Raw genomic sequence first — 49145 nt, forward strand, 5'->3', positions numbered from 1 at the left:
GGGGGATTCGTTTGTCCGTCGCTCGTCTCAGACGTGCTGTCGCCGAGAGCGTCGTGGCGACCCGCGCCCGGCGCCCCCCCCCCGGCGGGAAGTCAGGCGAGATGTACGGGCGGGGTGTACCGGCGGGAGGTCAGGCGGCGTCCTCGTGACCCGTGGCCGCGGACTTCTCGCGCCACGGGGCGACGTCGTCCCGCACCTGCTGGTACTTGACGTCCAGCCGGTCCAGGGTGTCCTGCCCGAGGTAGAGGTGGGTCGGCAGCTTCTCCGTGGAGGCGACCTCCACGATCAGGGCGGCGCCCTTGACGGGGTCGCCGAGCTGGGCGTGGTTGGCCCGGCCGATCCAGTCCAGTGTCACGTGCGCGGGGGTGCCGTCGTAGTCGGCGATACGGGTCGCGGCCACCGACAGCGAGCTGGAGTCGAGGAAGTCGGTGCGGAAGACGCCCGGTTCGACCACCATCGACTGGATCCCGAACGGGGCCATCTCGACGGACAGCGCCTCGCTGATCCCGGCGACGGCGAACTTCGACGCGCAGTACAGGCTGACGCCGGGCTCACCCTCGAAGCCGGAGCGCGAACCGATGTGCACCAGCCGGCCCGAGCCCTGCTCGCGCATGACCGGCAGTACGGCACGCGTGACATTGATCAGGCCGAAGACATTGAGGTCGAACAGCGACCGGGCCTCCGCGTCGGTGATCTCCTCCAGCGCGCCGAGCAGACCGCGGCCGGCGTTGTTCACCAGGACGTCGATCCCACCGAACCGCTCCACGGCGGCCTCGACCGCCCGCGGGATGCTGTCGTTGTCGGTGACGTCCAGGGCGACCGCGAAGACCTGGTCGGAATTCTTCAGATCGTCCGGGACCCGCTCCGGGTTCCGGACGGCGACCACGACCTCGTTTCCGCCCGCCAGAGCGGCTCGGGCGATCTCCGCCCCGATTCCACGGGAAGCGCCGGTGACAAACCATGTGGCCATGGGAAAACCTCTTTCGCCATTTCCCTTTTCGGGATTTCCTGTTGACGAATTCGAGTCTGCCCGCATGCTTTGTCGCTTTGAAGGCCGTGCTTTTCCTGGGAGTCGCACACCCAGGCAAGGGGAGTCGCGCGACCAGAGCCCTCTACGCGCCGCGCCGGGGCCGCTGGTGCGGGACCTCGGGCGCGCCGAGGGAGCCCAGCAGGGCCAGTCCGTCGGCGGAGGCGGAGCCCGGCTCCGCCTGGAGGATGACGAGCTGCTGTCCCGGCGCGCTGCGGATGACGAGAGCCTCGTGCCGCAGCTCCAGCGCCCCTACCACGGAGTGGCGCACCTGCTGGACGTCGTACGACGGGACCCGGGCGTACGAGCGGGCCCACAGGGTACGGAACGCCTCGCTGCGCACCGCCAGCTCACCGACCAGCTCCAGGACCCGGGGATCGGCGGGTGCGCTCGCCGCGGTCCGCCACAGGTCGGCGACCGCCCGGCTCCGGGCCCGCTCCGGGTGCCGGTGGAAGGCCGTCGCCGCCGGGTCCAGGAAGAGCATGCGCAGTACGTTGTCCCGCTCCGCGAAGTCCCGGTACAGGGCGTCGGCCAGGGCGTTGGCGGCCAGCAGATCCTGGGCGTGCCCGAGGATGAGGGCCGGTGTCGCGGTCCAGCTCTCGATCATCCGCCGCAGGTGTGGCCGTACCCGCTCGACGCGGGCGGGCGCCTTCGTACGGCGGGCTGCCGGCCGGGCCAGCCGCAGCAACTCCGCCCGGTCCTCGTCGCCGAGGCGCAGCGCGCGGGCCAGGGACTCCGCGACGGGGCGCGAGGGGCTGACATCCCGGCCCTGCTCCAGCCGGCTGTAGTAGCTCAGACTGATCCCCGCGCGGGCGGCGACCTCGTCCCGGCGCAGGCCGGGCACCCGGCGTGGGCCGGCACCGGGCACTCCGGCCGCACCGGGCAATCCAGCCGTCTCGGGCAGCCCGGCCGCCTCGGGGGTGAGGCGCTCCCTGCGGGAGCGAAGGAACCCACCCAGCCCGCCCACCGGGCCGGGGCGCGCGTCGTCGTCCATATGGTCAAGGCTAGGCGGAACACACCCTGGGACGCTTCGCCGAAAGTGGGTGTATCGCACCCAGGAACACCGGTGGTACGCAGGAAAACACGACGTCCGGACAGGGTTCACCCCGCGTGACGAAAGGCCGACCCGGCGTCGATTTTCGGTGACCGGCACTCCCTCTCCGTGAAATGCCCTCTAGTCTTGCCGGATGAGCAATGCGACGCCTTTGGGTGACTTCCTCCGAGCCCGTCGAGAAGCCCTGAAGCCCCACGACGTCGGCCTGCCGGAGCATGGCCGACGCCGGGTACCGGGGCTGCGCAGGGAGGAAGTCGCCCTGCTCGCCGGAGTCAGCTCGGACTACTACATCCGCCTGGAACAGGGGCGTGAGAACAGCCCCTCCGCGCAGGTCCTCGACGCTGTCGCGCAGGCGCTCCAGCTGGGCCCGGAGGCCACCGACCACCTCAACCGCCTCTGCCTCACCCCGACCCAGCGCCCGCGCGACCGGGGCGAGACGACGGTCAGCCGGCAGTTGCTGCAACTGATGGACGGCTGGGCGCACACGCCTGCGTTCGTCCTCGGCCCGGCCCTCGACATCATGGCGGGCAACTCCCTCGCCACCGCCCTGCACAGCGGGTTCGACGGGTTCGACAACCTGGCCCGCATGGTGTTCGTCGACCCGGCCGGGCGCGAGTTCTACCAGGAATGGGAGCGCGCCGCGCACTCCTGTGTCGCAGAACTCCGCGCCGCCTACGGCCACGATCCCGGCTCGGCCCGGATCGCCGAGGTCGTCGCCGAACTGTCCGCCGGGAGCGAGGAGTTCGCCGGGATCTGGGAGATGCACGAGGTCAAGAGCAAGTCCCAGGAGGGCAAGCACCTCAGGCACCCCCAGGTCGGGGACCTGCACATCGCGTTCGCCGCCTTCACCGTCAACGGCGCCCCGCATCAGCAACTGGTGGTCTACCAGGCCGAACCGGCCAGCCCGACGCAGGCCGCCTTCGAGCGGCTCCGGGCGATGGCGTCACCGCCGAAGCAGGCCCCGGCCGCCGCTGCCGACGTCACCGTCAAGGACTAGGACTAGGACCAGGGGCCGCCCGGCCGGACCCCGCAACAGGGACCAGGCCCCGGGAAGGGCCCCAGGGGCAGCGTGCCGCCACGGGTGCACGCCCCCCCCGTGACAGGGCCGCACCGGGTTTCCGTACGGCCCCGTCGCAGGAGTACGAACGTCAGCGGTCGTTCTGCTCGGCCTGGAGCTGCCGGGCGTCCGCGGCGATCAGCTTCGCGGCGTCCGCCGGGAGGCTGCCGTGCCGCCCGGCGAGGTCCGCCGTCTTGGCCAGCAGGCTGTACTTGCCCTGGGCCAGCTGGGACAGCAGGACGGAGACGGTGCTCTGCTTGCCCTTCGAGGTCAGGATCAGCTGGCCGAGACCGGCCTGGTCCGCCTTGACGGTGAAGGTGCTGGTGGCCGTCGCGGTGCCGGAGGCGCCGGTCGCCTTGACGGTGACGGTGTGCTTGCCGGCCGTCAGCTTCGTCAGGTCCAGCGCGTCACCCGCCTTGCGGGCCACACCGTCGACGGTGATCTCCGTCTTTTGGGCGTCCGCGTTGTCGGCGTCCACGGCGAGGACCGGACGCTGGGCGCGGTTCAGGACGGCACCGTCGGCCGGGGAGGTGACGGCGACGGCGGTGGCCGGGGTGACCTGCTGCGCCTTGGCCTGGTTCCAGCCGGTCAGTTCGGTCGGCCGGTTGGTGATGATGGCGTCGACGCCCCACGCGTCGTACTGCTGCCACTTCGCGGCGGAGTCGATCGTCCAGATCATGGTGGCCACACCGGCCTGGTGCAGCAGTCCGACGACCTCGGGACGGGCCTCCAGGGCGCCGCCGCTCGGGTTGTAGGACGTCAGGCCCAGGTCCTTGGCGACGGCGACCGGGTCGGCGTCCAGGGTGCCCACGAGCAGGCCCAGGGGCAGCTCCGGCGCCAGTTCACGCACCCAGCGCAGATGGTCCTTGCTGAAGCTCTGGACGAAGACCCGGCCCGTCATCTTCTCCGCGCGGACCACGTCGAGCATCTTGGCGACCTGCTCCTTGGTGTCCGCCCGCTTCACCTCCAGCAGCAGACTGCCGCCGCGGGTGCGCAGATCGGCGAGTTGCTCGGCGAGGGTGGGCACCTGCGCCCCGGCGAAGGTCGGTGCGAACCAGGAACCGGCGTCCAGCGCTTCGAGCTGCGCCGCGGTCAGGGTGGTGATGTCGCCGGTGCCGTCGGTGGTGCGGTCGACGGTGTAGTCGTGCATCAGGTACGGCACGCCGTCCTTGCTGAGCTGCACGTCGTTCTCGATGAAGTCGGCGCCGCCGCGCCGGGCGACCTCCTGGGCCTGGAGGGTGTTCTCCGGGGCGGCCGAGGACGCGCCGCGATGCGCGATGACGGTCATCGGGGCGCCCTCGGGACGCAGATAGCCGTTGGGGCCGAGCGCGGTGACCTTGACGTCGTCGAAGGAGACCTTGGCACCGTTGACGACGAAGGCGAGACCGCCGTCGGCGGAACGCTGGAGCTGGTTCGTGCGCATCAGCTGCTTGCCGTCGAGGAACCAGGTCGCCTGGTGACCGTGCACCTCGATACGGACCTTGACGTCCCGTCCGGTCGCGGCGGCCTGCGGGGCGGCGGCGGTGTTGGTGACGTTCCACGCGCCGGCCGGGTTCAGCTGGGCGAACTCCACACCGTTGGACGCGGTGCTGCCGCTGCGCAGGGTGGCGATCCACCAGGGGGTGGCGCCGGACGCGGGCACGTCCAGGCCCAGCGCGAACCAGCGGGTGGCCTCGTTGACGGACTCGAAGCGCGCGGTCGTCTCGAAGCGGTAGTTCTCCAGGTGCGCGCCGAAGGTCAGCTTCTTGGTGCCGGAGGCGGCGGTGCCGACCAGCCGGCCGTTCTGCACCTGCCACTCCCCGTCGACGGCCCGCCAGCCGGCCGGTATCGACCCGGAGCCGAAGTCCTCGGAGACGACCACATCGCCCGGCTCGACGGTGGAGTCGGCGCTCGCGGACGAGGCGAGGGGCAGCAGCAGAAGAGAGCCGACGACGGCCAGGGCGGTGGTGACTCTGGCCGGTCTGGGCCTGTATCGGAGGTTCCGGGAAATTTGGAGGATTTGGAAGATCATGACGGTGAAGCTAGAAGCCCTTTCCGTCCTGTGGGCATCCTGTGCGTGGCCGGTTGGGGAACGGCGGTCGGTGGAGTGAGACTTCACTCGCCGGGCCCCGGCCCCCATCATCCGGCCAAGGTGCTAGAAATCGGTCATGCAATCGGTCATGGAATCAGCCTCAGCCCGACCCGCCCCCCACACCCCCGCGGCCGGTGCCCGATGACCGCCGGCGCCGACACCCCCGACCGCCGCGGCCGTACCGGACTGCACCGCACCGGCCTCGGCCTCACCGGCAACCCGCGCGTCAGGGTGCGGGACGTGGAACTGCTGTCCAGCCACTGGTACGTGGAGCGGGCCACCACCTTCGACCTCCAGCACGCCGACGGCACCTGGCACACCCAGCAGCGCGAGACCCACGACCGGGGCAACGGGGCGACGATGCTCCTGTACTGCACCGAGCGGCGGACCGTACTGCTCACCCGGCAGTTCCGCTTCCCGGTGTATGTCAACGGACACCCCGACGGCATGCTGATCGAGACCCCCGGCGGACTGCTCGACGACGAGGACGAGCACCCGGAACTGGCCGTGCGCCGCGAGGTGGTGGAGGAGACCGGGCACACCATCGGCGCCGTCCGTCATGTCTTCGACGTCTATATGAGCCCGGGATCGGTCACCGAGCGGGTCAGCTTCTACGCCGCCGAGTACGCCGCCTCGACCCGTACCCACGAGGGCGGCGGGCTGGACGAGGAGGGCGAGGACATCGAGATCCTCGAACTGCCCTTCCGGCAGGCCCTGGAGATGATCCGGGACGGCCGGATCGCCGACGCCAAGACCATCATGCTGCTCCAGTGGGCGGCACTGGAGGGCCCTTTCGCGGACGCCGGATGACCTGCCTCGACTTTCGGATGACCTGCCTTGACTTGAAGAGCGCTCCAAGCGGCAGACTCCCTCTCAGGCCCGGACAACCGGGACCAACAGGGAAGGAACGCCATGAAATACCGTATGATCGGCGCGGACCCGGCCCACCGCCGTGAGGTGAGCGTGCTCGCGCTGGGAGCCATGCTCTTCGGGTCCCGCACCGACGAGCAGACCTCCTTCGCCATCCTCGACCGCTATGCCGAGGCCGGCGGCACCTTCATCGACACCTCCGACAACTACGCCTTCTGGGCGGACGGCGGACAGGGCGGCCAGAGCGAGGAACTCCTCGGACGCTGGCGGCGCAGCCGGGGCATCGGCGACGAGATCGTCATCGCCACCAAGCTGGGCGCCCGCCCGCTCGCCCCCGGCACCTCGTTCACCGACAACCCCGAGGGCCTGTCCGCCAGGGTGATCCGCGAGTCCGCCGAGCGCAGCCGGGAACGGCTCGGCGTCGAGAAGCTCGATCTGCTCTACGCCCACATCGAGGACCGGACCGTCCCGCTGGCCGAGACCGTCGAGGGGTTCGCCGCGCTGGTCGCCGAGGGCACGGTCGGGCTGCTCGGCGTCAGCAATCACGCCATCTGGCGGGTGGAGCGCGCCCGCGCCCTCGCGGCGGCGGCCGGACTGCCCGGCTACGAGGTGCTCCAGTACCAGCACAGCCTGCTGCGCCCGCGCAATGACGTCCCCACCGACATGTTCCCCGACGGCAGCCTGGGCCACGCGGGCGCGGAACTGACCACCTATCTCCGGGAGGAGCCGGGACTGACCCTAGTCGCCTACTCACCGCTGCTGGCCGGCGCCTACACCCGCGACGACAAGCCGCTGCGCCCGGAGTTCGACCACCCGGGCAACCCGGTCCGCCTCGCCGCCCTCAGGGACGTGGCCCGCGAGACCGGCGCCACCCCCAACCAGGTCGTCCTCGCCTGGCAGCTCACCTCCGACCTCCCCATCATCCCCCTCGCCGGCGCCTCCTCGGTGTCCCAGCTGAACGAGAACCTCGCGGCCGTGGACCTGGAACTGACGTCGGATCAGCGCGCCCGGCTGGACGGGGCACCCGTGCCGGTCCGGGGGCGGTGATGGTCCTGGCTGCCCAGGACTCCGGTCCCCGGCGGCGGACTGACCGGGCGGCGGGCGTTCAGCCGCGTACCAGGAGTTGGAAGTCGAAGGCGTATCTCGACGCGCGGTAGATGTGGGTGCCGTACTCGACGGGGCGGCCGGTGACGTCGTACGCCGTGCGGCGCATGGTCAGGAGGGCGGCGCCCGGGGGTTCGTCGAGGAGGGTGGCCTCCTCGGGGGTGGCGGAGCGGGCGCCGACCGTCTGGTGGGCGCTGTGCAGGGTGATGCCGGCGGAGCGCAGGGCGCGGTAGAGGCCGGTGGTCTCCAGGCGGGGGGTGTCGGGGGTGAGGGCGTCCACGGGGAGGTAGTTGGTGAGGAAGGCGACCGGGAGGTCATGGGTGAGGCGGAGGCGTTCGAGGAGGGTGACCTCGGTGTGCTCGGGGACGCCGAGGGCGGTGGCGACCTCGGCGGGGGCCGGGACCGGCTCGTTGCGCAGGACGCGGGTGGCGGGCTGCTGGCCGGCCGACTCCAGGTCGTCGTAGAGGCTGCTCAGTTCGAGGGGGCGTCTGACCTGGCGGTGCAGGACCTGGGTGCCGACCCCTCTGCGGCGGACCAGCAGGCCCTTGTCGACCAGGGACTGGATGGCCTGGCGGACCGTGGGGCGGGACAGACCGAGGCGGTGGGAGAGGTCCACCTCGTTGCCCAGCAGGTTGCCCGGGGGCAGTGCCCCGCGTTCGATGGCGGCCTCCAGTTGCTGGGCGAGCTGGTGGTACAGGGGTACGGGGCTCGCGCGGTCCAGCGTGAAGTCCAGGGAAGCGAGGGCGGAGACGGGCGGGGCTCCGGTCGTCGCCACGGGGGCGCCTCCTCATCCTCGGCGGGGCACTCGGCGTTCTGATCAGGTCTACGGGCCGGTCCGATCAGGTCTACGGGTCGGTCCGATCAGAGATACGGACTGGTCCGATCAGAGATACGGGTCGGTTCGATCAGGGATACGGGCCGGTCGCCGCTGCTGTCAAGGCTTTGTACTTACATTCTGACAGTGTTCTGCACTGATGTCTTAACAAAGTATTGACAGTCGGCTCGGGAGGGGATTTGATCCCGGGCACTGGGTTCTCCCGTTCGCCGGAACCCTCGCCCTTTTCCCGGTCGCACAGTGAGGTGCAGGAAAGATGGATCGTTCCGCTCGTTCCCGCAGCATCACCCCCGCCCTGGCCGTCGCCGCTGCTGCGGCCCTGGCCCTCGCGGGCTGCTCCAGCAGCTCCGGCGGCAAGAAGGCCGAGGAGTCGGCGGCGGAGGGCGCCGCCGCGGGCAAGGCCACCACCCCCCGGATGACCGTCGCCCTGGTGACCCACCAGGCGCCCGGCGACACCTTCTGGGACATCGTCCGCAAGGGCGCCCAGGCCGCCGCCGACAAGGACAACGTCGAACTGGTCTACTCCGCCGACCCCAATGCCGGAAACCAGGCCAACCTGGTGCAGAACGCCATCGACCAGAAGGTCGACGGGATCGCCGTCACCCTCGCCAAACCGGACGCCCTCAAGGGCGTGCTCGCCAAGGCGAAGGAGGCGGGCATACCCGTCGTCGGCCTCAACTCCGGCCTCAGCGACTGGAAGCGGCTCGGCCTGCTGGAGTTCTTCGGGCAGGACGAGACCGTCGCGGGCGAGGCGCTCGGCAAGCGGCTGAACGAGGACGGCGCCGAGCGGGTCGTCTGTGTCATCCAGGAACAGGGCAACATCGGCCTCACCCAGCGCTGCGACGGAGTGAAGACGGCGTTCTCCGGCACCACCGAGATCCTCAACGTCAACGGCACCGACATGCCGTCCGTGATGTCCACCATCACCGCCAAGCTCCAGGAGGACTCCGCGATCGACCACGTCGTCACGCTCGGCGCGCCCTTCGCGCTGACCGCCGTACAGGCCGTCGACGAGTCCGGCAGCGCGGCCAAGATCGCCACCTTCGACCTCAACAAACAGCTCACCGGGTCCATCGAGCAGGGCGACATCGAGTTCGCCGTCGACCAGCAGCCCTACCTCCAGGGCTATCTCTCGGTCGACGGGCTGTGGCTCTACGAGAACAACGGCAACTACAGCGGCGGCGGCGAGCAGCCGGTGCTCACCGGACCCGCCTTCGTGGACCGGACCAACGTCGAGAGCGTCGCCGCGTTCGCCGAGAAGGGCACCCGGTGATGAGCGCCTCCCCGCAGGCCGCGCCGGCGCTGAGCACACCACCGCTCCCCGGCCCCCGGCCGGGCGACGGACGCACCCGGCGGCGCCCGCTCGCGCTGCGGCTGCTCGCCCGGCCCGAGATCGGGGTGTTCCTCGGGGCCGCCGCCGTGCTCGTCTTCTTCCTGATCGCCGCGCCCGCCGTCCGCCAGGGCGCCTCGATGGCCACCGTCCTCTACCAGGCGTCCACCATCGGCATCATGGCGCTGCCCGTCGCGCTGCTGATGATCGGCGGCGAGTTCGATCTGTCGGCCGGTGTCGCCGTGGTCACCTCCGCGCTGACCGCGAGCATGCTCAGCTATCAGCTGACCCTCAATGTCTGGACGGGCGTGATCGTCGCGCTCGTGGTGTCGCTCGCCGTCGGCGCGTTCAACGGCTGGATGCTGGTGAGAACCGGACTGCCCAGCTTCCTGATCACCCTCGGCACCTTCCTGATCCTGCAAGGTGTCAATCTCGCCGTGACCAAACTGGTCACCGGCAATGTCGCCACCGACGACATCAGCACCATGGACGGCTTCGACCAGGCCAGGGCCCTGTTCGCCTCCTCCTTCGACATCGGGGGCGTCGAGGTGAAGATCACCGTGGTGTGGTGGCTGGCCTTCGCGGCGCTGGCGACCTGGGTGCTGCTGCGCACCAAGTACGGCAACTGGATCTTCGCCGTCGGCGGGAACAAGGAATCGGCGCGGGCCGTCGGCGTCCCCGTCACCTTCACCAAGATCACCCTGTTCATGCTGGTCGGCTTCGGCGCCTGGTTCATCGGCATGCACAATCTGTTCTCCTTCAACACCGTCCAGTCCGGCGAGGGCGTCGGCCAGGAGCTGATCTACATCGCCGCGGCCGTCATCGGCGGCTGCCTGCTGACCGGCGGCCACGGCTCCGCCATCGGCCCGGTCTTCGGCGCCTTCATGTTCGGCATGGTGAACCAGGGCATCGTGTATGCCGGGTGGAACCCCGATTGGTTCAAGGCGTTCCTCGGTGTGATGCTGCTCGGGGCCGTGCTCATCAATCTGTGGGTCAGCCGTACGGCGACCCGGAGGTGAGGCGTGAGATGCGGCGCGAGGTGACGCCCGGGGTGCCGGGTGAGCTGCCGCCCGGGGTGGCGAGTGAGCTGCCGCCCGGGGTGACAGGTGAGACGCCACCCGGGGTGACGCCCGAGAGGCCGCAGGAGTCGATGCGAGAGACGACGGAAGAGGTGACGGAAGACATGACCGGCGACACCACCGGCACCCACGGGGCCGTCCTCCCCGACCCCCCGACCGCCCAGGACCGCCCGATCGTGGAACTGCGCGGGGCCGGCAAGTCCTACGGCAACATCCGCGCCCTGCACGGCGTCGATCTCGCCGTCCACCCCGGCCGGGTGACCTGCGTCCTCGGCGACAACGGGGCCGGCAAGTCCACCCTGATCAAAATCGTCTCCGGGCTGCACCAGCACACCGAGGGCGAGTTCCTGGTGGACGGTGAGCCCGTCCGCTTCGCCAGCCCCCGCGAGGCCCTGGACCGTGGCATCGCCACCGTCTACCAGGACCTGGCGACCGTGCCGCTGATGCCGGTGTGGCGCAACTTCTTCCTCGGCTCCGAGCTGACCCGGGGCCCCTGGCCGGTCCGCCGCCTCGACATCGCCCGGATGAAGCGGACCGCCGACGACGAACTGCGCAACATGGGCATCGTCCTCGACGATCTGGAACAGCCGATCGGCACCCTCTCCGGCGGCCAGCGCCAGTGCGTCGCCATCGCCCGCGCGGTCCACTTCGGCGCCCGCGTCCTCATCCTCGACGAGCCGACCGCCGCGCTCGGCGTCAAGCAGTCCGGCGTGGTCCTCAAGTACATCGCCGCGGCCCGCGACCGGGGCCTCGGCGTCATCTTCATCACCCACAATCCCCACCACGCCTATCTGGTCGGCGACCACTTCAGCGTGCTGCGCCTGGGCACCCTGGAACTCTCCGCCGACCGCAGCGAGGTCACTCTGGAAGAGCTGACCAACCACATGGCGGGCGGCGCCGAACTCGCCGCGCTCAAGCATGAGTTGTCGCAGGTCAGGGGGGTCGATGTGGCGGAGCTGCCAGATGCCCCCGACAGACCGGACGAACACAGCTGACCCTCCTGCGACCCTCGCCCCCTCTACCGCACCCGACGCCCCTGCGGCCCCTGACCCTTCTACAGCACCCGCCCCTCCCTGCGGCCCCTGACCCTTCTACCGCACCCGACCCCACCGTGACCCCCGCCCCCTCTACAACCTCCGAACCACCCCCACCACCCGCACCACCTGCACCCCCCGCACCACCTGCACCCCCCGCACCACCTGCACCCCCCCGCACCACCCGAAAGGAAGTCCTGACCATGCCCGCTGCCCTCGACCGGATCCGGGTCGGCTCGGCCCCCGACTCCTGGGGCGTCTGGTTCCCCGACGACCCGCGACAGGTCCCCTGGCGGCGTTTCCTGGACGAGGTCGCCGCGTCCGGCTACGAGTGGATCGAGCTGGGCCCCTACGGCTATCTGCCGACCGACCCGGCCGAACTCACCGAGGAAACGGTTCAGCGGAATCTGAAGGTCTCCGCCGGTACGGTCTTCACCGGCCTGCACCGCGGCCCCGCCGTCTGGGAGTCCACCTGGGAGCATGTCGGCCAGGTCGCCGAACTCACCCGGGCCATGGGCGCCCGGCACCTCGTGGTCATCCCGTCCTTCTGGCGCGACGACAAGACCGCCGAGATCCTGGAGCCGCCGGAGCTGACGGCCGAGCAGTGGGGCCACCTCACCCTGGGCATGGAACGGCTCGGACGCCAGGTGAAGGAGACGTACGGCCTGGACATCGTCGTCCACCCGCACGCCGACACGCATATCGACACCGAGGCCCATGTCGAGCGCTTCCTGGACTCCACCGACTCCGACCTGGTCAACCTGTGCCTGGACACCGGGCACTACGCCTACTGCGGCGGCGACAGCGTCAAGCTGATCGAGACGTACGGCGAGCGGATCGGCTACCTCCATCTCAAGCAGGTGGACCCGGCGATCCTCGCGGACGTCGTGGCCCACGAGGTCCCGTTCGGGCCGGCCGTCGCCCGTGGCGTGATGTGCGAACCGCCGTCCGGGGTGCCGGAACTGGAGCCGGTGCTGGCCGCCGCCCAGCGGCTCGGCGTCGACCTGTTCGCGATCGTGGAGCAGGACATGTACCCCTGCGAGCCGGACACCCCGATGCCGATCGCGGTCCGGACCAGGAAGTTCCTGCGGTCCTGCGGGGCGTGAGCGGAGTCGGCGCCGGATCGGCATGACGCCGGCGTCGGATCATCACGACGCCGGCCGGGGCCCGGACCGGGCGGCACCCTCACGGACGGCCCGCCGTGACCTCCCCCTCGGTCACCGGCCGTACCTCGTCGGTGTCGTCGTCGCGCCCCCGCCACCGTCCTCGTACCAGCCGGAAGACCCCCGCGGCGGTCAGCAGCAGGCCCGCCGACGCGGCGGCGACCGGGGCCGTGAGCCCCACCGCCCGCAGCTGGCCGCTGTCCGCCTCGGCGCGGTCCACCGCGAACTGCTGGGTGGCGGCCGTGAAGGCGAGCTTCTTCACATGGAGCAGGGTCACCGCGTCCGCCTCGGAACCCGGCGCGCGCAGGGTGCGCCGGGGGCCGAGCTGGGCGTAGAGGGTACGGCCCGTGGCCTGGTCGACGATCAGCTTGATCCCCTCATTGGAGTACCACTCCTCGGCCATGACCTGCGGTGTGTCCGGGAGCCCCACCAGCGCGCCCGGGACCTGGCGGGTGCCGACCTTCATCGGCGCGACCTCGCCGGTGAACACATACCCCTCGTAGCCGCGCACCTTCTGGGTGTCCTGGTAGGAGAGCATCACCGTGGTGTCACCGGTGCTGTCCCACCAGCGGTAGGCGCGCTTCTCCACGTCGAACGGGAACTTCAGATACGCCTCGCCCTCGTGGTACGGCTGCTCCTCGCAGCAGTGCACGGGCTCGTTGGTGCGCCGGTCGGTGACCCAGCGGGCGGTGGAGAAGTCCAGCGCGTCGTGCGGGTCGGCCGCCGGGAGCGACTTCTCGGTGTCGACGGTGGTCACCACGTCCCACACGGCGTTCCCGCTGCGCTCGCTGTCGGCCACGTCACCGCGCACCCGCTGGGTGACCGTGATCGGCTGGTCCTCCAGCGTCTCCGTCTCCGCGATGTCGAAGTAGCTGCCGGTGCCCTCGTAGACGGCGGTCACATCGATGTCGATGGGATTCACCGCCGCGCGTGGCTTCACGTACCACACCAGCATCGGCGCCAGGACGAGCAGGAACACACCGATGCCCAGCAGGACCAGGGAGAGGGGTGAGGCACTCCGGCGCATCCGGTACTCCCGTTTCGATACTCGACGACTCGTTCTACTGCCTACTGCCTACTGCCTACGGCTCTGCGACCTGCGGCCTAAGACCTGCGGCCTAAGACCTGCGGCCTAAGACCTGCGGCCTACGGCCTACGGCTCTGCTGCTTTTCGTGCGATCGCGCCATCGCTCGACTCCGCCCGCAGACCGTAGGAGCAGTCAGGGGGGCGCGTCTACGCACGTGGGTGACAAAACGGCGCCGAACGAGGCCGGCGGACACCCCCACCGGCCCGCAGCCACCGGGAGACCGTCCGACCCTCGTCCGGGTGCGTCCCACGGGCGTCCCGTGGCGGCCTGTGCCAGATTGCGTCGGGGGGAGGACGCGGAGGAAACCATGGCCCTGCACCAGACGAACCGCGACGACGAGGTGCCCTTCGACGACGTCTACTCGCTGCCCATCAGCGGGCGCGAGCTGCCGAAGTACCAGGTGCCCCGAGGGGTGTCCGAAGCCCGCGCGGTCAAGGCGCTGATCCACGACGAGCTGACCCTGGACGGCAACGCCTCGCAGAACCTGGCCACGTTCTGCACCACCTGGGCCGAGGCCGAGGTGCACGCCCTGATGGACGAGTGCCTCGACAAGAACATGATCGACAAGGACGAGTACCCGCAGACCGCCGAGATCGAGAACCGCTGCGTCCATATGCTCGCCGACCTGTGGAACTCACCCGAGGGCGCGCACACCCTCGGCTGCTCCACCACCGGCTCCAGCGAGGCGTGCATGCTCGGCGGCCTGGCCCTGAAATGGCGCTGGCGCGAGCGGCGCCGCGCGGCCGGGAAGCCCACCGACCGGCCCAATATCGTCACCGGCCCGGTGCAGGTCTGCTGGGAGAAGTTCGCCCGCTACTTCGACGTCGAACTGCGCCAGGTCCCCCTGGAACCGGACGCCCTGGGCCTGCGCGCGCACCAGCTCCGCGACCACGTCGACGAGAACACCATCGGCGTCGTCGCCATCCTCGGCGTCACCTACACCTGCGTCTACGAGCCGGTCGCCGAGATGGCCGCCGAGCTCGACCGTATCCAGGAGGAGACCGGCCTGGACATCCCCATCCATGTCGACGGGGCCAGCGGCGCCTTCGTCGCCCCCTTCCTCCAGCCCGACCTGGTGTGGGACTTCCGGCTGCCCCGCGTCGCCTCGATCAACGCGTCCGGCCACAAGTACGGCATGGCCCCGCTCGGCGTCGGCTGGATCGTCTGGCGCGAGGCCGATCTGCTCCCCGACGACCTGGTGTTCCGCGTCGACTACCTCGGCGGCGACCTGCCCACCTTCGCCCTGAACTTCTCCCGCCCCGGCGGCGAGGTAGTCGCCCAGTACTACAACCTGCTGCGGCTAGGTCACGAGGGCTACGCCCAGGTCCACGGCTCCTGCGCCACCACCGCCCAGATGCTGGCCGGCAAACTGCGCGACATGGGCCCCTTCACCGTGCTGCACGACGGACAGGAGGCGCTCCCGGCCGTCTCCTGGACCCTCACCGACCCCGCCTCGACCGCCTTCACCCTGTACGACCTCACCGACCAGCTGCGCCGCCGAGGCTGGCAGGTCCCGGCGTACCCGCTGCCCGCCAGCCGCGAGGACACGGTGATCGCCCGGGTCCTGGTACGGCACGGCATCGGCTACGACAAGGTGGTGCTGCTGGCCGAGGACATCCGCAAGGCGGTCGAACTGCTGTCGGCGGGCCGGGCGGCGCATGTGGCCGAGCAGCCGGGGTTCCACCACTGAAACAGCCCGGGTTCCACCACCGACGCGTCAGCTCATCCGCACCTCGTCGATCCGCACCGGCCGCCGCTCGTGCAGCGACAGCGTGCACGCCTCCGCGATCCAGCCCGCCTCCAGCGCGTCCGCGACCGTGCACGGGGAGGGCCGGGTGCCCGCCACCACCTCGGTGAACGCGGTCAGCTCGGCCCGGTAGGCGGCGGTGAACCGGTCCATGAAGAAGTCGTAGGGCACCCCCGCCGGGAAGGTCACCCCGGGCTCCACCGAGCGCAGCGGCAGCCGGTCCTCCCAGCCGACGGCGATCGAGTCGGTGAAGCCGTGCAGCTCCATCCGTACGTCGTACCCCCGCCCGTTGTGCCGGCTGTTGGACACCACCGCGAGGGTGCCGTCGTCCAGGGTGAGGACCGCGCCCGTGGTGTCGGCGTCGCCCGCCGCCCTGATGTAGTCGGCACCCCGGTTGCCGCCGGCCGCGTACACCTCGGTCACCTCACGGCCGGTCACCCAGCGGATGATGTCGAAGTCGTGCACCGAACAGTCCCGGAAGATCCCGCCCGACGCGGCCACATACGCGGCCGGCGGCGGCGCCGGGTCCAGCGTCGTCGACCGTACGGTGTGCAGGGCGCCCAGCGTGCCCCCGCGCACGGCCTCCCGCGCGGCGATGAACCCGGCGTCGAAGCGCCGGTTGTACCCGATCTGCACCGGCACGTCCGTGCCCGCGACGTCCTTGAGGACGCCGACCCCCTCGGCCATCGTGCGGGCGACCGGCTTCTCGCAGAACACCGGTACCCCCGCGTGCACCGCCGAGCGGATCAGACCGGGGTGGGCGTCGGTCGCGGCGGCGATCACCACACCGTCCACGCCCGCCGCGAGCACGGCCTCGGGCGAGTCCGCGACCTCGGCCCCGAACCGCTCGGCGGCGGCCTTGGCCGCGTCCGCGAACGGGTCGGCGACGACGAGCGACGTGACCGCGTCCAGTCCTGACAGGGTCTCGGCGTGAAAGGCGCCGATACGGCCGAGGCCGAGGATTCCGATACGCATACGGGGTGCAGCTCCTTGTGGGTGAGGGTCGTACGGTTTCGTTCAGGTTCGTTCAGTTCGTTTGGACGCTCAGTCCAGGCCACCCAGGACGTTCTGGTCCCAGTCGATCACCGACCCGGTCACCACGCCCGACCGGTCGGACAGCAGCAGGACCACGAAGTCGGCGATCTCGTCCGGGTGCCCCAGCCTGCCCAGGGGGAGCCGTTCGGCGGCCCGCTCGCGCCAGTCGTCGCCCGCGCCGTGGAAGGCGCGCTGGGTGGCGTCCTCGCCCTCCGTCGCGGTCCAGCCGATGTTCAGCCCGTTGATCCGGACCCGGTCCCAGCGGTGGGCGTGGGCGGCGTTGCGGGTGAGGCCGATCAGCCCGGCCTTGGCGGCGACATAGGGGGCCAGGAACGGCTGGCCGCCGTGCGCCGAGGACGTGATGATGTTGACGATCGTGCCGGGCGCCCCGCGCGCCACCATGTCCGCCACCGCCGCCTGCATGGTGAAGAACGGCGCCTTCAGATTGATCGCGACATGCGCGTCGAACAGCTCCGGCGTGGTGTCCAGGAGCGTGCCGCGCGAGGTCAGCCCCGCAGAGTTGACCAGGCAGTCGATCCGGCCGTACGCGGCGACCACCCGTGCCACCGACCCCTTGGCCTGCTCGGCGTCGGCCAGGTCGGCCCGTACGAACAGAGCCTCACCGCCCGCCGCCGTCAGCTCGGCCACCAGAGCCTCACCCGCCTCCGGCCGCCGTCCGGACACGCCGACGACCGCGCCCTCCCGGACGGCGGCCCGCGCGATGGCGGCCCCCACGCCCTGAGTACCGCCACCCACCAGGACGACCTTGTCGTCGAGAAGTCCCATGGTCCGCACCTTTCCTCTCGGCCTTCCTCTTCCCGCTCAGCTCGTACGGCGTTCGGCCGCCGCCCGCAGCGCGTCCCGCAGCGACCGCGGCGGCCACTGTTCGGCGAGGGCCCGCCGCACCAGATCCGCCTGCGCGGGCGGGGCGAGACCGTCGACCGGCTCGTCCCTGTCGAGGCTGGTGGGGAAGGGGTAGCCCTCGGCGCTCGCGGCGATCACGTTCGCCAGCCGCCGTTCGTCCATGCCGTCGGCGCGCCGCTGGAGCAGCACCGGATACACGGCGTTGACCACCGCCTCCCGGTCCACCGTCTCCATCGCCCGCCCGAACGCCGACGAGATCTGGAGCAGATTGGCCATCCGGCGCACCTCCCGCGAGCGATTGGCGCCCGCCGCGTGGAACAGCGCCGGATTGAAGAACACCGCGTCACCCTTGGCGAGCGGAATCTGTACGTGGCGCTCCTCGAAGTACGCCCGGAACTCCGGCCGCCGCCAGGCCAGATACCCGGGCTCGTACGTCTGCGAGTACGGCAGATACATGGTCGGACCCGTCTCCACCGGCATGTCGCCGTGCGCGACCGCGCCCTGGAGGGTGAGCGCGGGGGAGAGGCGGTGGACGTGCGCCGGGTAGCGGGCGGCCTGCGCGTCGGACAGGAAGCCCAGGTGGTAGTCCCGGTGCACGCTCTGCGCGGCGCCGCCGGGATTGACCACGTTCACCTGCGAGGTGACCTGGTAGCCGGGGCCGAGCCAGGCGTCCGACACCAGCGCGAGGACCTCGTTGGCGTAGTAGTCGGTGAACGCCTCGGGGTCGCGCAGGGCCGTCTTCTCCAGCGCGTTCCACACCCGGTCGTTGTCGCCGGGCCGGGCGAAGTGGTCCCCGGCGCCGCCGCCCGAGGCACGCTGCCCGGCGATCAGGGCCGTGAACACCGCCGAGAGCCGGTCCAGCACCGCCGCGTCGGCGAACGCCCCGCGGAACACCACGACGCCGGGGCCGTCGGTGAGGGCCCGGACCAGCTCGGCCTGGAGCGCGCGGCGATCGGCGGGCAGCCGCTCACCGTCGTACACCGGGACGTTCCGCTCCACGGACCGGGCGTGCGGGTGGGCGGCGGCGTCCGTGGTGCGCTCGACCAGGGCGCGGAAAGCGTCGAGGGCGCAGTCCCGGTCGGAGAACCAGGTACCGGAGGTGGTCGGGGACATCGCCGTCCTTTCCATGAGGGGGGGCGCCTTTTCCATGACAGGGGCCACGCGGCCCTGTCATTGTTGTCAGCACAAACCCCTCGAACAACCAGCAGGAAGCCATCAAAAACCCCTCAAGGAGTCGGCGTATGGGCCACCCCTTCCCGATCCGGGAGATCGCACGTCAGGCCGGGCTGAGCGAGGCCACCGTGGACCGGGTCCTCAACGGCCGCGGCGGGGTCCGGGAGAGCACCGCGCACGAGGTGCGGCGGGCCATCGCCGACCTCGACCGGCAGCGCACCCAGGTCCGCCTCGTCGGCCGCACCTTCATGGTCGACATCGTGATGCAGGCCCCCGAACGGTTCAGCACCGCCGTACGCGCCGCCCTGGAGGCCGAACTGCCCGCGCTGCACCCGGCGGTGCTGCGCTCCCGCTTCCACTTCCGCGAGACCGGCCCGGTCCAGGAACTGGTGCGCACCCTGGACCGGATCGCCCGGCGCGGCTCGCAGGGCGTGATCCTCAAGGCGCCCGACGTCCCCGAGGTCACCGAGGCGGTCGGACGGCTCACCGCGGCCGGCGTCCCGGTCGTCACGCTGGTCACCGACCTGCCCGCGAGCACCCGCCTCGGCTATGTCGGCATCGACGACCGCGCGGCCGGGGCGACCGCCGCGTACCTGATGGGCCAGTGGCTGGGCGACCGCCCCGGCAACATCCTCACCAGCCTCAGCAGCGGTTTCTTCCGCAACGAGGAGGAGCGCGAGATGGGCTTCCGCGCCGCCGTGCGGGCCCGGCACCCCGAGCGGATCCTGGTCGAGATCACCGAGGGCCAGGGCCTGGACGCCACCCAGTACGAGCTCGTACACGCCGCCCTGGAGCGGGATCCGGACATCCGGGCCGTCTACTCCATCGGCGGCGGCAACATCGCCACCCTGCGCGCCTTCGCCGACCTCGGCCGCGACTGCGCGGTGTTCATCGCCCACGACCTCGACCACGACAACACCCGCCTGCTGCGCGAGCACCGGCTGTCCGCCGTCCTCCACCACGATCTCCGTACCGACCTGCGCGAGGCGTGCCACCAGGTGATGCGGGCCCATGGCGCGCTGCCGCCCGCGGGCCCCACCCTGCCGTCCGCGATCCAGATCGTGACGCCCTTCAACATGCCGCCGGCCGCCCCTACGCCTCCAGGACGTCAGCCGCCCCCACTTCTGGCACCTCCGGCACGCTGACCCACACCCCGCGCCGCGCCGACCGCTCCATCGTGTCCAGGAGGACCGCACCGCGTACGGCGTCCTGGAGCGTGGCCCCGTACGGGGTGTCCTCGGCGATCGAGCGCAGGAACCGGTACGCCTCGATCACCTTGAGGTCGTCGTAGCCCATGGCGTTGCCCGCGCCCGGCTGGAACGCGCCGAACTCGCCCGCGCCCGGACCCACGTACACCGTGCTGACCGGCTGGTCCTGATAGGCGGCGCCCCGGCTCACGCCCAGCTCGTTCATCCGGCGGAAGTCCCAGAAGACCGCGCCCTTCGTGCCGTGCACCTCGAAGCCGTAGTTGTTCTGCTCGCCGACCGAGACCCGGCACGCCTCCAGCACGCCCCGCGCCCCGGAGGCGAAGCGCAGCAGACAGCTCACGTAGTCGTCGTTCTCGACCGGGCCCATGGCGCCGCCCGCCGCCCGGGAGTGGCCCGCCGTGGCCCCGGCCGGACGCGCCCGCTCGGGCACGAAGACGGCCGTGTCGGCGGTGAGGGCGGTGATCTCGCCGAGCAGGAACCGGGCCAGGTCGACGCCGTGCGAGGCCAGATCGCCGAGCACCCCGCTGCCGCCGCGCGCCCGCTGGTAGCGCCAGGTCAGGGCGGAGTCCGGATGCGCCGCGTAGTCGCTGAACAGGCGGACGCGAACATGGGTGACCGTGCCGATCCCGCCGGAGGCGATCAGCTCACGGGCCGCCTCCACGGCGGGCGCGTTGCGGTAGTTGAAGCCCACCGTGCCCTGCACCCCGGCCTTGGCCACCGCGTCGGCGACCGCCCGCGCGTCCTCGGCGTTCAGCCCGACCGGCTTCTCGATCCACAGGTGCTTGCCCGCCTCGGCCATCGCGACGCCGATCTCCCTATGCAGGAAGTTCGGCGCGGTGACGCTGACCGCCCGTACCCGTGGATCGGCCGCCACCTCCCGCCAGTCCCGGGCCGTCCCGGTGAACCCGAACTGCCGCGCCGCCTCCTCGGCCCGCCCCGGCACCTCCTCCGCGACCAGCACCAGCTCCGGCCGCAGCGCCAGCTGCGGGAAGTGGTGCCGGACCCGGGCGTACGCCTGGGTGTGCACCCGGCCCATCCAGCCGAAACCGACGACGGCGACACCGCACGCTTCCACCATCATGGCCACCTCTCTTGGACCGGTCCAGAAACTCGCCGGCCCCGATCAGCACCATCCTGGCCGGAACCGCACCGGCCACGATCAACACTATCCAGGCCGGAACCGCACCGGCCACGATCAGCATCATCCGGGCCGGTGTCAACCCTCCCCGAGTATCGCCTCAGCCCTCGACCGGGCTCCTCGCCGGCCTTCGCTTCGGCCCTTTGACAACCCGTGTGCCGCATGGAACGGTCCATCCATGCCTCGACCGCCGACCATCCGCGATGTCGCCTCGCACGCCGGAGTCTCCAAGTCGCTGGTCTCGCTGGTGCTGCGCGGCTCCGACCAGGTGAGCCCCGAACGCCGGGACGCCGTGCTGCGGGCCGTACGCGAACTGGGCTACCGGCCGAACGCCGCCGCCCGCAGCCTCAGCGAACGCCGTACCCGCACCATCGGCGTGCTCCTGAACGACCTGCGCAACCCATGGTTCGTGGAACTGCTCGATGGCCTGAACTCCCTCCTGGACGCGGCGGGCCTGCACATGCTGCTCGCCGACGCCCGCCTCGGCCGCCGCGCCGGGCACGACCTCACCGGCCCGTTCCTCGACCTCGGCGTCGACGGCCTGGTCGTGGTCGGCACCCTGCCCGACCCGGCCGCCCTCGACCCGGTGGCCGGCCGGCTCCCGCTGGTCGTCGCGGGCGCCCGCGAACCGGTCCCGGACGGGGTGGACCTGGTCGCCGGTGACGACGAGACGGGCATCCGGCTGATCACCGAGCATCTGATCGGCCTCGGCCACCGGCGCATCGCGCATCTCGCCGGGTACGGGGCGGTCGGCGCCCTGCGGCTGCGCGGCTTCGAGGCGACGATGCGGGCCCACGGACTGGCCGGGGGAGTGCTGGTCGAGCCCTGCGACCTCACGGAGGAGGGCGGTCACCGGGCGGCCGTCCGGCTGCTGGCCCGCCCCGACCGCCCCGACCGCCCCACGGCGATCCTCGCCGCCAACGACATCGCGGCCGTCGGCGCGCTCTCGGCGGCCCGGGACCTGGGGCTCGACGTGCCGGGGCAGGTGTCGGTGGCGGGCTACGACAACACCAGCATCGCCAAGCTGCGGCACGTATGGCTGACGACGGTCGACAACGCGGGCCACGAGATGGGCCGCCGGGCGGCCCGCTGCCTGCTCGACCGGCTGGAGACACCGACGCCCGGGGCCACGGGCCGGCTGCACCTGACGGCGCCGCGCCTGGAGATACGCGGTACGACCGCCGGGCCGGGGACCGACCGCCAGGGGCGGTGAGGGCCGCCCCTGGCGCTCAGGGCCTGACGGTCAGGAGGCAGCGACCGGAAACGAACAATCGGAGACTGATCGAACGATCAGAGATTGATCGAGTACACCTTCCGCAAGGTCTCGTGCACGGTCCACGTCGTCCGGTCGCCCGCGCGCAGTACCGCCAGGTCGCCGGGGCCGACCGTCAGCGTCGGCCCGTCCTCGAAGTCGATCGTGGCCGACCCGCTGAGCACGACGAAGAGTTCGTCCGCCTCGGTGTCGGTGACCACCCCGGGGGTGATCTGCCAGATGCCGCGGAGCTGTCGGCCGTCCTGCGACTCCCAGACGACCTTGCCGGTCACCTCGGGGGTACCGGAGACGATCTGGCCGGGGTCGAGCGGCTCGGGTTCGAGAACGGCGTCGGGGACGTGCACGGCGAAGCTGTGGTTCATAGGGCGACCCTAGTCAGCGGCGCGCGGCGGCGACCTGGACACACTGTCCGCGATCGACCCCCGCCGCCGGACACTCCGTCACCCGGCCGGCGGACTGATCACCTGATCACTCCACGACCCTCCGACCCTCTGACTGCTTGATCACTCGGTCATGTTGATCACTCGGTCAGGCCATGCCACCGATCTCACTGCGTCCGCATCCGCCGGGCGCCCCCCGACTTCGGCCCCCGCCCCCGCAGCAACTCGAAGCACGTACCGATCACCAGCGACTGCACCAGCGCGGCCACGGCGATCCCCGCGCCGTACACCGCCGTCGGCAGCTCCGTCTCGGTCGCGGCCAGCGGCATCACACCCAGCAGCGAGGTCGGGGCGGTGAGGAAGACGGGCCAGACGCCGATGAACCCCGGGTCGTCGCTCAGCAGGACGACCCCCGCCGTCACGGCGACCGACGCGCCGACGGCGCTCAGGTACACCGCCGAGGCGGGATTGGCGACGGCGAAGCGGAACAGCGTACGACGGTCCATCAGGACTCCCCGGGTGCGTGGCACGGCGTGGTCAGGTCTCCATCGTCCGCCCGGGGCGTGGGCCGGGTCGTGAGTAGCCGTACTCAGATCGTTTCTGTTCGTTCGCGCCCGCGCGGCACGGCCAGGCTGAGTACGTTGGCGATCACGATCGCCCCGATGCCCGCCCACTCGGCCACGCCGAGCCCCTGCCCCAGCACCATCCAGCCGACCACCGCGGCGAGCAGCGGATTGACGCTCATGAACAGCCCGAAGGTCTGCGCGGGCACCCGGCGCAGGGTGAACAGATCCGCCAGATAGGGCACCGCGGACGACAGCACCCCCGCCACCACCGCACACCCCAGCGCCCCGGCGGTGGGCGGCCGGTGGAGCACCACCAGCACCCCCACCGGCAGGAACATCAGCGCCGAGACCGCCGCCGCGGCACCGGACCCCTGCGCCCCGGGCAGCCGCCTGCCGACCGTGCGGTTGAGCAGGATGTACGACGCCCAGCAGCAGGCCGCCAGCAGGCCCAGGCCCAGGCCCAGATGGTCGGCGGAGGGCCGGGGCCGCATCAGCACCAGCACGCCCGCCGCCGCGATCAGCGCGCAGCACGCGTCCAGCCGGCGGCGCGCGGCGGCCAGCGCTATGGCCAGCGGTCCGAGGAACTCCAGGGTGACGGCCAGCCCGAGCCCGACCCGGTCCACGGCGGTGTAGAGGCTGAGGTTCATCGTCCCGAAGACGACCGCCAGCAACAGCACCGGCCACCACTGCCCCCAGGTGAACTCCCGCAGCCGTGGCCGGCCGACGGCGAGCAGCACGGCGGCGGCCACGTACTGCCGAACGGCCACCACCCCGACCGGCCCGAGCACCGGGAAGGCGAGCGCGCCGACGGCGGCCCCGAACTGGTTGGACAGCCCGCTGCCGGTCATGATGACCACCCCGGCGAGCCGCCCCCGGGCGGAGCCGGACGCCGGGGGACGCGGGACACGCCGCGCGGCCCGCGCGCGTACGGCAGAAGGACGCATCCCCCGATCGTGCGCCCGCCGGACACATGCGCAAAATGCATGGGACTGACGATCTATACGCTGGACGTATGGATCATAGGGATCTGGAACTGCGCCAACTGCGCTGTCTGGTGGCGATCGTGGACGAGGGCGGCTTCACCGACGCGGCCCACACCCTCGGCGTCTCCCAGGCCGCGGTCTCGCGCACCCTGGCCGGGCTGGAGCGGTCGCTGGGCGTCCGGCTGCTGCGGCGGACCTCGCGCGAGGTGGCGCCGACGCCGACCGGGCTGCGGGTGGTGGCGCACGCCCGCCGGGTGCTCGCGGAGGTGGACGACCTGGTCGGCGAGGCGGCCTCGGGGCGTGTCCGGCTGCGGATCGGATACGCCTGGGCCGCGCTCGGCCGGCACACCGTGCCCTTCCAGCGCCGCTGGAGCGCCGCCCACCCGGAGACCGAACTGCACCTGGTGCGCGCCAACTCGCCCACGGCCGGCCTGCTGGAGGGCACGTGCGAGGTCGCGGTGGTGCGCAGACCGGTCGACGAACGGCGCTTCGGCTCCGCGCTCGTCGGCCTGGAACGCCGACTGTGCGCGCTGCCCGCCGGTGACCCGCTCGCCCGCCGCCGCTCGGTGCGCCTCGCGGACCTGTCCGGGCGCCGGCTGCTGGTCGACCGGCGCACCGGGACCACCACCCCCGAACTGTGGCCGCCGGACGCCCGTCCGCAGACGGAGGAGGTCCACGACGTGGACGACTGGCTCACGGTCATCGCGACCGGCCGCTGCGTGGGCGTCACCGCCGAGTCCACCGCCCACCAGTACCGGCGCCCCGGCGTCGTCTACCGCCCGGTGCGCGACGCGGAACCGGTCGCCGTACGCCTGGCGTGGTGGCGGGACGACCCGCACCCGGCGACACCCGCGGTGATCGAACTGCTCAGCACGCTGTACCGCACCGCCTGACCCCCACCTCATTCACCATCCACTTATATAAGCGACGGGTGATACTGTATGCCCATGCACGCCTTCGATGTGCTCGGCGACCCCGTGCGCCGCCGGATCCTGGAGCTGCTCGCGGACGGCGAGATGACGTCCGGGGCGGTCGGCGAGGTCATCCAGGAGGAGTTCGGCATATCGCAGCCGGGCGTCTCGCAGCATCTGAAGGTGCTGCGGGAGAACGGTTTCGCGACGGTACGCCCCGAGGGCACCCGGCGCCTGTACGCGGTGAACTCCGAGCCACTGCGGGACGTCGATGTCTGGCTGGACCGTTTCCGCCGCTACTGGACGCCCCGACTGGACGCCCTGGGCACCGAACTGGCCCGCGGCAGACGCGAACGCCGCCTGCGCGGCGAGGAACCACCGAGGAGTACCCCGTGATCGATGTGAACCACCAGATCAACACCGTGCACCGCACGGTCGGCAAGCGCGTCTTCAAAGCGGGCGAGGCGCGGATCGTCACCATCGGCCAGTCCTACGACGCCCCGCTCGACGACGTCTGGGACGCCTGCACCAACCCGGAGCGGCTGCCCCGCTGGTTCGCCCCGGTCACCGGCGACCTCAAGCTCGGCGGCCGGTACGCGGTCCAGGGCAACGCCTCCGGCACCATCGAGCGCTGCGACCCGCCCAAGGGCTTCTTCGCCACCTGGGAGTACGGCGGCGAGGTCAGCTGGATCGAACTGCGCCTGACCCCCGAGGGCGACGAGCGCACCCGCTTCGAGCTGGAGCACATCGCCCATGTGGACGAGGAGCGCTGGGCGCAGTTCGGCCCCGGAGCCGTCGGCGTCGGCTGGGACCTCGCCGTCATGGGCCTCGCCCTCCACCTCGGCGGCGCCCCCGCCGTCGACCCCGCCGCCTTCGAGGCCTGGGGCGCCTCCGACGAGGGCAAGTCCTTCGTCACCGCCGCGAGCGAGGGCTGGTACGAGGCCAACGTCGCCTCCGGCGAGAGCGTCGAAGCGGCCCGCGGCGCGGCCGACCGCACCGCCGCGTTCTACCGGGGCGAGGGCCCCGGCCACGAGCCGGAGAGTGCCGGACCGGGCACGGACGCCTGACCCGCGAGCCGCCGCCCCACCACCCGACGAAGGGCCTCACAAACTTCCACCCGTGAGGCCCTCCGACACCGTCGGACCTCAGGATTTGAACCTGCGACCCCTTGACCCCCAGGAGCGCGAGTCACCTGGATTATCCATACATAACGGAACATCCTCACTGGGTGCCGTGGCGGCGTGCTTCTTCCGCTTTGCTCTGCAGATCGTGGATGATCCGCCACCATCGCCGGGAGCCATGGGTGTACCGGTTCTCCTCGCCGATGGGATGCCAGTCCGCCAGTTCGCTCAGCCGGGAGCTGAGCACCTCGACGTCAACGCGGTCGTAGCGGCCCCGCCCGGTGTCCAGCTGCTGAGCGATGTGGTGGAGACGGTGTGCCGCACGGTAGTAGGAGAGCTGGGTATCGGTCAGTCTGCGCGCCGCGTAGCCGCCACACTTGCTGCACCAGTCGAAGTCGTCCCGTGCGGCCAGATCCGAGACGGTCAGCAGGTCGTCCCCGGCGACGACACCGCGCTCGCGGGAGTGCCGGCACAGTGGCGAGTGGCCCTTGCCTTCGTACCGCGGATCAGCGTTCACGGCGTACACCTGGACTTCGGCCAGGACACCCAGCGGAATCCCGCTGCCGCCGCTCCACCGGTCCTCGGTGGGCTGTTCGAACGGTTCGAGGTCCAGCTGCCTGTCGGTGAGCAGCCCCTGCCACACCGCGTGGGGCAGAGTGCGGGCATGTCCGTCGCGGTCGTGTCCGCCATCGAGGGTCCGCAGGTCGGGGACGCCGCGGGCCATGGCGAGGAGGCGCAGGTTGCGTTCCCTGTCGCGGTCGTCATAGGCCAGCCAGGCAGCGCTCCGCGCCCCTGCGGCGAGACCCAGTTCCGCACCGAACCGGGGGTCCTGCACGTCGTGAACGTCCTGGGGCCAGATACCGCCTTCCGATGGGGGCCTCGGTCCGACCTCCGCCACCCATGGCTCGATCACACTGGCGGGAAGGTCCGAGGCACCAGCGACGATGGCACCCTGCCAGCCCTGGGCAAGCCGTGTCTCCACGACGGCCAGGGGCAGAGTCTCGACCCCGCCGCTGGGTGAGAAGACAATGTAGAACGGTTCGGTGTGGGGCACGGCCGTGTGCAGTGCACGCAGGTGGTCCCCCGTGACGGGGCGCCGGTCGAAGACGGGCGTGTCGTCGAAAATCCCGGGCCGGATATGGCTCGGTCGCCTGCTCGTACCGGCAGCCGCCACCCGGTCCTCCCCCTCGGCGTGAGTGCCAGCGTCGACCATGCCTCCGTGAGCGGTGAGCCGGTCGGCGACAAGGGCAGGGGCTCGGAGTGTGACGGTACGGCGTCCCCAGTCGGCATCGGTGAGGCAGGTGACCAGGGCACCGATGGTCCACGGGTCCAGCGCGTCGAGGAAGCCGCCATCGCCCCGGCGGGTGCGCTCGTTCCGGATCTCCGGCAGCCGGACGGTCACCAGCCGTGCGGGGGCGGAGCTCTCAGCAGCAGCGGCACGGGCCTGTTCCTCCCAGGACCCGACGAGGGCCTGAGCACCGGCGAGGGCTTGGTCGTATCCCTTCCGGTTGCTCCGCATCCGAGGCAGGAGGCTGTGGGCGATGTACGAGCGTTCGCGGGGGTCGTCCCAGCCGCGCTCGGCTTCGCTGCGCCACTTGTGCCACAGCTTCCTCAGTTCGCCAGCGATCTCCTGGCTCTTGCCGAGCACCGTGAACGCCTGATCATTCACCGGAAGTTCCGGATCGTTCATCCCGGCCACCGCGGCGGCGGCCAGAAGCCCGTCCGGATCGACGAACTGCGCCGCTTGCGTCCGCAGGGTCTCCAGGTACCGCTCCTTCAAGGCCAACTTGGGCTTCGCCCACTCCTCCAGCCAGGGAAACCTGGTCGCGGTGGCCTGTGCCCGGTGCAGGCTTGTCGCCGCGCCGCGCCACGTGGAAAGCACCAGGTCCCGAAGCTGTTCGGCATCCTCACGGACCTCCCGCTCGTCAAGGACCTCTTCCCCGTCTTCATCCGCGTCCTCGGAGGGAGAACGCAGAAGACCAGCCGCAGCCCTCACCTCCTCTTCATCCCAGCGCTCGTCCTCGTCAGGCGCCGTGTACGACTGCAACTGATAGAGAAGCCCAGGTCCACCGAGCGACTCCAGAAAGACACCGAGTCCAGTCGTCGGCCGCGCCCAAGAACCCCACTCCGCACAGCGGGCGCACATGCGATTGACCATCGCCGCGTCCAACGGAACCCGAGCCACAACCACCTCGCTCGTGCGTAACTGGGTACAGCTCGTCGAGGCGTGCAGCTTGGCATTCCTGCCTTTGGCCGAGTAGGCCGTGACCACTGTTCCCTCGAACGGACCGAGCGGGACATCAGCGGTCAGCGCGTGATCGCGCACGGAACTCCCCTATCCTCGTGGGCTTGCGAGCCTAGGCCCAGGCACTGACAGCGCCGCTCGTTCGGGGCCTTCCGCTGGTCCGCGTGCACCGAGACGCCCAAGGCGCGTCGCGTCACTGTCGTTGATGCGCCTTCTTCGACCTCGCCGAGACACTCATCACGGTGTGCAGCGCTCCCGTCACTTCGGCAGATGCGCGGAGAGAAAGGGAGCAAGGAGTGCGAACAGTGCGTCGGGGCGGTCGAGGGGGATGATGTGGCCGCAGTCCTGGAGATGGTGTCCGACCAGGTCATCGGCGATGGGACGGAGCTGGCCTTCGAGCCCGGTGCCGACGGGGTGGGAGCCGATGGCCATGGTGGGCATGGTCAGCCGAGCCGTCGCGACAGCTTCCTGGATCTGCTGGGCGCTGGTGGGCAGGGCCCGGTAAGAGGAGAACGCGCAGCGCAGGGCCTCGCTCCCGGTGTACGCGTGGACGAAGGCCGCACGGATGTCGTCGGGTACTCCTCGCCCGAGCGTCCCCGAGTCGAGGAACCAGTCGATGTACGGGGCCTCGTTGCCGGCCAGGACGGTCTCGGCGAGGCCGGGGACGGCGTGGAAGCCGAACCACCACGGGGCGCCGCCCGCGACGACGTGTTCTGCTCCGGGCAGGCGGCCGAGCAATGCCTCCATCACGACCAGGCACCGGACGCGGCCGGGCCGGCGCAGCGCGAGCAGGACGGCGGGGGCGGTGCCCGCGTCGATGCCGACCACCGCTGCCGAGGGCTCGCCGAGTGCGTCGAGCAGCCCTTCGGCGTCGGCGGCGAGGGTGCCCGCGTCGTACCCCTCGACGGCACGTGCACTGGCACCGAAGCCTCGAAGGTCCGGGGCGATGACCCGGTACCGCCCAACCAGTCGTCCCATGATGCCGCTCCAGAGTTGCCAGGTGTGCGGGAAGCCGTGCAGCAGGAGAACCGCAGGTCCCTCCCCGGCGATTGCGACGTTGAGTTGGACGCCGTTCGTCGTGATGCGGTGCAGGTGGTGTGCGGTAGTGGCGGGCATGACAGCTCCTCGGATGGTTACCATTGGTGACCATAAAACGATAGGTAACCGTCCGCCTGCTTCCTAGACGGCACTTTCAGGGAAGGTGGTGAGCCACAGGTGACCAACCGAGGTGCCGGGGCCGCTGGTCGTGGGGTATGCGGCGATCTGTTCGATCCGCGGTGTCCGACGCGGCAGCTGCTGGACCGCATCGGCACGAAGTGGACGTCCATGGCTGTCAAGACGCTCGCCGATGCCGCACCGGACGAGGTGCGCTTCGCGGAGCTGAGACGCCGGATGCCCGGCGTCTCGCAGAAGATGCTGTCCGTGACGCTGCGAAGCCTGACCCGCGACGGGCTGGTGTCGCGCCGGGTCGAACCGACCGTGCCGCCGCGGGTCTTCTACCGACTCACCGGACTCGGGCTGTCATTGGAAGGAGCGCTCGCGGGACTGCGGACCTGGGCGGAGGAGCACATGGCCGAGATCGACCGCGCCAACGAAGCCGCCGACCAGGAGGCCGATGAGGGGTAGGCCGGCCGGTTCCGCGCTCAGCGCCGGTGGCTCGGGTACTCGATGCAGTCGGCATCGCCGCCCTGGCACCACGTAGCGGATGTCGCCGACGCAGTGGCCGGCGACGAAGGACCTGGTGAAGGACGACGGGGAGATGGTGTCCGAGAACAGCATCTCCCGGTTCCGCCCGGAGCATGCCAAGATCCTCAATCCGACCCTCGACGGCACCCATCCGCGATGGCTCTTATCCGAAGGCGGGCATGATCCGGTCGTGGATCAGCTGGAGCTGTTCGCGGGCTCCGGGGATCTGGGGCAGGTCCCGTCCCGTGAACGCGTTCACCAGGGTCCGGTCGGTGACCGCGCAGATCATGTGGTTGACGCCCGACGGCTGGATCTGGGTACGGATCTTCTCCAGGCATGCCTCGGGCGTCCCCGACACCGACAGCCGCTCGGCCACCTCCGGGGAGGTCAGTTCGATGCCCCTGGCCAGGTCCCCGGTGCTGGTTCGCCGACGCCGGAGTCCAGGTCCACGTCCTGCGCAGGATCGCAGGCCACGGATCACTGACCACCACCCGGCGCTACCTCCACCCGGACGTCCACAAGATCACCGCCGCCGGAGCGGCGCTCTCCGTACACCTCAGCGTGCTGCGCGCACCATGCACGCTGCCGAGCCCCATCGTCATGACCCGCTGACCCGCTGACACCGGTCAAGGGCTCTGGTCCCCAACTGGTTCCCAGGAACGATCAAGGGCCGGTCTCGGATCTCTCCGAAACCGGCCCTGATCTGCGACTGTCTCCAGTCGGGACGACAGGATTTGAACCTGCGACCCCTTGACCCCCAGTCAAGTGCGCTACCAAGCTGCGCCACGTCCCGATGCCTGCCGCGCGTATCGCGCGAACGTGCGGATCAAGACTACCCCATGTGCAGGGCGCGTCCGGCCGCTGATCAGCCGCGCCGCGCGGACCATAGCGGCGTGCCCGTGAACGACACTCCCGCATCCCGCCGGTCCCCAACACCCCGTACGTGCATCGGCGTCACGCCCCTTGCTCCCCTCGGTCCCCGCTGCTATCTAACTGTTAGGAAAGTTTCCTTACGAACCGATCGCGACTCGACCGCGACCCGACCGTGAATCAACCACGCGTCGAGCATGCGTCGAGCACGGGACGAGCACGCGTCGAGTTCGCCACGACCGAGACGGAGATCATGGTGATTCCCCCACGCACCACCCGGTCGCGCCTGTGGGCGCGGTCCGCTCTCCTCGCAACAGCCCTGACGGGCGCGCTCCTCACCCCCCATGCCGCCGCCGCACCCGGCGACCAGGGCGCCGTGCCCCCCGGCACCCCGGTCGGCATCAACGGCCGGCTCGCGGTCTGCGGCACCAAGCTGTGCAACCAGTACGGCAAACCCATCCAGTTGCGCGGCATGTCCAGCCACGGCACCCAGTGGTACCCGCAGTGTCTGACCTCCGGCTCGCTCGACGCCCTCGCCGGGGACTGGAACGCCGATGTGCTGCGCGTGTCGACGTACGTCCAGGAGGGCGGTTACGAGACCGACCCGCGCAAGTTCACCGACCTCGCCCATCGGCTCATCGAGGACGCGACCAGCCGGGGCCTGTACGTGATCGTCGACTGGCACATGCTCAGCCCCGGCGACCCGCACTTCAACCTCGCCCGCGCGCGTGCCTTCTTCACGGAGATCGCGAACCGGCACAAGGACAAGCCCAACGTCCTCTACGAGATCGCCAACGAACCTTCCGGTGTCTCCTGGAGCACCATCAAGTCCTACGCCGAGCAGATCATCCCGGTGATCCGGAACATCGACTCCGACGCCCCCGTACTGGTCGGCACCCGGGCCTGGTCCTCGCTCGGGGTCTCCGAGGGCGCCAACGAGAACGAGGTCATCGGCAACCCGGTCAATGCCGCCAACATCATGTACACGTTCCACTTCTACGCGTACTCGCACCGCGACGAGTACCTGAACACCCTCTCCCGCGCGGCGGACCGGATCCCGGTGTTCGTCACCGAGTTCGGCACCCAGAACTACGCCGGTGAGGGCGCCAACGACTTCGCCATGTCCCAGCGGTACCTCGATCTGATGGCCGCCAAGAAGATCTCCTGGGTCAACTGGAACTTCTCCGACGACGGCCGCTCCGGCGCCGTCTTCAAGACCGGCACCTGCAACGCGGGCGGCCCCTGGACCGGCATCGCCCCGCTGAAACAGGCCGGTGTCTGGATCCGTGACCGCATCCGGACCCCGGACGCCTTCCCGACCGGCTGACCCGAACGGCCCCGTACACACCCCGTACATATAGGGCACCGCCCCGGACCGCGCACCCCCCCCGCGCGCTCCGGGGCGGTGCCCTTTGCGGACTCTGTGTCCATGGACCGAGACCGGTTCGTGGACGTGGTCTTGACGCCGGGCTGGGGGCGATCGACACTCCCCTAGGGAATCCTAGTGAACGGGTAGGGAATCATGGGGCGCCTTGAGCCGGTGACCAGCCGAGCGAGCCGTAGGCCTCGGCGCTCACCCCTGCTCACCTCCCGCCGGCACATCGATCTGCTGCGCGTGTGCAGCGCGATCGGCCGCAGACGGAGCTGACTCCCCGGCCTGCCGGGCCGTACGCCGGTCCTCCGTCAAGGGTCCGCCGCATTTGGTGCTAGTGGGTCCAATTCCTTTAATTTCCTCAGATTCAACCCATTCCCCCCATCCACTCCTCTTTGTTCCCGCTCGTGTCCCGTCCGCCGCGCGGACCTCCGCGTGCCTGATCCCGGGGAGACCCATGACCGTCACACCGCCCGCCCCCCTGCGCATCTCCACCCCCGGCACCCCCGCCTTCCGGGGCCGCATCGGACGTGACGCCCGCAGCGGGCACTACGCCGTCCCGCGCCGCTACCGCCTCCATCTGAGCACGGCCGACCCTGACGGGCTGCGGATCGCCGTCACGCACACCCTGCTCGGCCTCGGCGACAGCTGTCCGGTCTCCCTGCTGCCCGCCGTCCCCGACTGTCCCGGCGGCGGTCACGCCGCCCTGCGCCCGCTCTACGAGGCCACCGCGCACCGCTACACCGGGCCCGCCCTGGCGCCCGTACTCGCCGACGACTGGTCCGGCCGGATCGTCAGCGGGCACGCCCCCGACATCGTCCGCGACCTCGCCCGGCACTTCGGCGCGAACCGCCCCGGCCTCTTCCCACGCGAACTGGACGCCGGAATAGCGGAGGTCGAGCGGCTGTGCGCCGAGCGGATCGACGCCGCCGCCCAGGACGCGGGCCGGGCCGGCGCCGACGACCAGGAGCGGGCGGCGGCCGTGGAGACGCTGCTCGACGCGCTCGCGCGCCTGGAGCGGCGGCTCACCGCACAGCCGTATCTGATGGGCGACCAGCTCACCGCCGCCGACGTGGTGGTGTGGGTCACTCTGGTGGAGCTCGACATCGTCCACCGGCACCACCTCGACGCCGCCGTGGTGCACCGCATCGCCGAGCATCCCGCGGTATGGGATTTCGCCCGCCGACTGACCGCCCACCCGGCCTTCGCCGCCCATCTCGACCTCGACGGCATCTCCCGCCGCCACCAGGCCCACTGCCGGGGCCTGGAGGCCGCCGGAGCCGCCGTTCAGATCCTGGACTGGGCCGCCCACGCGGCGGATGCGGACGATGCCCGGGTGCGGGCCGACCGCCCCTGATACCGTTCCACACCGTGGACCGGCATTGACATATGCCCGGCCCACACCCTTAACTTTCGGGCACCCACCTCGATTTCGGACACCAGTGTGAATCCGAGGTCGAGGTGAACCGGCACCCCCGACCTCCGGGACGAGGCGTGACCCCACACCACGACGGGCCCTTTTCCGGGACCGGGACGACAACGGGCCTCTCCACGGGGCCGGGACGACAAAGGACGACCGACATGCGCGCAGCGACCCGGACGGCCGTACGCCGCTCCGCCGGCCGCGTCCGCCCGCGCGCCGACCGTCTCGTCGCCGACCGCGCCGTCGATCTGCTCCGCGTCAGCAGCGCACTGTGTACCGCACCGGGCCGAGCCCGCTGCCGGGGCTGACCACCACCCCGCGACCACACCCCGGCCCCGCACCCGACGCACACCCCCTTCCCGGTGTGCCGTCCCCGCCCGCGCCCCCGGTCCAGTGCCCCCCGCGCCTCCCCGCCCGTACCGCCGTGCCGCACCGGCCCGCCGACGCGACGCGGTGACGCGCGGCCCGCCGTGGCCCCGGGGCCTCCCTCCCAGCCGGAGTCCACGATGAGTGAACCCCCAGGCGCCGGTGTGTCCCTCGCCGAGGCGAAGTCCACGCCGCCACCAGCCGAACCCCCGTCACCACCCCTCACCGCCCAGCGGGTCCAGCCGCTGCGCCGGCCCGGACGCTGGATCGCCACCGCGATCGTCCTCGTCCTGGCCGCCCAGTTCCTCCACGGGCTGGCGACCAATCCGTTCTACCAATGGGACCGCTTCGGCTACTGGTTCCTGCGCCCCACCATCCTCGACGGACTCCTGATCACCCTCGAAGTCACCGCCTACAGCGCGGTGTTCGGGCTCCTCGGCGGCATCGTGCTCGCCCTCGCCCGGCTCTCCAGGAGCCCGGTGCTGCGCGCCGTCAGCTGGACCTACATCTGGGCCTTCCGCTCCATCCCGCTGATCGTCGTACTCCTGTTCCTCTACAACTTCAGCGCCCTCTACCAGACCCTCAGCCTCGGCGTCCCCTTCGGCCCCGCCTTCTTCACCTTCGACGAGTCCCAGCTCGGCACCGACATGGTCGTCGCCATCATCGGCCTCAGCCTCAACGAGGCCGCCTACGCCGCCGAGGTCGTCCGCGGCGGCATCCTCTCCGTCGACCAGCGCCAGCACGAGGCCGCCTCCGCGCTCGGCCTGCCCAAGCGCTACCAGTTCCTGCGGATCACCTTCCCGCAGGCCCTGCGCTCCATCACACCGAACTACGTCAACCAGCTGATCGGCCTGATCAAGGCCACCTCGCTGGTCTTCTACGTGTCACTGCTCGACCTGTTCGGCACCGCCCAGACCATGGGCGCCACCTACCCCGGCGACATCGTCCCGCTGCTGATGGTCGTCACCGTCTGGTACCTGATCCTGACCAGCGTCGTCTCCGTCATCCAGTTCTACGTCGAGCGGTACTACGCCCGGGGCGCCACGCGCACCCTGCCGCCGACCCCGCTGCAACGCCTCCGCGCGGGCCTGCGCGAGGTACGCGAACGTGCCCGCAGGGAGACCGCCGTATGACCGCCGAGACCGCGAGTGCCGAGAGCCTGACCTCCAAGTCCACGAAGCTCTCGAAGTCCGCCCAGTCGTCCCAGGTGTCCGGGACCGTCGAGGCGTCCGGGACCACCGGGACCTCGGCGGCCGAGGGGACCGCCCCCGCCGCCCTCGACGCCCTCGCCGTCGAGCCCGCCGCCGTCCAGGTGCACGGTGTGCACAAGTGGTACGGCACGCACCGCGTCCTCGACGGGATCGATCTGACCGTGCAGCCCGGTGAGGTGGCGGCGATCCTCGGCCCGTCCGGCTCCGGCAAGTCCACGCTGCTGCGGACCATCAACCACCTGGAGAAACCCGACATCGGGTACGTCAGCGTCAACGGCGAGCCCATCGGCGTACGCCGGCAGGGCGAGCGGCTGAAGGAACTGAGCGAGCGGGCCATCCTCGTCCAGCGGCGGCGGATCGGTTTCGTCTTCCAGAACTTCAACCTCTTCCCGCATCTGACCGCGCTGGAGAACGTGGCCGCCGCGCCCGTCGCCACCGGCCGGCTGGCCAAGGCGGCGGCCGACGAACTGGCGCTGTCGCTGCTGGACCGGGTGGGGCTCGGTGACAAGGCGGGCGCCTATCCGCGGCAGTTGTCCGGCGGGCAGCAGCAGCGCGTGGCCATCGCCCGCGCCCTCGCCCTGCGGCCCGGTGTGATCCTCTTCGATGAGCCGACCTCCGCGCTCGACCCCGAACTCGTCGGGGAAGTGCTCGCCGTGATCAGGGACCTGGCCACCAGCGGCACCACCCTCGTCGTCGTCACCCACGAGATCGGCTTCGCCCGCGAGGTCGCCGACCGAGTCGTCTTCCTGGACGCCGGCCGGATCGTCGAACAGGGCTCGCCCGCCGAGGTCCTGGACAACCCGCGACACGAACGCACCAAGGACTTCCTCAGCAAGGTGCTGTGAATCGGCCAGGTGCTGTGCATCGGCGAGGTGCTGTGCATCGGCGAGGTGCGGCGCATCGGAGAGGTGCGGCGCATCGGAGAGGTGCGGCGCATCGGAGAGGTGCGGTGAAGACGCCTTTGCCGACGCCCTCACCAACGACGTTCATCAGCGAAGTCCACCGAGTCCACCGAGTCCGTCGAATGCACCGAGTCCATCGAATCCGCCGAACTCATCCAATCCACCGGACTCATCCAATCCGCCGAGTCCATCCAATCCACCGAATCCATCGAAGACGAAGACAAGGAACAGTCATGTCCACGACCTTCTCGCGCCGCCAACTCCTGCGTGGCGTCACCGCCGTGACCGCCTTCGCCGCGCTCGGTACCACCCTCGCCGCCTGCGGCGGGGAGAGCGACGCCGCCGCCACCACCTCGGCGGCCGGCACGGTCACCGTGGGCCAACTGTCCAACGGGGCCGCCCAGGAGACCAGCATCAAGGTCGCCGAGGTGGCCTCCATCAGCGCCCTGCTGCCCGCCGCCATCAAGGAGAAGGGCACGCTGATCGTCGGGTCCGGCACCCTGCCGTCCGGGTCGCCGCCGCTCGGCTACATAGGCGACGACCAGAAGACCCTCACCGGCTCCGAGCCCGACTTCGCCCGGCTGATCGCCACCGTCCTCGGCCTCGAAGCCGAAGTGTCCCCCTCCACCTGGGAGAACATGTTCATCGGCCTCGACGGCGGCAAGGTCGACGTGGCCATCTCCAACGTCACCGTGACCGAGGAGCGCAAGCAGAAGTACGAGTTCGCCAGCTACCGCAAGGACGACCTCGCCTTCGAGGTGGACGAGAGCAGCGACTGGACCTTCGACGGGGACTACCGCGCCCTGGCCGGCAAGACGGTCAGCGTCGGCAGCGGCACCAACCAGGAGAAGATCCTGCTGGAGTGGAAGGACAAGCTGGCCGAGGAGGGCGAGGACCTCACCGTCAAGTACTACCAGGACAACAACAGCCTCTATCTGGCCCTCTCCAGCGGCAAGATCGACGCCTACCTCGGCCCCAACCCGAACCTCGCCTACCACACCACCGAGACCGCCGGTACGCCTCAGGCGACCCGGATCGCGGGGAACTTCTCCGGCGCGGGGGAGACCCTCCAGGGCTTGATCGCCGCAGCCGCGAAGAAGGGCAGCGGCCTCGCCGAGCCGATCGCCGCCGCGATCAACTACCTGATCGAGAACGGTCAGTACGACCAGTGGCTCAAGGCGTGGAACCTGTCCACCGATGCCGTCGAGAAGTCCGAGATCGACCCGCCCGGCCTGCCGCTGACCAACTCCTGAGCAGCTCCCGAGCAGTTCCTGACCAACTTCTGAGCACCGCCGGAACCGGAAGGGCTTCGCCTCCGTGGCACACCAGACCTACGTCCGCGGCGGCGGAGCCCCGCCCCCGCCCCATGAGCCTCATGGGACCGCCGGTCCCGCCAGCCCCGATGGGCCCGCTGGACCCGCGCCTGACGAGCGCCCACCCGCGCCCGATGACCGCCCGCTCGACAACGCCGTGTGGACCGCGCTGACCGGCCCGCACGCGCATCTCGCCGAGCGGTACGGACAGGCCGCCCGCTACCAGGCCGACATCTACGCCTGCGCCGCGCTCGCCGACTTCCGGGACCCCGCCGCCTGGGCCGACCTGCAGACCCTCGTCGGACCCGGTGCGGTGGTGCAGACCAAGGCGGTCGACCTGGTGCCCGACGGCTGGGAGATCGTCGGCGGCGTGGACGGCGTCCAGCTCGTCGACACCGGGCTGCGCGCCGAACCCGCCCCCGAGGCGGTCCGGCTCGGCCCTGAGGACGTCCCCGAGATTCTGGACCTGGTCGGTCGCACCCGCCCCGGCCCGTTCCTGCGCCGGACCATCCACATGGGCACCTACCTCGGCATCCGGGACCGGGGCCAACTCATCGCCATGGCGGGCGAACGGCTGCGGCTGCCCGGCTGGACGGAGATCAGCGCGGTCTGCACCGACCCCGGCCACCGCGGGCGGGGGCTGGCGACCCGGCTGGTCCGGGCGGTCGCCGCCGGGATCCGCGAGCGTGGGGAGACCCCGTTCCTGCACGCCGCCGCCGGCAACACGGAGGCGATTCGCCTGTACGAGTCGATCGGCTTCACCGTGCGTCGTCGTTCGGTCATCCGACGGGTGCGCGTACCGGGAACACCCGTCCGGGCAGGGACGTTGTGACTTTCGACGAGATGGACCAGGCGCCCGGGGCGCCCGACCCGAGGACGGAGGAGGCCGACGTGACACACATATGCCACGCCGTGCATCTGACCTCGCGGCACCACATAGACCTCAAGCGCGTGGCCACCGCGCTCTGTCGCCGCTGACGCCTTCCCCCGGCTGACCTCGTTCGACTCACATCGCTCGGTCCCGCTCACCCTGCGCTCTCTCGGCTCCTCCCGCTCTCCCGTCATTCCGGCATTCCGGCTTCCGGACAGGCAGGCCCCGCGCCGCGCACTGCCCACCCGGCGGCCCGCACCGTCGTCACCCTCAAGGAAGGCACCGCCCCGTGTCCTCAGCACCCCTCCCCTTCCCGCATCTCGCCGTCGCCCTGGACGGCACCGGCTGGCATCCCGCGTCCTGGCGCGAGCCGGTGGCCCGCCCCCGGGACCTGTTCACCGCCGGCTACTGGGCCGATCTGGTGACGGAGGCCGAGCGCGGCCTGCTCGACTTCGTCACCATCGAGGACGGCCTGGGCCCCCAGTCCAGCCACTTCCTCGACCCGGACGAACGCACCGACCAGGTGCGCGGCCGGCTCGACGCCGTGCTCATCGCCTCCCGCGTGGCCCCGCTGACCCGCCACATAGGACTGGTGCCGACGGCGGTCACCACCCACACCGAGCCCTTCCACCTCTCCAAGGCCATCGCCACCCTGGACTACGTCAGCACCGGCCGCGCCGGAGTGCGCGCCCAGCTCACGGCCCGCCCCAACGAGGCCGCCCACTTCGGCCGCCGTACGATCCGCCGGATCGACGACTACCCCAGCCCGTCCGCGCTGGACGTCGTCACCGACCTCTTCGACGAGGCGGCCGACTATGTGGAGGTGCTGCGCCGGCTCTGGGACAGCTGGGAGGACGACGCCGAGATCCGGGACGCCGCCACGGGCCGCTTCATCGACCGCGACAAGCTCCACTACATCGACTTCGAGGGCAGGCACTTCAGCGTCAAGGGCCCCTCCATCACCCCCCGGCCGCCGCAGGGCCAGCCGATCGTCAGCGCCCTCGCCCACGACACCATCCCCTACCGCTTCGTGGGCCGCGCCGCCGACGTCGGCTACATCACCCCGCACGACACCGCACAGGCCCGGTCGATCGTCGCCACGATCCGCGCCGAGCAGGACGCCGCCGGACGCGCCGCCGAGCCCCTGCATGTCTTCGCCGACCTGCTGGTCTTCCTGGACGACGACGAGCCGACCGCGCGGGCGCGCCGGGACCGGCTCGACACCCTCGCGGGAGAGCCGTACACCAGTGACGCGCTGATCTTCACCGGTACGGCCGCCCAGCTCGCCGATCTGCTCCAGGAGTGGCAGGGCGCCGGACTGACCGGTTTCCGGCTGCGCCCCGCCGTCGCCGGGCACGACCTCCCCGCGATCACCCGCGACCTGGTGCCCGAACTCCAGCGCCGCAGCGCCTTCCGCACCGCCTACGAGGCCGACACCCTGCGCGGACTGCTGGGCCTGGCCCGCCCCGCCAACCGCTACGCCGCCGCCGCGACCGTCTGAGCCGGAGGAACACCCGACCATGAGCAAGCCGCAGAAGCAGATCCATCTGGCCGCCCACTTCCCCGGCGTCAACAACACCACCGTATGGAGCGATCCGCGCGGCGGAAGCCATATCGAGTTCAGCTCCTTCGCGCACTTCGCGCGGACCGCCGAGCGCGCCAAGTTCGACTTCCTGTTCCTCGCCGAGGGCCTGCGCCTGCGCGAACAGGGCGGGAAGATCTACGACCTGGACGTCGTCGGCCGCCCCGACACCTTCACCGTGCTCACCGCGCTCGCCGCCGTCACCGAGCGCCTCGGCCTGACCGGCACCATCAACTCCACCTTCAACGAGCCCTACGAGGTGGCCCGCCAGTTCGCCAGCCTCGACCACCTCTCGGCGGGCCGCGCCGCGTGGAACGTGGTCACCTCCTGGGACGCCTTCACCGGCGAGAACTTCCGCCGAGGCGGCTTCCTGCCGCAGGAGGAGCGCTATTCACGGGCGAGGGAGTTCCTGGCCACGGCCCATGAGCTGTTCGACTCCTGGCGCGGGGACGAGATCCTCGCCGACCAGGACACCGGGGCCTTCCTGCGGGACGCCAAGGCGGGCTCCTTCGTCCACGAGGGGCAGCACTTCGACATCCACGGACAGTTCAATGTCCCGCGCTCCCCGCAGGGCCGCCCGGTGATCTTCCAGGCCGGGGACTCCGAGGAGGGCCGCGAGTTCGCCGCCTCGGGCGCGGACGCCATCTTCAGCCGGCACGCCACCCTGGAGGCGGGCCAGGCGTTCTACACCGACGTCAAGTCCCGGCTGCCCAAGTACGGCCGCCGCGCCGACCAGCTGCTGATCCTGCCCGCCGCCAGCTTCGTCCTCGGCGACACCGACGACGAGGCGGAGGAACTGGCCAAGGAGGTCCGCCGCCAGCAGGTCAGCGGCGCCACCGCCCTCAAGCACCTGGAGTGGGTGTGGAACCGGGACCTGTCCGCGTACGACCCCGAAGGACCGCTGCCCGACGTGGACCCGCTGCCCGGTGAGCACACGGTCGCCCGGGGCCGGGCCCAGGTGCGTATGTACCGCGACCCGCAGGAGACCGCCCGCGAGTGGCGGCAGCTGGCCGAGGCCAACAACTGGTCGATCCGCGATCTGGTCATCGAGACCGGCAACCGGCAGAGCTTCATCGGCTCCCCGGCGACGGTCGCCGCGACCATCAACGACTATGTGCAGGCCGACGCCTCGGACGGCTTCATCCTCGTCCCGCACATCACACCGGGCGGCCTCGACGCCTTCGCGGACACGGTCGTGCCGCTGCTCCAGGAGCGCGGGGTGTTCCGCACCGAGTACGAGGGGACGACCCTGCGGCACCACCTCGGCCTCGACCACCCCGACGAGATCCGGGACGGGAACGAGACAGAGAGCGAGATAGGGAGCGAGACAGGGGGCGAGGTGCGCGGTCACGCTCGCGGGAGCGTTCCCGGCGTACGGGCGGCGTCGTGAGGTTCCTCGCGATCACGCTGATCGTGCATCGCCCGCACCCGGTCACCGGCGTGTGGACCTCCACCCACGACCGCTTCGGGGAGGTGCTGGACAACGCGCAGCTGGCCGAGGAACTCGGCTTCGACGGCTTCGGGGTGGGGGAGCGGCACGAGCGCCCGTTCCTCTCCTCCTCACCGACCGTCGTGCTCAGCCATATCGCCGCGCTCACCCGGCGCATCCGGCTCTTCACCGCCGTCACCACCCTCAGCCTGCTCGACCCGGTCCGCGCCTACGAGGACTACGCCACCCTCGACCACCTCTCGCAAGGCCGCCTTGAGCTGATCATCGGCAAGGGCAACGGCACCGCCCAGCGCGACCTGTTCCAGGTCACGCCCGAGGACCAGTGGGAGCGCAACGCCGAGAGCTACGAGGTCTTCCGGCGCATCTGGCGGCAGGACAAGGTGACCGCCCGCACCCGCTTCCGCCCGCCACTGACCGACGCCGAGGTCTGGCCCCGCCCCCACCAGCAACCCATCCGGGTCTGGCACGGCAGCGCCACCAGCAAGGAGTCCGTGGAGCTGGCCGCCCGCTACGGCGACCCGCTGTTCTCGGCGAACGTCACCCACCCCATCGAGCCGTACGCCGAGCTGATCCGCCACTACCGCGAACGCTGGGAGCACCACGGCCACGACCCGGCGGACATCGCCGTCGGCGCGGGCTCGGCCGGGCTCCTGGTCGCCCCCACCTCACAGGAGGCGCTCGCCGCGTACCGGCCGATCTTCGAGTCCAACCTCGCCTTCGCGAAGGAGGCCGGACTACCGGTCGTCTTCGAGACGCTGGAGGACTTCGCCGAGCGCAGTTCGGCGCTGATCGGCAGCCCCCAGCAGGTCATCGACAAGGTGCACCGCTACCACGAGCAGTTCGGCCACACCGTCCTGCACATCCCGGCGGACGCCGGCGGCCTGAGTGCCACCCGGCACCGCGACTCGCTGGAACTGTTCCAGTCGGCGGTGGCCCCGGTGCTGCGTACGAGGATCCCGGACCCGCCGTTCGGGTGGGGGCCGGTGGTGTCCGGTACGAGTGCCTCCTCGGAAGCCGCGACCGGCTCGGGGACGTTGAGCGGCGGATCGGTGGCCCCCGGATCGGTGCACGGCGGATCGGTGGCCCCCGGACCGGTGCGCGGCCGACCTGCGACCCCCGGACCGGTGAGCGCGACCACCGCACCCGCCACCTCCGAGCCCCCCACCACCCACCCCGCCTCCACCGGACCCTGAGGAGCCGCCCCATGTCCGACACCCCCCTCGGCGTCCTCGACCTGGTGCCGATCTCCTCAGGGTCGAGCGCTCCGGACGCCCTGCGCAACTCCATCGACCTCGCCCGGCGGACCGAGGCGGCCGGCTATGCCCGGTACTGGTTCGCCGAGCACCACCTCAACCCGGGCGTCGCGGGCACCTCCCCGGCGGTGCTGCTGGCCCTGACCGCAGCCGCGACCTCCACCATCCGGATCGGCTCCGGAGCCGTCCAGTTGGGGCATCGCACGGCGCTGTCCACGGTCGAGGAGTTCGGCCTGATCGACGCCCTGCACCCGGGCCGGCTCGACCTCGGCCTCGGCCGCTCCGGCGGACGCCCGCCCGCCGATCCCGCCGGACCCGCGCCGACGGCGACCCCGGTGGTCGACGGCCGCGCCCCGGGCGGCCTGCTGATCCCACCCCGCTTCTCCTACGCCCACCTGCTCGACTCACCCCGGGTCGCCCTGCACCAGCGGCTGGTGCATCTGCCGGGCGCCCGGGCGCAGGACTACACCGAGCAGATCGACGACATCCTCGCCCTGCTCGCGGGCGGCTACCGCTCCCCGGAGGGCATCGAGGCCCACGCCGTCCCGGGCGAGGGCGCCGACCTCCAGGTGTGGATCCTGGGCAGCAGCGGCGGCCAGAGCGCGGAGACGGCGGGCGCCCGGGGCCTGCGCTTCGCCGCCAACTACCACGTCAGTCCGGGCACGGTCCTGGAGGCCGTGGACGGCTACCGGGCCTACTTCCAGCCCTCGGACGTCCTGGACAAGCCCTACGTCAGTGTCTCCGCCGATGTCGTCGTGGCCGAGGACGACGAGACCGCGCGCGAACTGGCCGCCGGGTACGGGCCGTGGGTACGCAGCATCCGTACCGTCGAGGGCGCTATCGAGTACCCGACCCCGGCCGAGGCCCGCGCCCTCACGTGGGGCGAGGCGGACCGGGCGCTGGTACGGGACCGGGTGGACACCCAGTTCGTGGGATCACCGGGGCGGGTCGCCGACCGGCTGGAGCAGCTCCAGGAGGCCACGGGCGCCGATGAGCTGCTGATCACGACGATCACACACGATCACGGGGACCGGGTGCGGTCGTACGAGTTGCTGGCGGGGGAGTGGGCGCGCAGATGACCGGCGCCGTCCCGTAGCGAACGCGTGGCGTGGTCACGCGGACGTCGCCCTCCCCCGAAGGCGGCGTCCGCGTGACCGTTTTCCCCCGGCGCCGGACAGTGGTCCAGCCGCCCGCGTGAGGCCGTCGCGTGCTCTCACCAGCACATGACCGCCGTCTCGCCCGAACCCCAGCCGGAGTACAGGCGCACGCGGACGAAATATCGGCGGCCCTTGACCAGACGGGCCTTGACCGTGGCGTTGTGCGGGGTGCCGCCGTCGTCGTCACCGGCGACGAAGCGCGGTTCCCCGTCCCGCTCCTCGAAGACGACCGCCACGGCGTCGCCGTCCCCGAACACCCCGACCGTGTACTCACGGGTCTGCGTCGGCTCGATCCGGAAGTCCGCCTGCTCGCCCGGCCCGAGCCTGAGCGGCGCCGAGCGGAACGGCACGAGTTCCTCGGGCAGCCCCGTACAGGCCGGCGGATACCAGCGCAGCACGAACTCCTTGTCCAGCGGCGACAGCGCGCCCGGCGGATGCACACCCGCCCGGAACTGCTCGGGCTCCAGTATCAGCCCCGACGGGAACGGATACTCCATGATCGACTGCGGGTCCCACACCGAGCCGTTGACCTCGTCGCGGTCCAGCTTGCGCAGGATGTTGTGGAAGGTGGTGTCCCGGTCCCAGTGGTTCGGCGGGCCCGCCAGCTCGGCGTAGACCGCCTCGTCGTCCCAGTGGATACCGGCGAACGGGCTCTGGTGCTCGTGCAGCATCCCGAGCGCGTGCCCGATCTCGTGCAGCGCGGTGGTGTGCTCGCCGGACGCCGTGAGGTCCCAGCCGAAGTTCACCGTCCGCTCGTTCTGACCGAGGCGCAGCGCGTCGCGGCCGACCGTGGACCAGGAGCCGTCGCCGAGCTGGAACCCGATCCTCAGCTCGGCCTCCGAGCGGTCGTCGACCTCGGCGAAGGACAGCCCGATGCCGAGCCCCTGCCACTCGGCGAAGCAGTCGCGCACCACGGCCCGCTGCTCCTCGGCGCCCACCCAGGACACCCGCCGGGTCTCCCCGGTCCCCGGGACCGGGATGACGGAGGCGTCCGTCTCACCGTCGAAGAAGTAGTAGTGCAGGACCGTGCCGTTGACCCACTTCGCCCGCCCGTCGATGAGCGCACTGAGCCGCTCGGCGGCCAGCCCCGGCGCGAAGGCGGGGGCCGGCTGCTGCGGGAGCGAGCAGTAGCGACCGGTCATGCGTCAAGCCTGCCGTCCGCGCGGCCGGTACCGCCTGAGTCGAGGTCTACTCAAGTCACCGTGTATCAGAACTGAGTACGGGTGCTCATGACTGCGTGACGAGTGATGAACGGAATGCGCGAACCCTGGAACTGCCCTGGCCGTTCACCGGCCGGGAGGAGGAACTGGCGCTGGTGCGCCGCTGCTTGACGGCCGGACGGCACGGCATCGTGGTGACGGGTCCGCCCGGTTGCGGCAAGACCCGGCTCGCCATGGAGGCCGTGCGCGGCACCGATTGCGCCAAGGTCGCCGGGACGCCCGGCACCCATCGCATCCCGTTCGCCGCGTTCGCGCATCTGCTGCCCGAGTCGGTGTCCCTGCACCGCGCGGTCCAACTCCTCTCCGGCGTACGGCTGCTGCTGGTCGACGACGCGCATCTCCTGGACGACGCCTCCGCCGCCCTCGTCCACCATCTGGCCACACACGGCCGGACCAGGCTGGTCGTCGTCGCCCGGGACGGCGAGCCGATGCCCGGCGCCGTCTCCCGCCTGTGGACCGGCGAGGTGCTGCCCCGCCTCGCCCTGGAGGCCCTCCCCGACGACGACATGGCCGACCTCCTCACGGCCGGTACCGGGGGGCGGTTCGAACCGCTCACCGTGAACCGGCTGCGCCGGCTGTGCGGGGGCGATCTGCGACTGCTGCGCGACCTGTCCGGCGCGCTCGCCGGCCCCGGCCTGCTCACGCCCGTCGCTGGCACGGCCACCTTCGCCTGGCGGGGCCCCGTCCCGCTCACCGAGACGGTCCGGCTGCGCGCCGCCCCGGTCCTCGCGCGGGTCGTCCCCGCCGAGCGCGAGACCCTCGACCGTCTCGCCTTCGCCGAACCCCTCGCCCCCGACCTCGACACGTTCGACCTGCCGACGCTCGAACGCCTGGAATCCGACGGCCTGATCGCCATCGACGCGGCGGGCACGGTCCGGCTCGCCCGCGCGCTGTACGGCCCGGTGCTGCGCGCCGCCGCCGGCACCCTGCGCACCCGCCGCCTCGCCCGCACCCCCGACGACTGCGCCCAGGCGCTCAAGTCCGAGGCGGTGGCCCTGGAGGACCGCATCGAGGAGGCCGACGTACGGACCTTCCCGACCCCGGTGGGGAACTGGCTGATGGAGGAGACCGGCACCGTACCCGCCGACTACGCGGCGATCCGCGCCCGGTACGCCCGTCTGCGCGGCGCCCTCCGGGAAGCGTCGGCCTGGGCACGCGAGGGCCTGCGCACCTCCCCGGACGACGCCCTGTGCCGCACCGAACTGGCCCTCGGCGCGGCCCAGTCGGCCGAGCCCGAAACCGCGGAGACGGCGATGTCCGGCCACCCTCACCCCTCACACCGCCTCACGGCATGGCTCGCGGCGGCACGGGGCGACACGGAGGGCGCGTCGGTGGTGTTGGGCGGGGGCGCCGGGGTTGGCCGGAGCGGGGGCGCGCGAGTCGTGCCGGGTGGCGCGGGGGAGTGTGTGGGTGCGCGACTCGCACCGGGGGAAGCCGCGCAGGGTGGAGTGCCCGAGGGGGCGCGGTCCGGGCCGGGTGACGCGGCGGGGGCTGCGGTGAGCGAGGGCGCGCGCGTTGTGCCGGGCGAAGGCGCGCGGGTCGTGCCGGGCGGGGCCGCGCGGGTCGTGGGAGGACAGGGGACGCGGCCTGTGGGAGACCTCGGGGCACGGGCCCTGGCGGGTGAGGGGCTGCCATCCGTACCCGGTGAGGGCACATGGGGCACGCCCCCGCGAGCCATGCCGACGGAAACCCTCGGCACCGTGGCGATCTCGGGCGCGCGGGCCACGCAGGACGGGGCCCGCTCCTCGGAGGCCCGGGGCGCGCGGGACGGGCTGGGGGAGGGCGTCGAGCCCCCGGCCCCGACACCGGTCGGCGACGCGCCGCAGTCCGCCGCCGAACACCCCTACGCCGAGCGGGCTGCGTACATGGAGGCATACGACGCCGTACGCCTCGGTGTCGCCGAGCGGGCCGTCGGGATGCTCCCGCCCGGGAGCCCGTTCGCCCGGCACGCGGAGGCGCTGGCGCGGGCCGACGGGCCCGCACTGGACCGGGCGGCGGCACTGCTGGAGGCGCGGGGCTTCCTGTTGTTCGCGGCGGAGGCGCACGCGCAGGCCGTCGCCGCGCACCGGGACCCGAGCGCCGCGCGGCTGTCCCGAACCCGCGCCATCACGCTGGCCCGCCGTTGTCAGGGCGCCCGCACCCCGGCCCTGTCCGGACTGGCCCTCGGCGAACTCACCGCCCGCCAGCGGCAGATCGTCACGCTGGCGGCGGCGGGCCTGAGCAACCGGCAGATCGCCGAACGCCTCACCCTGTCCGTCCGAACCGTCGGCAACCACCTCTACAGCGCGTACACCCGCCTGGGCGCGAGCGACCGCAGCGAGCTGACGTGCCTGATCGACCTACCGGACGCGGCGTCGGCGTGAGCGGCGGCGCTGGGCGGTGGGGGAGCGCGGGCGCCGGGCCGTGAGGGAGACTCCGGCGCCGTGCCGGAGAGGGGAACGCGCCGGGACCTGCCGGAGTGAGGAGGCCGGGACGTCGTGGCGAGGGCGACGGGACCCGCGTATGCGCCGATCGGCCTCCATGGGGGCGATCGGCAGCCTGCCGACCCCGATCCCGACGGCCGGACCTCCGACGCAGTCGGCTTCAGGCGGGCCACCGCATGCCGCCCCGGCGGCGGCCTGGCTTGTCTCGCCTGGCGGCCCGACCCATGTCGAGCCCAGCGCCCGCGCGGCTTGCGCTGCCTGGCGGTGGACTCCCTGCGTGGCGGGACCGCCTGGGCCATGCGGACGGACGCGGTCCCAGCGATGGCCCAACCTCCGCCTTCCGGCGGCATTCCGGCCGCCGCCGACCTCCCTGTGCCGTTCCGCCGGCGGCCAAGTCCACGCCCCGTCGCTCTACGTCGAGCCCGGCACCAGCCCGCCCCGCGCTGCACGGCGGCCCGATCTACGCCGCCCAGTCGCCAGCAGGCCCGCTCTGCTGCCACCCGCTCCGATGGCGGCCCCGGCGTACGCCGTGCCGAGCGGTGCGTCCCGGGCGTCGGCCCAACCTGAGCGTCCCGGCAGCGGCTTGACCGGCGCCGCCTCCCCATGCGGCCCCACGGCGGCCGACCCACGCAAAACCGGCCTGCTCGACCCCGGCCCACGCCACCCGGCGTCAGCCCGGCCCGTCCACCTCCCGCAGCCCGGCCGCACGCAGCCCGGCCAACACCGGCCCCAACAGCCGCACGCAGCCCACGCCGCCGCCACCCCCGTCCTCCGTCGGCCCCCGCCCCCACCCGACCTACGCCGCCCCGAACGCCGAGAACGCCCAGCCCGTCGCCTGGTGGGTCGCGTCGTTCGGGAGGGAGGCTCGGGCGTCTCGGAGGGACTCCGCGAGGGAGAGGCCCGCGTCGATGCCCTTGTGGAGGGCGAGCATCAGGGGGACCACGGCGGCGTCGTTGACGGGGGCGCTGCACGCGACCACGCCCGCGGTGCCGTGCGGGAGGAGGGCGGTGACCAGGCCGAGGAGTTCGTCGGCGCCGACGGACGCGAAGCGGGCGGTGTCGCAGCAGGAGAGGATGATCCGGTACGGGCTGCGGGCCAGGCGTTCGAAGTCATGGACGATCAGCGGGCCGTCGGACATGCCCAGGGACGAGAACAGCGGGCTGTCGGCGCGGAACGTGCCGTGCGCGGCGATGTGCGCGAGCGCCGCCCCGTCGAGTTCCTCCAGAACGCGCGGCACGCGCGCGTGGTCGCCCTCCAGGACGACCGGCGCGGCATAGCGCTGGGCGAGTTGGGGGACCTCGGCGCCCTCGGTGGCGAGCCCGGGACCGCGTACCAGGACATGCCGGCCGCCGGGCGGGGGCGCGGTCTCGTGGGCCCGCAGCCAGCTGCCCGCCGACGGCGACACATTGACCACCCGTTCGCGCAGCGAGGGCAGCAGCGCCCAGGGCACGCGGTGCAGCCGTCCGGGCGGTACGACCACGACCGGGCCGCCGCCCAGCTGGGCCGCCGCCGGGCCCAGGAGCAGCTCCTCAAGGCGCCGGCCCATCGCCTCCACCAGCGGCAGGGGGGCCGCCGCCCCCCGGGCGGCGAGGGCCCGCCCACCCCCCTGGGTGTGGCCCCCCCCCCCCCCCGCGCCCCCGCCCCCCCCCCCCCCCGCGCGGCCCCCCCCCCCCCCCCCCCCCAGGCGCCC

Annotated in this window: 41 protein-coding genes, 1 tRNA gene and 4 pseudogenes; 28 read left to right on the forward strand and 18 right to left on the reverse strand. The window is 71.6% G+C overall.

What is annotated here, in order from left to right:
• Positions 1 to 130: 130 nt before the first annotated feature.
• Both ACFXAZ_RS18280 and ACFXAZ_RS18285 read right to left on the reverse strand, forming a co-directional pair.
• Entirely contained in the window at positions 131 to 970 is an 840-nt protein-coding gene (locus ACFXAZ_RS18280) for an SDR family NAD(P)-dependent oxidoreductase (protein WP_384591676.1), read from the reverse strand.
• Between the two features lie 142 nt (positions 971 to 1112).
• Entirely contained in the window at positions 1113 to 2021 is a 909-nt protein-coding gene (locus tag ACFXAZ_RS18285) for a helix-turn-helix domain-containing protein (RefSeq protein ID WP_384591679.1), read from the reverse strand.
• A gap of 193 nt (positions 2022 to 2214) precedes the next feature.
• Between ACFXAZ_RS18285 and ACFXAZ_RS18290 the strand changes: the two genes are divergently transcribed.
• Positions 2215 to 3078 (forward strand): helix-turn-helix transcriptional regulator, encoded by an 864-nt coding sequence (locus ACFXAZ_RS18290; protein ID WP_384591682.1) that lies wholly within the window; start codon positions 2215 to 2217, stop codon positions 3076 to 3078.
• Positions 3079 to 3229: 151 nt separating this feature from the next.
• On the opposite strand, the gene ACFXAZ_RS18295 is transcribed toward ACFXAZ_RS18290, so the two are convergent.
• Entirely contained in the window at positions 3230 to 5149 is a 1920-nt protein-coding gene (locus tag ACFXAZ_RS18295) for a glycerophosphodiester phosphodiesterase family protein (protein WP_384591685.1), read from the reverse strand.
• A 201-nt stretch (positions 5150 to 5350) separates the two neighbouring features.
• Here ACFXAZ_RS18295 and ACFXAZ_RS18300 point away from each other — a divergent pair, with 201 nt between their 5' ends.
• Positions 5351 to 6019 (forward strand): NUDIX domain-containing protein, encoded by a 669-nt coding sequence (locus ACFXAZ_RS18300; RefSeq protein ID WP_384591688.1) that lies wholly within the window; start codon positions 5351 to 5353, stop codon positions 6017 to 6019.
• A 102-nt stretch (positions 6020 to 6121) separates the two neighbouring features.
• A complete protein-coding gene (locus ACFXAZ_RS18305; protein ID WP_384591691.1) occupies positions 6122 to 7126 on the forward strand; it encodes an aldo/keto reductase in 1005 nt (334 codons plus the stop codon).
• A gap of 58 nt (positions 7127 to 7184) precedes the next feature.
• On the opposite strand, the gene ACFXAZ_RS18310 is transcribed toward ACFXAZ_RS18305, so the two are convergent.
• A complete protein-coding gene (locus ACFXAZ_RS18310; protein ID WP_384591694.1) occupies positions 7185 to 7958 on the reverse strand; it encodes a GntR family transcriptional regulator in 774 nt (257 codons plus the stop codon).
• Positions 7959 to 8274: 316 nt separating this feature from the next.
• On the opposite strand from ACFXAZ_RS18310, the gene ACFXAZ_RS18315 reads away from it, so the two are divergent.
• The 4 genes from ACFXAZ_RS18315 (at position 8275) to ACFXAZ_RS18330 (ending at position 12567) form a co-directional block, all read left to right on the forward strand.
• Positions 8275 to 9291, forward strand: a complete 1017-nt coding sequence (locus tag ACFXAZ_RS18315; protein ID WP_384591697.1) for a sugar ABC transporter substrate-binding protein — start codon at positions 8275 to 8277, stop codon at positions 9289 to 9291.
• On the forward strand, positions 9291 to 10367 hold the full coding sequence (locus ACFXAZ_RS18320; RefSeq protein ID WP_384591700.1) for an ABC transporter permease: 1077 nt from the start codon (positions 9291 to 9293) through the stop codon (positions 10365 to 10367). The genes ACFXAZ_RS18315 and ACFXAZ_RS18320 overlap by 1 nt, the downstream gene beginning before the upstream one ends.
• A 164-nt stretch (positions 10368 to 10531) precedes the next feature.
• Entirely contained in the window at positions 10532 to 11422 is an 891-nt protein-coding gene (locus ACFXAZ_RS18325; RefSeq protein ID WP_384591808.1) for an ATP-binding cassette domain-containing protein, read from the forward strand.
• Positions 11423 to 11664: 242 nt separating this feature from the next.
• On the forward strand, positions 11665 to 12567 hold the full coding sequence (locus ACFXAZ_RS18330; RefSeq protein WP_384591703.1) for a sugar phosphate isomerase/epimerase family protein: 903 nt from the start codon (positions 11665 to 11667) through the stop codon (positions 12565 to 12567).
• 79 nt (positions 12568 to 12646) lie between these two features.
• Here ACFXAZ_RS18330 and ACFXAZ_RS18335 read toward each other — a convergent pair whose 3' ends face one another.
• Positions 12647 to 13651 carry a DUF3068 domain-containing protein gene (locus tag ACFXAZ_RS18335; RefSeq protein WP_384591706.1) on the reverse strand — a complete coding sequence of 335 codons (1005 nt, stop codon included), beginning with the start codon at positions 13649 to 13651 and terminating at the stop codon, positions 12647 to 12649.
• A gap of 368 nt (positions 13652 to 14019) precedes the next feature.
• Here ACFXAZ_RS18335 and ACFXAZ_RS18340 point away from each other — a divergent pair, with 368 nt between their 5' ends.
• Complete coding sequence (locus ACFXAZ_RS18340) at positions 14020 to 15402, forward strand: glutamate decarboxylase (RefSeq protein ID WP_384591709.1); 1383 nt, start codon at positions 14020 to 14022, stop codon at positions 15400 to 15402.
• 27 nt (positions 15403 to 15429) lie between these two features.
• Here ACFXAZ_RS18340 and ACFXAZ_RS18345 read toward each other — a convergent pair whose 3' ends face one another.
• The 3 genes from ACFXAZ_RS18345 to ACFXAZ_RS18355 all read right to left on the reverse strand — a co-directional run bounded on the left by ACFXAZ_RS18345 (position 15430) and on the right by ACFXAZ_RS18355 (position 18486).
• Positions 15430 to 16434: a Gfo/Idh/MocA family oxidoreductase gene (locus ACFXAZ_RS18345; RefSeq protein ID WP_384591712.1), complete on the reverse strand. Its 1005-nt coding sequence runs from the start codon at positions 16432 to 16434 to the stop codon at positions 15430 to 15432.
• Between the two features lie 69 nt (positions 16435 to 16503).
• Positions 16504 to 17280, reverse strand: coding sequence for an SDR family oxidoreductase (locus ACFXAZ_RS18350; RefSeq protein WP_384591715.1), 777 nt, complete (start codon positions 17278 to 17280; stop codon positions 16504 to 16506).
• Between the two features lie 36 nt (positions 17281 to 17316).
• The gene (locus tag ACFXAZ_RS18355) at positions 17317 to 18486 is read right to left on the reverse strand and encodes a phytanoyl-CoA dioxygenase family protein (RefSeq protein WP_384591718.1); all 1170 of its coding nucleotides are present in this window, start codon (positions 18484 to 18486) and stop codon (positions 17317 to 17319) included.
• A gap of 113 nt (positions 18487 to 18599) precedes the next feature.
• Between ACFXAZ_RS18355 and ACFXAZ_RS18360 the strand changes: the two genes are divergently transcribed.
• Positions 18600 to 19676 (forward strand): LacI family DNA-binding transcriptional regulator, encoded by a 1077-nt coding sequence (locus ACFXAZ_RS18360; RefSeq protein ID WP_384591721.1) that lies wholly within the window; start codon positions 18600 to 18602, stop codon positions 19674 to 19676.
• On the opposite strand, the gene ACFXAZ_RS18365 is transcribed toward ACFXAZ_RS18360, so the two are convergent.
• On the reverse strand, positions 19624 to 20817 hold the full coding sequence (locus ACFXAZ_RS18365) for a Gfo/Idh/MocA family protein (protein ID WP_384591810.1): 1194 nt from the start codon (positions 20815 to 20817) through the stop codon (positions 19624 to 19626). The genes ACFXAZ_RS18360 and ACFXAZ_RS18365 overlap by 53 nt on opposite strands.
• A 238-nt stretch (positions 20818 to 21055) precedes the next feature.
• On the opposite strand from ACFXAZ_RS18365, the gene ACFXAZ_RS18370 reads away from it, so the two are divergent.
• On the forward strand, positions 21056 to 22090 hold the full coding sequence (locus ACFXAZ_RS18370) for a LacI family DNA-binding transcriptional regulator (protein ID WP_384591724.1): 1035 nt from the start codon (positions 21056 to 21058) through the stop codon (positions 22088 to 22090).
• A gap of 77 nt (positions 22091 to 22167) precedes the next feature.
• On the opposite strand, the gene ACFXAZ_RS18375 is transcribed toward ACFXAZ_RS18370, so the two are convergent.
• The 3 genes from ACFXAZ_RS18375 to ACFXAZ_RS18385 all read right to left on the reverse strand — a co-directional run bounded on the left by ACFXAZ_RS18375 (position 22168) and on the right by ACFXAZ_RS18385 (position 24040).
• Positions 22168 to 22512 (reverse strand): cupin domain-containing protein, encoded by a 345-nt coding sequence (locus ACFXAZ_RS18375; RefSeq protein ID WP_384591727.1) that lies wholly within the window; start codon positions 22510 to 22512, stop codon positions 22168 to 22170.
• Between the two features lie 185 nt (positions 22513 to 22697).
• The gene (locus ACFXAZ_RS18380) at positions 22698 to 23036 is read right to left on the reverse strand and encodes an SCO4225 family membrane protein (RefSeq protein ID WP_384591730.1); all 339 of its coding nucleotides are present in this window, start codon (positions 23034 to 23036) and stop codon (positions 22698 to 22700) included.
• A gap of 83 nt (positions 23037 to 23119) precedes the next feature.
• Positions 23120 to 24040, reverse strand: coding sequence for a DMT family transporter (locus tag ACFXAZ_RS18385; protein WP_384591733.1), 921 nt, complete (start codon positions 24038 to 24040; stop codon positions 23120 to 23122).
• A 68-nt stretch (positions 24041 to 24108) separates the two neighbouring features.
• On the opposite strand from ACFXAZ_RS18385, the gene ACFXAZ_RS18390 reads away from it, so the two are divergent.
• Genes ACFXAZ_RS18390 through ACFXAZ_RS18400 form a run of 3 tightly spaced genes read left to right on the forward strand, consistent with a single transcriptional unit; the run spans position 24109 to position 26057 of the window.
• The gene (locus ACFXAZ_RS18390; protein ID WP_384591736.1) at positions 24109 to 24972 is read left to right on the forward strand and encodes a LysR family transcriptional regulator; all 864 of its coding nucleotides are present in this window, start codon (positions 24109 to 24111) and stop codon (positions 24970 to 24972) included.
• A gap of 54 nt (positions 24973 to 25026) precedes the next feature.
• Positions 25027 to 25386, forward strand: a complete 360-nt coding sequence (locus ACFXAZ_RS18395) for an ArsR/SmtB family transcription factor (RefSeq protein ID WP_382687173.1) — start codon at positions 25027 to 25029, stop codon at positions 25384 to 25386.
• Positions 25383 to 26057, forward strand: coding sequence for an SRPBCC family protein (locus ACFXAZ_RS18400; RefSeq protein ID WP_384591740.1), 675 nt, complete (start codon positions 25383 to 25385; stop codon positions 26055 to 26057). The genes ACFXAZ_RS18395 and ACFXAZ_RS18400 overlap by 4 nt, the downstream gene beginning before the upstream one ends.
• Before the next feature lie 154 nt (positions 26058 to 26211).
• Here ACFXAZ_RS18400 and ACFXAZ_RS18405 read toward each other — a convergent pair whose 3' ends face one another.
• A complete protein-coding gene (locus tag ACFXAZ_RS18405; protein WP_384591743.1) occupies positions 26212 to 28437 on the reverse strand; it encodes a hypothetical protein in 2226 nt (741 codons plus the stop codon).
• 177 nt (positions 28438 to 28614) lie between these two features.
• Positions 28615 to 29472: an alpha/beta fold hydrolase gene (locus ACFXAZ_RS18410; RefSeq protein WP_384591746.1), complete on the reverse strand. Its 858-nt coding sequence runs from the start codon at positions 29470 to 29472 to the stop codon at positions 28615 to 28617.
• 99 nt (positions 29473 to 29571) lie between these two features.
• Between ACFXAZ_RS18410 and ACFXAZ_RS18415 the strand changes: the two genes are divergently transcribed.
• Positions 29572 to 29982, forward strand: coding sequence for a winged helix-turn-helix transcriptional regulator (locus ACFXAZ_RS18415; protein ID WP_384591749.1), 411 nt, complete (start codon positions 29572 to 29574; stop codon positions 29980 to 29982).
• 223 nt (positions 29983 to 30205) lie between these two features.
• Here the strand turns inward: ACFXAZ_RS18415 and ACFXAZ_RS18420 are convergent.
• Positions 30206 to 30457, reverse strand: a pseudogene (locus ACFXAZ_RS18420) (5,10-methylene tetrahydromethanopterin reductase); the annotation flags it as partial.
• Positions 30458 to 30462: 5 nt separating this feature from the next.
• Between ACFXAZ_RS18420 and ACFXAZ_RS18425 the strand changes: the two are divergent.
• Positions 30463 to 30654: pseudogene (locus ACFXAZ_RS18425) on the forward strand (site-specific integrase); the annotation flags it as partial.
• Between the two features lie 107 nt (positions 30655 to 30761).
• On the opposite strand, the gene ACFXAZ_RS18430 reads toward ACFXAZ_RS18425, so the two are convergent.
• Positions 30762 to 30835: transfer RNA gene (locus ACFXAZ_RS18430), tRNA-Pro, on the reverse strand.
• A gap of 330 nt (positions 30836 to 31165) precedes the next feature.
• On the opposite strand from ACFXAZ_RS18430, the gene ACFXAZ_RS18435 reads away from it, so the two are divergent.
• The 12 genes and pseudogenes from ACFXAZ_RS18435 to ACFXAZ_RS18490 all read left to right on the forward strand — a co-directional run bounded on the left by ACFXAZ_RS18435 (position 31166) and on the right by ACFXAZ_RS18490 (position 43734).
• Positions 31166 to 32239 (forward strand): glycoside hydrolase family 5 protein, encoded by a 1074-nt coding sequence (locus ACFXAZ_RS18435; protein ID WP_384591751.1) that lies wholly within the window; start codon positions 31166 to 31168, stop codon positions 32237 to 32239.
• Positions 32240 to 32434: 195 nt separating this feature from the next.
• Complete coding sequence (locus ACFXAZ_RS18440) at positions 32435 to 32560, forward strand: putative leader peptide (protein WP_384591754.1); 126 nt, start codon at positions 32435 to 32437, stop codon at positions 32558 to 32560.
• Between the two features lie 181 nt (positions 32561 to 32741).
• The gene (locus ACFXAZ_RS18445; protein ID WP_384591757.1) at positions 32742 to 33641 is read left to right on the forward strand and encodes a glutathione S-transferase C-terminal domain-containing protein; all 900 of its coding nucleotides are present in this window, start codon (positions 32742 to 32744) and stop codon (positions 33639 to 33641) included.
• A gap of 224 nt (positions 33642 to 33865) precedes the next feature.
• The gene (locus ACFXAZ_RS18450; RefSeq protein WP_384591760.1) at positions 33866 to 34015 is read left to right on the forward strand and encodes a hypothetical protein; all 150 of its coding nucleotides are present in this window, start codon (positions 33866 to 33868) and stop codon (positions 34013 to 34015) included.
• 198 nt (positions 34016 to 34213) lie between these two features.
• Positions 34214 to 35206: an amino acid ABC transporter permease gene (locus ACFXAZ_RS18455; protein ID WP_384591763.1), complete on the forward strand. Its 993-nt coding sequence runs from the start codon at positions 34214 to 34216 to the stop codon at positions 35204 to 35206.
• Positions 35203 to 36129 carry an amino acid ABC transporter ATP-binding protein gene (locus ACFXAZ_RS18460; protein ID WP_384591766.1) on the forward strand — a complete coding sequence of 309 codons (927 nt, stop codon included), beginning with the start codon at positions 35203 to 35205 and terminating at the stop codon, positions 36127 to 36129. Before ACFXAZ_RS18455 ends, ACFXAZ_RS18460 begins: the two co-directional genes overlap by 4 nt.
• A 290-nt stretch (positions 36130 to 36419) precedes the next feature.
• Positions 36420 to 37439, forward strand: coding sequence for a transporter substrate-binding domain-containing protein (locus tag ACFXAZ_RS18465; protein ID WP_384591769.1), 1020 nt, complete (start codon positions 36420 to 36422; stop codon positions 37437 to 37439).
• Between the two features lie 217 nt (positions 37440 to 37656).
• A complete protein-coding gene (locus ACFXAZ_RS18470) occupies positions 37657 to 38331 on the forward strand; it encodes a GNAT family N-acetyltransferase (protein ID WP_384591813.1) in 675 nt (224 codons plus the stop codon).
• Between the two features lie 328 nt (positions 38332 to 38659).
• Positions 38660 to 39871 carry an LLM class flavin-dependent oxidoreductase gene (locus ACFXAZ_RS18475; RefSeq protein WP_384591772.1) on the forward strand — a complete coding sequence of 404 codons (1212 nt, stop codon included), beginning with the start codon at positions 38660 to 38662 and terminating at the stop codon, positions 39869 to 39871.
• Positions 39872 to 39890: 19 nt separating this feature from the next.
• Positions 39891 to 41342 (forward strand): NtaA/DmoA family FMN-dependent monooxygenase, encoded by a 1452-nt coding sequence (locus tag ACFXAZ_RS18480; RefSeq protein WP_384591775.1) that lies wholly within the window; start codon positions 39891 to 39893, stop codon positions 41340 to 41342.
• A pseudogene (locus ACFXAZ_RS18485) lies at positions 41339 to 42415 on the forward strand (LLM class flavin-dependent oxidoreductase); the annotation flags it as partial. The gene ACFXAZ_RS18480 and the pseudogene ACFXAZ_RS18485, both read left to right, overlap by 4 nt.
• A gap of 191 nt (positions 42416 to 42606) precedes the next feature.
• Positions 42607 to 43734, forward strand: a complete 1128-nt coding sequence (locus tag ACFXAZ_RS18490; protein WP_384591778.1) for an LLM class flavin-dependent oxidoreductase — start codon at positions 42607 to 42609, stop codon at positions 43732 to 43734.
• Between the two features lie 134 nt (positions 43735 to 43868).
• Here ACFXAZ_RS18490 and ACFXAZ_RS18495 read toward each other — a convergent pair whose 3' ends face one another.
• Entirely contained in the window at positions 43869 to 44954 is a 1086-nt protein-coding gene (locus ACFXAZ_RS18495) for a M12 family metallopeptidase (RefSeq protein ID WP_384591781.1), read from the reverse strand.
• A 95-nt stretch (positions 44955 to 45049) separates the two neighbouring features.
• On the opposite strand from ACFXAZ_RS18495, the gene ACFXAZ_RS18500 reads away from it, so the two are divergent.
• The gene (locus ACFXAZ_RS18500) at positions 45050 to 47395 is read left to right on the forward strand and encodes a LuxR C-terminal-related transcriptional regulator (protein ID WP_384591784.1); all 2346 of its coding nucleotides are present in this window, start codon (positions 45050 to 45052) and stop codon (positions 47393 to 47395) included.
• Positions 47396 to 48251: 856 nt separating this feature from the next.
• Here ACFXAZ_RS18500 and ACFXAZ_RS18505 read toward each other — a convergent pair.
• Positions 48252 to 49034, reverse strand: a pseudogene (locus ACFXAZ_RS18505) (CHAT domain-containing protein); the annotation flags it as partial.
• Positions 49035 to 49145: the final 111 nt, after the last annotated feature.

The sequence above is a fragment of the Streptomyces sp. NPDC059477 genome (genome assembly GCF_042749375.1).
In the GTDB taxonomy this organism is placed as follows: domain Bacteria; phylum Actinomycetota; class Actinomycetes; order Streptomycetales; family Streptomycetaceae; genus Streptomyces.

Excerpts from the sequence above, each read along its gene's own strand:
- ACFXAZ_RS18350 (WP_384591715.1), bottom strand. The coding sequence starts at position 17,280 with ATGGGACTTCTCGACGACAAGGTCGTCCTGGTGGGTGGCGGTACTCAG.
- ACFXAZ_RS18360 (WP_384591721.1), top strand. The coding sequence starts at position 18,600 with ATGGGCCACCCCTTCCCGATCCGGGAGATCGCACGTCAGGCCGGGCTG.
- ACFXAZ_RS18315 (WP_384591697.1), top strand. The coding sequence starts at position 8,275 with ATGGATCGTTCCGCTCGTTCCCGCAGCATCACCCCCGCCCTGGCCGTC.
- ACFXAZ_RS18495 (WP_384591781.1), bottom strand. The coding sequence starts at position 44,954 with ATGACCGGTCGCTACTGCTCGCTCCCGCAGCAGCCGGCCCCCGCCTTC.
- ACFXAZ_RS18435 (WP_384591751.1), top strand. The coding sequence starts at position 31,166 with ATGGTGATTCCCCCACGCACCACCCGGTCGCGCCTGTGGGCGCGGTCC.
- ACFXAZ_RS18410 (WP_384591746.1), bottom strand. The coding sequence starts at position 29,472 with ATGCCCGCCACTACCGCACACCACCTGCACCGCATCACGACGAACGGC.
- ACFXAZ_RS18330 (WP_384591703.1), top strand. The coding sequence starts at position 11,665 with ATGCCCGCTGCCCTCGACCGGATCCGGGTCGGCTCGGCCCCCGACTCC.
- ACFXAZ_RS18395 (WP_382687173.1), top strand. The coding sequence starts at position 25,027 with ATGCACGCCTTCGATGTGCTCGGCGACCCCGTGCGCCGCCGGATCCTG.
- ACFXAZ_RS18320 (WP_384591700.1), top strand. The coding sequence starts at position 9,291 with ATGAGCGCCTCCCCGCAGGCCGCGCCGGCGCTGAGCACACCACCGCTC.
- ACFXAZ_RS18295 (WP_384591685.1), bottom strand. The coding sequence starts at position 5,149 with ATGATCTTCCAAATCCTCCAAATTTCCCGGAACCTCCGATACAGGCCC.
- ACFXAZ_RS18445 (WP_384591757.1), top strand. The coding sequence starts at position 32,742 with ATGACCGTCACACCGCCCGCCCCCCTGCGCATCTCCACCCCCGGCACC.
- ACFXAZ_RS18285 (WP_384591679.1), bottom strand. The coding sequence starts at position 2,021 with ATGGACGACGACGCGCGCCCCGGCCCGGTGGGCGGGCTGGGTGGGTTC.
- ACFXAZ_RS18325 (WP_384591808.1), top strand. The coding sequence starts at position 10,532 with ATGACCGGCGACACCACCGGCACCCACGGGGCCGTCCTCCCCGACCCC.
- ACFXAZ_RS18455 (WP_384591763.1), top strand. The coding sequence starts at position 34,214 with ATGAGTGAACCCCCAGGCGCCGGTGTGTCCCTCGCCGAGGCGAAGTCC.
- ACFXAZ_RS18450 (WP_384591760.1), top strand. The coding sequence starts at position 33,866 with ATGCGCGCAGCGACCCGGACGGCCGTACGCCGCTCCGCCGGCCGCGTC.
- ACFXAZ_RS18490 (WP_384591778.1), top strand. The coding sequence starts at position 42,607 with ATGTCCGACACCCCCCTCGGCGTCCTCGACCTGGTGCCGATCTCCTCA.
- ACFXAZ_RS18480 (WP_384591775.1), top strand. The coding sequence starts at position 39,891 with ATGAGCAAGCCGCAGAAGCAGATCCATCTGGCCGCCCACTTCCCCGGC.
- ACFXAZ_RS18365 (WP_384591810.1), bottom strand. The coding sequence starts at position 20,817 with ATGGTGGAAGCGTGCGGTGTCGCCGTCGTCGGTTTCGGCTGGATGGGC.
- ACFXAZ_RS18465 (WP_384591769.1), top strand. The coding sequence starts at position 36,420 with ATGTCCACGACCTTCTCGCGCCGCCAACTCCTGCGTGGCGTCACCGCC.
- ACFXAZ_RS18340 (WP_384591709.1), top strand. The coding sequence starts at position 14,020 with ATGGCCCTGCACCAGACGAACCGCGACGACGAGGTGCCCTTCGACGAC.
- ACFXAZ_RS18355 (WP_384591718.1), bottom strand. The coding sequence starts at position 18,486 with ATGGAAAGGACGGCGATGTCCCCGACCACCTCCGGTACCTGGTTCTCC.
- ACFXAZ_RS18335 (WP_384591706.1), bottom strand. The coding sequence starts at position 13,651 with ATGCGCCGGAGTGCCTCACCCCTCTCCCTGGTCCTGCTGGGCATCGGT.
- ACFXAZ_RS18460 (WP_384591766.1), top strand. The coding sequence starts at position 35,203 with ATGACCGCCGAGACCGCGAGTGCCGAGAGCCTGACCTCCAAGTCCACG.
- ACFXAZ_RS18345 (WP_384591712.1), bottom strand. The coding sequence starts at position 16,434 with ATGCGTATCGGAATCCTCGGCCTCGGCCGTATCGGCGCCTTTCACGCC.
- ACFXAZ_RS18380 (WP_384591730.1), bottom strand. The coding sequence starts at position 23,036 with ATGGACCGTCGTACGCTGTTCCGCTTCGCCGTCGCCAATCCCGCCTCG.
- ACFXAZ_RS18370 (WP_384591724.1), top strand. The coding sequence starts at position 21,056 with ATGCCTCGACCGCCGACCATCCGCGATGTCGCCTCGCACGCCGGAGTC.
- ACFXAZ_RS18280 (WP_384591676.1), bottom strand. The coding sequence starts at position 970 with ATGGCCACATGGTTTGTCACCGGCGCTTCCCGTGGAATCGGGGCGGAG.
- ACFXAZ_RS18305 (WP_384591691.1), top strand. The coding sequence starts at position 6,122 with ATGAAATACCGTATGATCGGCGCGGACCCGGCCCACCGCCGTGAGGTG.
- ACFXAZ_RS18375 (WP_384591727.1), bottom strand. The coding sequence starts at position 22,512 with ATGAACCACAGCTTCGCCGTGCACGTCCCCGACGCCGTTCTCGAACCC.
- ACFXAZ_RS18290 (WP_384591682.1), top strand. The coding sequence starts at position 2,215 with ATGAGCAATGCGACGCCTTTGGGTGACTTCCTCCGAGCCCGTCGAGAA.
- ACFXAZ_RS18440 (WP_384591754.1), top strand. The coding sequence starts at position 32,435 with ATGGGGCGCCTTGAGCCGGTGACCAGCCGAGCGAGCCGTAGGCCTCGG.
- ACFXAZ_RS18390 (WP_384591736.1), top strand. The coding sequence starts at position 24,109 with ATGGATCATAGGGATCTGGAACTGCGCCAACTGCGCTGTCTGGTGGCG.
- ACFXAZ_RS18300 (WP_384591688.1), top strand. The coding sequence starts at position 5,351 with ATGACCGCCGGCGCCGACACCCCCGACCGCCGCGGCCGTACCGGACTG.
- ACFXAZ_RS18385 (WP_384591733.1), bottom strand. The coding sequence starts at position 24,040 with ATGCGTCCTTCTGCCGTACGCGCGCGGGCCGCGCGGCGTGTCCCGCGT.